Here is a 57,671-nt window from a genome sequence, read left to right as displayed (position 1 = left end):
AGTACAGAAAAAGCTGGAAAATTAATGGCTAATGCAATTAAATTTGCAAATAATACTCCATTTGAAACAGGAGAGGTAGTTGAAGCTACAGCAAAAATGGAAAGTCAGGGAATGTCCTCAATTAAATGGCTTGTTGACGTGGCTGATATGGCAGGGGCTACAAATAAATCAATAGATCAAGCAACTGAAGCAATGGTAGATGCAACAATGGGACAATTTGAAAGACTAACACAGTTTGGAATAAAAAAAGAAATGATAATGGCTAAAGCAGCTAAAGAGTGTGGAGAAGGTATTGTTTTTAATAAAAAAGGCCAAGTTTTAGATAGAGCTAAATTAGAAGATGTTTTACAAAAACTTTTAAGAGAAAAATTTGAGGGTGGGGCTGCTAAACAAGCTTCATCTGTAAAAGGTTTATGGTCAACTATTATGGGAGTAACTAAATTCTCACTAGCTAAAATTATTGGAATGCAAATAGATGGGACAGCTAGACAAGGAAGTTTATATGATAAGTTAAGAATCCAATTAAAAAAAGTTGTGGAAGTCTTAAATAAATGGCTTGAAGATGGAACTATTGACAAAATAGCGACTCAAGTTACTAATGCAGTTAATAGTATGATTAGCAGTATAAAAGGTGTTGTGGACTGGGTTATCAAATATCAGGATGAAATAACCTTTCTGTTAGCAGAAGTTGGAACTATCTATACAATTGTTAAAGCATATAAAGCATGGAAGGCTACTGTAATAGCTCTAAAAGAAGCTCAGCTAATGTTAAACCTAGCTATGGAAGCAAATCCATTTGGACTTATAGTTTTAGGTATTACTTTGGCAATTCCTTTAGTAATTGCTCTATATAAAAAATTTGAATGGTTTAGAAACCTAATTAATGGAATTTGGAAAATTATAAAAATGGCTGTAAAAGGAACTTGTGAAATACTGAAAGCTTTATTCAATCCATTTAAAGCAATTGGAAAAATTATAGATAAAATAAAAGGAATTGGGAATACAGAAATAAAAGTATCAGAAAAAAAATCTATTATAACCAAAGATGAAAGCAATAAAATACAAAAAGAAATTTCTGATAAAAATAATATTGTAAAGACTAAACATATTGAAGAAAAAGAAGTTACAAAGCTAAAAAAAATAAAAATGCAAGATAAAGTTATTCCTTCTATCTCTAATTCAAAAAATCAAGTTTCTAATTCATCAAAAAATATTAACATAACTATTAATATGAATGGAGATTTTTACGGTTGGGAAGACTTTAAGGAAAAAGTATCAAAAGCAGTTGTGGAAGCATTTGAAAGTAATGCTCCAAACGTAGTGGGGGTGAAATAGGAAATGGAAATATGGTTGTCAACAAATAATTCAAGGGATATTTTACGGATCCCTTATATCCCACCTGATATAAATATCTCAGACGGATTAGACAAAATAAGTTTTGAGAATATAAAAGGTCAAGTGTTAGATATTACAGGCAATAGTTCAAAAAGAAAAGTTACTATCAATAGTTTTTTTCCTTCAAAATATTATAGTTTTTTACCTGGAAATGTATTTTTATCTCCGCTTTGTTTAGAGTTTTTCAAAAGAAATAGATATAAAGTTTTAAGAATAGTTATAACGGGATTAACCGTTGTACAAATTAATATGGAATGCAAAATTGATACTTTTAAATTTTTTTCAAAAAGAAATAAGGATGTCGGATATTCATTAGTAATGACTGAATACTTTAATCCTAAAAAAATGAGGTAGTAGATATGGATATAATTTTGATTCAAGATGAAAAACAAATTAATATTACTAATTTTTGTGGAAATGTTACTTTAGGAACTTCAATTGATAGTTTAGGAGCTAATTTTAAATTTGATGTTGCAAGAAATATAACTGATAAAAATTTTGATATTGTTGAAACTATTACACCAGGGGATTTAATAAATTTTGAAAATATATTCTTTGGAATTATAGTTAAAAAAGAAACTGAAAATCATGGAATAAAGATAAGTTGTTTAGATTTTTATTTTTATCTAAATAAAAACAAAATAATAATTCAGTTTAAAAATTTTCCTGCTTCAGAGTGCATAAAACAGTTACTAAAAAAAGTAGGATTAGAAACTAATGATTGGGCAGCTTTAAATACTTCTATAACAAAAATATATAAAGATAAAACCTTAGCTTATATTATAAATGATATTTTAGTTAAAGTTGAACAAGAATTATCTGAAAAGTATTTTTTAGAATTAGAAGGTCAAAAGTTTAATTTAATAAAATATAAAAAAATTAAAGTAAAACCTTTATATAATGAATTTCTTAATTATTCTAAAGAAGAAAATATTGTAGAACTAAGAAATTCAGTTATAGTCACATCTAATAATGAAGATAATATTGAAACAATTGCAAAATTAGAAAATAAAAATTCACAAAAAAAATATGGTAAATTGCAAGAAATTATTCAAATAGATCCTGCTGACGTTTCAAAAGCTAGGAATATAGCATCAAATACTTTAAAAAAATTAAATAAAATTCATGGAGAAGTATCTATATCAGTATTCGGAAGTCACGAAATCAGAAGTGGGAGAATTATAGAAATGGATAATGAAGAATTTCTAATAAAATCATGTACTCATAAATATTTAAAAAATCAAGATATAGCAGATTTAAAATTGGAGAAAATATGAAAGACAATCAAATAAAAATGACAAAAATATTCAAGGAACGAGAAAATATAAGTCAAGATTTTCCAATAGTTGGGAAAGTAATTTCTCCACCACCAGGGCTAAGAATAACTATTTCAGGTGGGATAATAACATTAGAACCTAATCAACTTTATATAAATTATAGATTAATGAATGATTATACTCGAGCTTATAAATTAAGCGGATCCTTAGATAAAATTGATATAAATACAACTACTAGCAACCAAATTGCAGCTAATCATGCTCATAAGCATTCTAAGATAAGCGGTTCAGGAACTTATGAAGCCAGTGGAACGTTTATTAATACTGATACACTAAAAAATGGTGATTTAGTAAAATTATCACCAACATATGGTCAAAAATATTTTATTGATTATAAAATAGTGAAATTAGGAGGTGAAGAATGAGTATTCTACCGAATATAAAAGTTGGAAAAATTCAAGAAGAAAAAAATATCGATATTAACAAGAAATATAAAGATATCCTTTGGGATGTTAAAGAAAATAAAATTGTAATTAAAGACGGAAAGAATATTATTACTAATAAAGTTCAACAGGTCAAGCAATGGTTACTTATTTTAATTAAAACTGAAACAGAAAAATATAATGTTTACAAAGGAACAGAATTTGGAATGACAAATTTATATAATTTGATAGGGCATCAATTTATAACTTCACCTTTTATTATTTCTGAATTAAAAAGAGAATTAATAGAGAAATGCTCTCTTAATGAAAATATAGAATCAGTAGAAAATATAGATATAACTAATAATTTTAATGAATTAAAAATAAATATGACTGTAAAAATAGATAATGAAGAAGTAGAAAGTGAGGTGATCTTTTAGTGGAATATAAAGCTCAAACAACTGAAGAAGTCCATGAAGAAATGCTAAGTACAATATCAGGTGATTATTTAAAAATACCAGGAACTTTTACCTATGATTTAACTAAATCGCAAGCAATAGAAGATGCTAAATTGCAAGAAAAAATAAAAGAAGTTTATAACAAATTAGATATTTATAACTTGGATGGTTCAGAATTATCAAAATATACTTTTCAAAGAAGAGGAGTCAAAAGAAAAAAAGCAGTAAATGCTTTAGGAACTTTAACAATTACAGGAACAGCAGCTATAAAAATAGGAGATATTTTTGAAACTGAAAATGGAGCTAGATTTGAAAGTATTGAAAACAAGGAAATAATAAATGCTGGAGAAATAAATATAAAATCAGTTACTCCAGGAACTATTGAAAATGTAGGAGCTAATTCAATAACTTTAATCCCTATTTCAATACCTGGTATAACTTCTATTACAAATACTAAACAAACTCATGATGGATATGATGAAGAAACAGATGATTCTTTAAGGGAAAGATATCTTATTGAAGTCCAGAAACCAGCTACTTCAGGAAATATATATCATTATTTGCAGTGGGCAAGAGAAGTTGAAGGGGTTGGAGATGCAAGAGTTTTCCCTCTTTGGAATGGGAATAATACTGTAAAAGTATTAATAATAGATGATAATAAAGTTCCAGGAACTGAAGAATTAAAAAGTAAAGTTCAAAATTATATAGATCCTAATATTGAGGGTGCCGGGGCAGGGCAAGCTCCAATAGGTGCCTATTGTACTGTAGAAAATGCAATAGCTAAAGAAGTTAATATAACTTTAAGTTTAATATTAGAAAACACTGATATTTCACAAATTAAACCACAAATAGAAAAAACTATTAAAAATTATTTAAAATCAATTGCTTTTCAAAAAGATTATGTTTCTTATGCTTTACTTTCAAGTTTTATTTTATCTGTTCCAGGAGTTTCTGATTGGGAAGTTTTTAAAATAAATGGAGAAATGGGGAATATTTCAATTCTAGAAAATGAAGTTGCAGTTTTGGGAAGTGTGGTTATTAATGAATAATTACAATACTTTAAAAAATAATATACATAAAATGTTTAGAAAAGATGAATATATAAAAGAAATTTTTTTAAGTGCAGGAAATAAATTAGATATTTTAAATGAAAAAGTGGATCAATTAGATAGAGAAAGAAATTTTGATACAATGTCATTATTTGGAATAGCTACAATGGAAAATGAATTAGCATATAAAACTCAAGCTATTAATATTGAAGACAAAAGAGAAGAAATATCAGGTAGATGGAAAATAGCAGGTAAATGTGATTTAGATTTACTTCAAAAAATAGCTAATTCATGGAGAAATGGAAATGTTACAGTATGTTTTACAGATGCAGTGATAAATATTATATTTGTCTCAATAGTTGGGATTCCTTATAATCTTGAAACTTTAAAATTTGCAATTGAAGAAGCTAAGCCAGCACATTTACCTATTAAATTTAGAATAATCTATAGAACATGGGGAATGTTGAAAGAATCAAAAAAAACATGGGAACATTGTTATAAATTTACATGGAAAGAATTAAAAGAAAAGGAGGGTGTTTAATGGGAGTACTTACAAAATATTATGGATTTTTAAAGGCTGGATGGAAGGAATATGTTGATGTTGAAAAAAATATTAACAATAACTTTGATTCAATAGATAATTTGTTACATACTCAATCAGATAAAATAGATGAAAAAGAACCTAAAATTGATAAGAAATCAGGCTTTAATCTAGAAATAACAGATAGAAATGATTTAGATGATTCTAATACAGCAATATCAGCAAAAGCTTTAAAAGAAGTAAATGACGAGGTTGTAAAGAAAGCAAATTCAACTACATTAGGAAGAGTTAAAATAGGTAAAAATTTAGTAATTAAAAGTGATGGAACTTTAGAAGGAAAAAATCCTTATTCTTTAATAAAAGCAACAACTTCTGTTATTGGTGGAATTAAAATAGGTAAAAACTTAGTAATTAAAAGTGATGGAACTTTATAAGGGAAGGATTCTATCCCACCAATAGGAAGTTGTATTTTATTAGATGTTCCTACTAATCCAGCTCAATTATATCTTAATACAACTTGGAAAAAGATAGAAGGAAAATACATCAAAACGGCAACTGGTAGTACATCTAGCCAAACTGGTGGAAGTAATACTAAAACTTTATCTGTTTCTAATATGCCAAAACATAAGCATACAGCTAGTCAGTCAGCTCACACACATAGCAAAGGAACTATGGATATAAAGGGTCGATTGACAGGTGTAGAAGCCATTAATGGAAGTGGGATTAGCGGTAATGGTGCATTTAGTGTAAGCAAAAGTAATAGAAACGGAAATGGTGGAGGTCCAGATTATGGATATACTGTTAATTTTAAAGCATCTAATAGTTGGTCTGGAGTAACTACTTCAGCCCGACCTAGCATTTCTATTGGTTATTCAGGTAGTGGAACACCATTTAACATAGAGCCAAGTTACATTACTTTACATTTATGGAGAAGATTAAGTTAAAATTAAAAGGAGATTACATTATGAAAATAAAAATACATGTATTGGATAAAGAAATAGCTAAACAAGGATATGCTTGCGTAAATGCAAGTTACAATATAGAAGAAACTGAAAGAAATAGTTTTATAGAAAAATTAAAAAAAGAAAACCCTTCAAAAATTATTTTTGAAGGAGATATTCCTAATTTTCTAACATATGATGAGAATTCTAATATGATAAGAGAAGCAACAGAAGAAGAAAAATTAAAAAGAGGAGATAGAGAACTAGCTACAAATGAAATATTAATAGAAGGTAAAATAGTGTCTTATGATATTTATTCACAAAAAATAGAAAATGAAAAAATAGTTAACAAAACAAGGCAAGATTTTATAAATGAAAAAAGTATAACTATAGAAAGTGAAATAGAAAAATCTAGGAATGATAGAAAAATAATATTTAATGCAATGGATAAATATGATAAATCTGTACTAAGAGGAGATGTAGCTGAAAAAGAAAAAGAAAAAATAGAAAGAGATGATTTTAGAAAAAAATGGTTAGATATCCCAGAAATCTATAAAACATTAGATATTAGTATAGAAAATTTATATCCAAATATTCCAGAAAAAATCAGATATTTCATTAACTAGTGAATACAAGAGCATTGCTTTTAAAAGCTTTATAGCGCTAAATTAAAGACTATAACAAATAATTTTTTAAACTAAAAAGAGGTGGAATGATGAGTTATAGATTTTCAAGAAGAAGTAAGAGAAATATGAGAGGATTGCATCCAGATGTGATTTTATTTTTAAATGAATTAATAAAAATATCAAGATATGATTTTATAGTCACATGTGGAACAAGAACAGCAAAATATCAAAATAAACTTTATCAAAAAGGAAGAACTCTTCCTGGGAAAAAAGTTACAAATTGTGACGGCTACAGATTCAAGTCAAAACATCAAATAAAAAAAGATGGATATGGATATGCAGCTGATATTGTAATATTAATTAATAGGAGAATAAATTGGGATATTCATTTATCCAAAGAATTAGTAGATAAGCAAGTCAGAGCTTTAATGAAGAAACGTAATATAGAGTGGGGTGGAGATTGGAAAAGCTTTAAAGATTACCCACACTTTCAAAAAAGAAGTTAAAGGAGGAAGAGATGATCCCATTAATAGATAACATTTTAAATATGGCAAATAAATTTATTCCTGATAAAAATGCAAAACTAGAATTTGAAAAAGAAATGAAAAAGTTAGAAATAGAAAGTTTAAAAGGAAAAGGAGATTATATAGAGAAAATCAATAAGACAATCCCATTTGTACTTCCTTGTTTCTTGTTAGCTTTACTGTTCATGTTTTTTTTAGTTTTTTTAAGTGATTTTTTCTTTAGTGTTCTAGGAAAAGAAGCACCAATTATACCTATTGATGATCGTTTAATTGAATTTTGCAAGTGGTTCGTGGCTTTCCTTTTCAGTAAGAAAACAATTTCAAAATTTTCTAAAAAATAAGGGGGATCTATGAACTTACAGTATATAAAATTTGGATTTACAATTTTTATAAGTATACTATCTTCTTTAATAGGCTATCACAAATATATAATGCAAGAAGTTAATAAGAAAGCTACAAAAAAAGAATTAAGTGAAATATCTTGTGAATTAGAAAAGAAAGTAGATAAAATTCTTTATGAAAAAGAAATAGAGTTTTTAAAGAATCAGAGAAGAGATGATAATAATATTTTATTTAATAAAATGAATTCAATAGAATCTCAACTGAAGGATCTAAATCAAAATATTTTAGAAATATTTAAGCATGATAAATACTAAAAAGAGTTAGGATTAATTTCCTAACTCTTTTTAATATTGACTTTTATATAAATTATGTTATATAATTTAAGAAAATAAAAACTATTAACATTTAATGATGTGAAATATAAAGGAAATATGTATTGATGATATTGATAATTTAAGTGAGATATTTGTATAAAAAAAAATTAAATTACCCTAAATTATCTTTATCATTTCCGTTAGGATTAGAAACAGGTGTTTTTATTCCATCAATTAATCTCACATGATAATCTGGATAATTCTCTTGTTCAATTTTCTTAACAAATTGTGCTCTTGTCATAATTGTTCCAGTAGTTAAATCTTTAAATGTTTTATTTCTTCCAGTAGATGTTTCTTCTATTACGTTTATTTTTTTCATAATTATCACCTCATCAAAAATACAAATATCTCAAATTGAATTATACTCCTTTTGATAAATAAAAACAATTACAAAATAAAGAATAATCAAAAAAATCTAGGAAATAGTATAAGGCGATAATATTGAAGTAGAATGCTAAAAATAATTTAATAAAAAAAATTAAAATTATATGATATAATCTAAATATTAAAAAACAAATGTTTGCAAACAAAGGGGAAATGGCAGTACCTATATATTGATGCTGGGCAGCCAACAATAATATTAGAATGTTTTTAAAGAGTATAATATATTAAAATATTTTTGCGAGTTGCTTCATTAATATGTAGAGGTTCAATGTTGGAAATGCCAACATTTTTCCAACATTGAAAATGATTTAATAAACAATGTTGAAATACAGGAAAATATGATATAATTCAAAATGTCTTATAGTTAGATGATTTTAAATGATTTATGGATATATTAAAATATATAAAAATCATTTAATTAGAATGAACGGATAAACAACTCCAATAGAATATATTTTCACAGGTCTTAATGAAGTGAAACCTAAAATGATAGAAGAAGCTACTAAAAATGCAAGATTAGTTGCAGAACAATTTGCAAAGGATTCTGATAGTTCAGTTGGTAAAATAAAATCAGCAACTCAAGGACAATTTTCTATATATGGAAGAGATTCAGGAAATCCTCAAATAAAAAGAGTTAGAGTTGTAAGTACAGTAAAATATTATTTAGTTGATTAAATTTTAAAAGGGAGATACAAAAATATGAGAAAAATAAAAAAATTAATAATTTCAATTATTTTATTTTCTGTTTTCAGTGGTTGTACATCTCTTACAACTTATGTTGGAGAAAAAAGAATAGAAAGTGCTTTGAAATTATATAATTTAAATGGAGTAACTTCTTCTGGAATAGAAAAATTAGCAAGTGGATTAAAATATATACCTGATTCTCAAATTGGAATAGAAAATTTTAATAAACAAGCAGTTGAAATATCTAGAGAAAAAGATAATATTTTAAAGAAAAAGTTCTATTCAGTTTATGATATGGAAAGATTAAAAACCTATATTACATTAAATGAAGAAGCTTCTAAACTAAAATACAAAATAAAGAGCATTCAATTTAATTCTAAAGATTATATAAGTTCTAGAGCTAAGATAAATAAAGTATTTATAGATTATGTTGTTAATGATAGTAAAAATTTAATAAATTTACCTAGAAAAATAAAAATTGAAAAAATAAATTATTATAAAGGGCTAAATAGTTTTATAAATAACAATAGAGTTTATAATATAATTTCTTCACTGGAATTTCAAGTTACAAAACAAGTTTACTTAACCAGTTCTTTTAGGCATTATAACCATATGAATCAAATTATAAATGAATCTTTAATTGATTTTACATCTAGAAATAAAAACAGAGAAATAGAAAAATATGTATATTTAAATGGATATAGGGGTATTATCCCTATAAATACAAATAATTATGTTGTGGATATGATTTTTTCAGAATGTAGGACATATTCTAAAGATACTACAGTTGAGAAAAAAATAGATAAGGAAATAATAACAGAGCATAAAAAGTTGGTAATTAAAGGAACATATAAATTGTTTGATAATAATGGGGGAAGTTTTATAAAATCAAAATATTTTGAAATTTATAAAGATTATGATGTGGTTATGGAGAAATATAAAAACAAAAGAATTTATAAAAATGAAGAAAAGGAAATAATGAAAATACTGAGAAATGAATTTAATAAAATTATTATAAGAGATTTAAAAGAGTTAATATAAAAAGCAAAAATTCCTTCAAAATAATGAAGGAATTTTTATTTTTTATTTATTGAAAACAGGTTTAAATTTATCAAATATTTCTTTAACTGAAAGAACATCATTTATTTTCCAAGCATCTCTTCCAGCGAAAAACAATCCATTTTCCATATCTCCTTTATGAGCATCAATTAATCGATTATTAACACAGAATTTTCTATTACAATGTTTTAAACAATTGTCACAAGATGTTGGGGCAGGTGTTGTATCGTTTAAAACCTTTTTAGCAAAGGGGCTAATAATAGCATTTGCAGGGAAGCCAACAGAACTCATTACTTTAACAACGTCTCCCTCTTTACAATTAAGATACATTTGTTTAAAATCATCACAAACATCACATTCATAAGAAGCAACAAAACGACTTCCCATTTGAACTCCAACAGTTCCAAGGGCAAGCATTCTTTCAGCATCCTCAGGGGTAATAACTCCACCAGCTCCAAATACAGGTATTTTTACAGTTTTAGTTATTTCTTCCATAATATCCCAAGAATCTTTATCAGTTCCTAAATGTCCACCAGCATTACCACCTTCAACAACAATAGCATCGGCCCCTAATTTTTCAGAGATTTTAGCAAGTTTTAAAGAAGAAACTATAGGAAATAATTTAGTTTCACTTCCTTTAACCATTGAAAATATATCCCTTGAAAAACCAGCTCCACAGATTATAACATCTATTTTTTCTTTAATACAAGCTTGTGCAAGTTCTGCAAAATTTGAAGCAGCGAACATAATGTTCACCCCTAAAGCTCCTGTTTTATTTGTAATTAATCTTCTTGCTTCTTTGATTTCGTCAGTTAATTCTTTTATTGAAAGGGCAGTACCAGCTATAACACCAATTCCACCTTCATTTGCCACAGCAGCAGCAAGTTTTGCCATGGAACACTTAATTGCCATTCCTCCCTGAATTATAGGGACACTTATTTTTAAACCATTTATATTTATCAAATCATTACCTCCATATTATAAAATTACACCTGTATTATATCATTGTTAGGAGTTTTTTTAAAGATATAAGTTTAAAAAAAAACAAAAAGTACAAAAAAACATAAAAATAATGCATTTAAATTTTTCAATTTAAATGCATTATAATGTTTTTAGATTACTTATTTATTTTTTGAAATCATCTAATCTTTTGTAAAGCATAGTTGCAGCCCCTTTTAAAAGCCTTTCTTTTATTTCTTTATCTGTTGGTTCGAAAAATCCAGTGGCAATTAAAGTTGCAAGGCCATGGGCATAAGTCCAACAATCTAGAAGTAAATCATCTTTAAAGTCAGAAGGAAGTTCGCTAAATCTAGGATCCTTATTGATTTCATTTTTTGTAGTATCTCTAAACTGTCTAATTAAATCATCAAAGGATTGTTCCCTTAAAAAAATAGATGAAAATAGAGATTTGTTTTCTCTAGCAAAGGCACATATTCCCATTCCAATATTAAGAAAGATTAAATGAGAAAAAGGTTTCTTTAGATATTCTAAAAATCTGTTTCTAGCATGTTCAATAAGCTCAACTTTTAAATCTGTTATAGAGTCATAGTGAGCATAAATAGGTGCAGGGGATGCTTTTAAAGCTTTCCCTAAATTTCTAGCTGTTATAGCATTTAAACCTTCCTTTTCAAAAATTTCAAATGCTTTATTAAAAATTTGTTCTTTGTTAAAAATTGCTTTTTTAGGCATAAAATTGCTCCTTTGTTTATTAGTTTATTGAATTTAATATTTATATTATAATTTTTTAGAGAATGATACCCCAATTGAGGAAATATTTTTTTCATATACTAAAGGATTAGCAAGACTACCATATTTGTCATTGGAATTACTATCGTAAAAATAATGACTAATGGCTAGGATAATTTCAACATCTTCACTAGGAAGATATTTTATTCCCCCTCCAACTAATATTGAATTTAATGCAAATTCAACATCTGAATAGCTTTCTGACTTAGCACCAGTTTGAGCATAGTTAATTCCTGAAAGAATAGCTATTTTATCGTTGATCCAGTATTCAGTTCCTAAAGAAATTTCCCAACCATTTTTATATTCATAAGAATGATCTGGAACATCTCTATCAATATTTGCAGATTCATTAAAATAATAATTACCACCATAAAAAATTGTGAATTTTTCACTTATCTTTTGTGAAGCACCAACAGCTAATATACCTGGTAAATCTCTTCTATAGCTTGCTCCATCAGCATACTGAGGGAAAAAAGCATCAAAACCTAGATTCAAATGTACATCTTTGTTATTAGTTGCTTTGGTTTTAAATGTCATTTTTATAGGAGTGTCATATCTTACTCCAATATTCCAAGTTTCATTAAGGGCATAGTTAAGACCAAATTGTCCTCCAATTCCCCAAGCAGTTCTTTCTGAATCAATAGATGTAGCCAATGGTATACTATCATTTAATGTTGCTTTTAAATCAGCACTTAATTTTCTGTAACCATATACAACTTTACCTGCAGTGGACAGGGATAGTTTGCTATTAACATTCCATGCAGTACCTAAAGTAGCTTGGGCGTAAACATTTTCTCCAGTTGCTGAGTTGACCCCAGCTTTAACAGACATTCCTTTATAACCAGTATCTTCTAAAACTTTAACTCCAGAGACTCCATCTTTATATTCTAACTTTCCCCCACCAGCTTGAGGACCAAAAGTAAAGAAATAAGCTTTATCCTCTTGTATTTTATATATTGCAAAATTAGGGATGGGAGCTAGCAAATCAGCATCATAAGTGTTGCTAGATTTGTCTCCAGTTTTTTTATCATACTTCATAGTTTCTTTTCCAAATGCAATTTGGAGTCCCCCAGTAAAATACGTGCCTTCTCCTAGCCTCATTATACCTGCAGGATTGAAGTAGACCGTGGCTGATTTATTTATAGCTCCTTGTTGAGCGGGATTTGCATTGTATTCAGGTGTGTAATTTTGTACATGATCAATTGAAGATCCCAAAATAGTTGTAGATAATAGTGAACAAACAATCCCTAATTTTTTTAAATTCAAATTAATAACCTCCTAAAATTAAAATAACACGTGTAATAATAACACATGTTATATTATCATATGTTATTTTAAATTACAAGTGTTTTTTAACCAAAAGGTTATAATAAGTATTCTTTATATACAAACATATTAAAATTAATTTCTTTTATTTTTGTTAAATTATCTAGATTAATATTTGGGAAAAAAGTATCTCCGTAATATGTTTTTTTTATGTGAGAAATGCAAAGTTTATCAGCAAGATTTTTAGTTATAGTTTCCTTATAAATTTCAGCTCCACCAATAATAAAAATTTCTTTATTTGATTTTTTTCCAAAGGAAATTGAAGCCTCTAAGGAATTAAATATTATCACATCACAATGATTTTTTAATGTATTACTAATTACAATATTAATTCTATTTGGAAGGGGTTTGCCAATACTTTCAAAGGTTTTTCGTCCCATTATAACAATATTATTTTCTGTTAATTTTTTAAATAACTTTAAGTCTTCTGGAATATTCCATGGAAGTTTACCCTTTGAACCAATTAAAAAATTGTTGTCCATAGCAACAATAATATTTACCATAAGTTCTATTCTCCAAAGTTAAAATTAGTTTGTCTTAGAGCTTCATATAAAATAATAGCTGCTGAATTTGAAAGATTTAAAGAACGTCCCATTGGAATCATAGGAATAGTTATACATCTTTCTGGATTCTTTTTTAATATTTCTTCTGGTATACCTCTAGATTCAGGTCCAAAAATAATGAAATCATTTTCATTATATTTAACATCAGAATAATTTTGGTGAGATTTAGTAGTTGCATAAAATAGATTTCCATCTGGATTAGCTTCTAAGAATTCTTCCCAGTTATTCCATTCTACTATTTTAACCAAATGCCAATAGTCAAGTCCTGCTCTTCTTACTTGTTTTTCATCTAAAGAAAATCCAAGGGGTTTGATAAGATGTAAAGTCGAATTTGTTAGCACACAAGAACGACCAATATTACCTGTATTATAAGGTATTTCTGGTTCATATAAAACTATATTCATTTTTTCCTCCTAAAGTATATAAAATAATTATTTTTTAATTTTAGTATAATAATAATTCTATCATATTATTTATATAAATTCTAATAATAATACTTTATTTTTTTCTTAAAAAATGATAGGTTATAGGTGTATAATAATAAAAATATTTTAGGAGGAATTTGATTATGATGAATATAAAGACGTTTTTAACTGGAGGATTTCAAACTAATACTTATTTAGTTTGGGATGAAAATAAAATTGCTTATATTTTTGATTGTGAAGGGGAAAGAACAGGAGCTTTAGAAGAATTTATTAAAACCAATGAATTAGACATTAAATATATTGTATTAACTCATGGACATTCAGATCATATTTGTGGGTTAAACTTATTAAAAAAACTTTATCCAAAGGCAAAAGTATTTATAGGACAAGAGGACAGCAAATGTTTAGGAGACGCCACATTAAATCATTCTAATTATATTTTTGGAATAGATTTTGAATATAAAGAAGATTTTATTGAAGTTGAAGAGGATGATATAATTGGAGAATTTAAAGTTATAGATACTCCAGGTCACACAAGAGGTTCTAAAAGTTTCTTCTGTGAGAGAGCTAAAATACTAATATCAGGTGATACAATGTTTAGAAGAAGTTTTGGAAGATATGATTTTCCAGACAGTAGTGGAGAAATGCTATTTAATAGTTTAAGAAAACTTTGCAAACTACCAAAGGATACAATTGTTTATAGTGGTCATACTGAACCAACAACTATAGGTGAAGAAAAAATATATTTAAAAACAATTGGAATAGTAAAATAAATTTGTACAGGGAGAGAATAATGGAAAAAAAATATGATTTAGTTGTGATAGGTGGTGGACCTGCAGGATTAACTTCAGCAATTTATGCAAGCAGATCTAATTTATCAGTTTTAGTTATAGAAAAAAAAGATATAGGAAGTCTTCAAATGGCTCATCAAATTGATAATTATCCTGGTTTTCCAAATGGGATAACAGGTAAAGAATTAAAGACTCAAATGAGGGATCAAGCTAAGAGATTTGGAACTGAATTTTTAGATGCAACATTCTTAGGGATAGATATTTATGATGATCCAAAGGTAGTTAAAACAGATAAAATTAATATAAAAACTAAAGCTATAGTTGTAGCAACAGGGTGGAGTAAAAATAGTGAAAAGAAACTAAAGGGAGAATCAGAATTTTTAGGAAAAGGAGTATCTTACTGTGCCACTTGTGATGGAGCCTTTACAAGAAATAAAATAGTTTCTTTATTTGGACAAGGGGAAGAAATAGCAGAGGAAGCTTTATTCTTAACTAAATATTCAGAGAAAATATATATATTTGTAAATGGAGAAAAATTAAACTGTAATGAAGAACTTTTTAAAACTTTAAATGAAAATGAAAAAGTTGAAATAATTTTAAATTCTCAAGTTATTCAGTTAAAAGGAAATGGAGTTTTAGAAACAGCTGAGGTTAATGTAAATGGAGAAAAAAAAGAATACTCAATTCAATATGCTTTTCTTTACTTAGGAACTAAAAATTCAAATGAACTTTTAGGAGAATTTGCTACACTTGATGAGGATGGATTGATTATTACAGATAATACAATGAAAACAAATGTTGAAGGGATTTATGCAGCAGGGGATGTTGTTAGTAAAAAAGCAAGACAGGTAACAACAGCTGTTGGTGATGGAACAGTTGCTGGAATGGAAGCTATAAAATATTTATTAACTAGAAATAAATAGTTATACTCATGAGAGGGAGGACAGTATTGTGAAAAAAGTTGGAATAATATTCTTTTTTTTAATAACTTATTCTTTGAGCTTAATAGGGAGTAATATAAAAAAAGAGTATAAGGTTGCAATTGATCCTAAAATGCCTCCTTTTCAATTTATTGAAAATGGTGAGTATAAGGGTCTTAATATAGATTTATTAAATATTATAGGTGAAAGAAATAATATAAAATTTAAATATATATCTATGGGGAAAGAACGTTCTATAAAAGAATTAGATAAGGGAAATATAGATTTAATATTAGGAATTAGATTTAAAGAGCAGTTGGGAAATAAAATGAAATTTTCAGATAATATTCTTCAATCAACTACTTGCATGGTAACTTTGAAAAAAAATAGTACTAGAATAAAAAATAATTTTGGAGACGAAGCATTTGTAGTTGCTGTTGAAAAAGATTCATCTGAATATGAGTATTTAAAAAATTTAAAGAAAATTAATTTTAATGTGACTTTAGATCAAGAGTCTCTATTTCAATTATTAAAAATGAATAGAGCAGATTTTAGTATAGGTGTGAAAGAAGTTGCAGAATATTTATTAGTTTCTGATAACGAAGAAGAAAATTATGAACTTATAAATAGTTATACAGCCCCAATAAATTACTATATAGGGGTTTCTTTATTAGAAGACAATATGCTTAAACTAATAAATAAGGAACTAAAAAGTATTAAAATCAACGGAGAATATGAAAGACTTTATAATAAATGGACTAAAAATTTTGAAAAAGAAAAATTAAAGAAAATAACTAGAATGATGACAAGAATTACATTATTTGCATGTTTTTTAATTATAATATTTTTAATTTCTTTCTTTTGGAATTTTCAATTGAAAAATAAAGTTAAAGATAAAACTTCTGAATTATTAGAGTCAAATAAAAAATTAGAAGATAAAATTATAGAAATAAGAAATACCACAGAATTGAATAGTATAATTTGTGAAAATAGTCCAAGAGCTATTATTATTTTAAACAGAAAAGGGGAAGTTAATTTTTTAAATAATAATACCTTGGAAATGTTTAAACTATCCTTTGATTATATAGGAAAGAACATAGAGAGCATACCTATTATAAAAGAAATGGTAACAAATGATAGATTAGATAAAATAATAAATAATGTGGAAAATCATTTTACAAATGATTTATTAAAGATTATTGATGGGGAAGAGTATTATTTTAGATACATGATTTATCAGTTATTGGATTACAAAAAAAATGTTATAGGGGTTTTTCTAACAATTGAGGATGCCACAAAGGAAAAACTTTTAAAAGAAAGGGCAGCTGAAAAGGAAAAAGAAGCTGCAATATCAAGTATGATAGCAGGGATAGCTCATGAAATAAGAAATCCTCTAACATCTATAAAAACATATATTGAAATACTTCCTTATAAGCAAGACAATGAAACTTTTAAGAAGGAACTTGTTGAAATAGTGCCAAAGGAAGTGGATAGGGTAAGTAAACTAATAGAAAATTTAATTGATTACTCTAAACCGAGATCTATAAATATAGAAAAAATAAATATATTTAATTTAGTGGAGTCTTGTGTTTTACTTGTTAAACCTACAATTTTTAAATCTAATATTAAATTAGAAACTAACATTGGAGATAATTTAATAATTAAAGGAGACAAAAATCAATTGAAACAAGTTATAATAAATATACTTTTAAATGCTATAGATGCTATAAATGATAAGAAAAGTAAAGTTGAAGTTGAAGAAGTTTATAACATAAATATAAAGGCTTATAGAGAGAGAGATAAAGTTTGTTTAAGCTTTTTTGATAATGGTGTTGGTTTAAAAGAAAAGGAATTAAAAAATATTTTTCATATTTTTTATACAACAAAAATTAATGGGACAGGTATAGGATTAGCTGTTTCTAAACAATTAGTTGAAAAAAATAATGGAGAAATATTTGTTGAAAGTGAAGAGGGAAAATTCACAAAATTTATTATAAAATTTGAGGAGGTTTAAGTGAAAAAAATACTTATTATTGATGATGAAAAATATATTTGCTCCTCTTTAACCTATGCTTTAGAAGATAAATATGAAATTAAAGCAACAATGGATCCAAGTGAAGGAATAGAAATTATAAAAAATTCTAAAATAGATTTAGTTCTTTTGGATTTGAAAATAGGAGAGGTTGACGGTTTAAAGTTATTAGATGAAATAAAGAAAATTGATGAAAAAATAGTTGTAATAATAATGACTGCCTATGGTTCTATTATGTCTTCAGTTGATGCTATGAAAAAGGGAGCTTATACTTATTTAACAAAGCCATTAAATTTAGAAGAACTATATATAACAGTGGAACAAGCTCTAAATTATAGAGAATTAAATGAAAAGGTAGAGTATTTAAGTGAAGAATTAAAAAATAGATATGAATATAAGGGAATAATAGGAAAAAGCAAAGCTATGAGAGAAATATTTTCCCTTATAGAAAGATTAAAGGATATAGATACAGGGGTTTTAATTTCAGGGGAAAGTGGAACTGGAAAAGAATTAGTTGCTAGGGCTATTCATTTTTCTGGAAAGAGAAAAAATAAAAATTTTGTAGAAGTTAATTGTGCTGCTATTCCTGAAGGACTTTTAGAAGAGGAATTCTTCGGACATAAAAAAGGAACTTTTACAAATGCCATTGCAGATAAAGTTGGAAAATTCCAGTATGCAGATGGAGGAACTATTTTTTTAGATGAGATAGGAGATATGAGTTTAACCTTACAATCTAAATTGTTAAGAGTACTTCAGGATAAAAAATTTATTCCTTTAGGCTCTAATGAAGTTGTTAGTACAGATGTAAGAATAATATCAGCTACAAATAAAGATTTGAAAAAAATGGTAAAAGATGGAATGTTTAGAAGGGATTTGTATTTTAGATTAAATATTTTAGAAATTAAAATACCACCATTAAGGGAGAGAAAGGATGATCTACCTCTTTTATTTGAACATTTTATAAAGGTATATAATAAAGAGATGGATAAAAATATTTCAGGATTAACAACTCAAGCTAAGAAATTTTTACTAGATTATACCTATCCTGGAAATGTAAGAGAGTTATCTAATATAATAGAAAGAGGAGTTATATTAACAAGTACAGATAAAATTGACTATGATTCACTTCCTTATAATGTGTTAGAAGGAATAAAAAAAAATGTATATGAGAATAAATTTACTTCTGATGATGTAAATGAGTTGGATAATTTACTTGGTTTAACTTTAAAGGATGCAGAAAGAATTTTAATAAAAAAATGTCTAAATAAAAATAATGGACATAAAAAAAATACAGCAGAAATGCTAGGCATTAGCGAAAGGGGCCTTCGTAATAAAATAAAAGAATACGAGTTATAAGGGAACTTTTTTCCCTTTCACAGAAATACGGCAATTTTTTCCGGTTGGAAGGGAAAAAATTGCCGTATTAAGTTATTTCAGGATAATTAGTTTTAAAACAGGAAAAATTATTCCAGATAAAAGCATAAGTTATAAAAAATATATTAAGTGGCACGGAAATTGCTTTATAAAAGGGTGGTGGGAGAATGAAATGTGAAAAAAAGAATATATTATTAATATTATTATTAATGATTTTAAGTTTAACGAGTTTAGGAGTAGAAACAAGGGAGGGTGGTACACAAGGAAAGAAATTTATAACAATAGGTACCGCTCCAATAAGTGGTTTATTTTATCCCATAGGTCTTAGTTTTTCAAGATTCATAAAAGAAGCAGGATATAATTGTTCTGTTAGATCAACAGGTGGATCAGGTGATAATATAGATTTAATTTTAGATGACAAAGTTGAAATAGCTATAGCAATGTCAGATTCAGTGGTTCAAGCTTATAAAGGAACTGGAGCATATGAAAACAGAGAAGCAGCTAAGGGTTTAAGATGTATAATGGGTCTTCATTACAATTATGTACAAATAATAACTAGAAAAAATTCCAATATAAAAAAATTTGAGGATTTAAAGGGCAAGAAAGTAGGGTTAGGAGTTTACAATTCAGGTGTGGAATTAAATGCCAGACTGATATATGAAGTTCATAATATGAATTATTCTGATACTGAAGTAACATATGCCTCTCCTGGAGAATTGGTAGAACAATTAAAAAAAGGAGTTTTAGATGCAATATTTTTAACTAATGGTATTCCCAATCCAGTTATAACAAATTTACAAAAGGAAATAGATATAGGATTTGTTTCCATGAGTAATGATAAAATAAAAAAATTGGTGGATAGCCATGCTTTTTTTCATAAAGAGATTATAAACAAAAAAATTTATAATTTAAAAAAAGATGTTTATACTGTTGGTGTTAAAGATATAGTTATTTGTGATGCTAGATTATCAGATAAGGTAGTATATGATATAACAAAAAGTATTATAGAAAATTTAGATGAATTAAAAAATGAACACGAAGTTATTAGAAGGAATGTTTTTTTAGAGAATTCTTTAGAAAATATAAAAATTCCATTTCATAATGGGGCAATTAAGTATTATAAAGAAAAGGGGATTTTAAAATAAAAAAGAGATAAGGAGAGTGGTTTTATGTTGAGCGTTAAAGTTGACATGTTTCAAACAGTTGGATTTACAGTATTACTAATATGGATAGGAAATTATTTAAGAGGAAGATTTGGTACTTTGAAAAAATACTGTATTCCTGCTTCAGTTGTAGGTGGATTATTATTTGCAGTAATTGCTTTAATACTACATAATACTGGAATAATTCAATTTTCATTTGATAAAGGTGTTATTAATAAGTTTTTCTATTGTATTTTCTTTGCAGCAGCAGGTGCAGCAGTAGGATTAAAACTACTTAAAAAAGGTGGAAAATTAATTGTAATATTTACAATATTAGTAGCTATATTGGAAATACTACAAAACTTCTTAGCTATTGGAGTAGGAAGATTATTTAATATTGATCCATTAATAGCTTTAATGACAGGTTCTACACCTATGACAGGTGGACATGGAAATGCAGCAGCATTTGCACCAGTTGCAGAAGCAATGGGAGCAACAGGAGCAATGGAAGTTGCTCTAGCAGCAGCAACATTTGGACTTGTTGCAGGATGTATTGTAGGTGGACCATTAGGTAAAAGATTAGTAGAAAAATATGACCTTAAAGGAAAGTTTTCTTCTGAAGAAATTGAAGAAATGGAAAAAGAAAGCAAACTTAAAACTTTGGTTGATCCTAAAAGATCAATGCTTGCAGTTTCTTTAATGTTCTTAGCTATAGGAATTGGATCAGTTTTCTTTAACTTATTTAAAGCTGCTGTTCCAGGTGTAAAATTACCAATTCATGTAATGTGTATGGTTGGTGGATTATTAGTAAGAAATTTCTATGAAAAAATATATGGAGAAAGTCCTGATGTATTCCAATCTGTTGATATAATTGGAGAAATATCTTTGGCAATGTTTATAACAATGTCTATTATGACAATGAAGTTATGGCAATTAGCTGGATTAGCAATTCCAATGGTAGTTATGTTAATTTGTCAAGTTATATTAGCTTACTTATTTGTAACTCAATTAACATTTAGATTCCTAGGTAAAAATTATGATGCAGCTGTAATGGCAGTTGGACATAATGGATTTGGACTTGGAGCTACACCAGTTGCAATGGCTACAATGAAAACAGTTTGTGATGAATTTGGATATTCTAAATTAGCATTCTTTATTGTTCCGCTACTAGGTGGATTAATATGTAATTTAACTAACGCAGTTATAATAACATCGTTCTTAAATTTCTACAGATAAGCCCGTTTATTTATTATATATATATATTAAAACCACCAATGCAAGTTGGTGGTTTTTTAATTTTAAAGACTATGGTATAATTTAGATTAAAAAATATTAAAAGAAGGAGCATATTTATGAAAAATGTTGGTTTTTATAAAACAAATATATTATTACCTAAAGAAAACTTAGAAAAATGGAGTACACTTGCCTGCGATCAATTTACATCAAATATTAAATATTGGGATGATGTGTCTAAAATAACTAAAGATTATAATTCTGCATATAATATTATATTTCCAGAAGTATATTTAGAAAAGATTGATTTTGATAACAAAGTAAGGGAAATACATTCTAAAATGAAAGAGTATTTGGATAATAATATTTTTGATGAATATAAGGAGTCTATGTTTTATGTGGAAAGAACCTTAATAGATGGAAGTATTAGAAAGGGAATAATTGGAGCATTGGACTTAGAAGAATATGATTTTAATGCTGGGTCAGACTCTCTAATAAGAGCCACAGAAGGAACAGTTGTAAATAGATTGCCCCCAAGAGTTAAGATTAGAGAAAGAGCTTGTATAGATATACCTCATATATTAGTTTTAATAGATGATGAAAAAAAAGAAATAATAGAATATTTTTCAAATAAAAAAGAGACATTAAAAAAATTGTATTCTTTTAATCTTATGAAAAAAGGTGGTCATATAGAAGGATATTTATTAGGTGAAAAAGAGATTAAATTAATTGAAAACAGATTATCCAAATTAGTTGATAAAAAGTATTTTCAAGAAAAATATAAAATGAAAGACATATCACCATTTTTATTTGCAACGGGAGATGGAAACCATTCTTTAGCAGCAGCAAAAAGTTGTTATGAAAAATTAAAAGAGAAATTAGGTGAAGAGGCAGCTAAAAAAAGTTCAGTAAGATTTCCCTTGGTGGAATTAAATAATTTACATGATGATTCTTTAAAATTTCAAGCAATACATAGATTGGTTTTTAATATTGACCAGGATCATTTTTTAAATAAATTGGAAGAATATTGTAATGAAAATAAAACCAGTGCTTTTTCTTCTCAAAGTATAGTTGTTGTAAAGGATTCAAAGAAAAAAAAGATGGAGATAAAAAATCCAATTCATAATTTAACTGTGGGAAGTATACAAATATTTTTAGATGAGTATTTAGAAAAATTTGGAGGTTCTTTAGATTATATTCATGGGGAAAAGGAAACAATAGAACTATCTAAAAATGGAAAAGTGGGAATAATTTTGGACACAATAAAAAAATCAGACTTATTTAAAACAATTATTTTAAAGGGAGTTCTTCCTAGAAAAAGTTTTTCCATGGGGGAAGCTAGTAAAAAACGTTATTACTTAGAGTGTAGAGAAATAAAATAACTAAAATATTTAAGCTAAATGGAAAAAAGCGATTGCAGCAGTTACTAAAAATGGAACAGCTGTGGACAAAGTTATTCCACTAAAAAAAGCAATTACAGCAATATCAGGGGAAGTGCTTTTATTTATAATTGGAAGCAAAGTATCCATAGATGTTGCTCCAGCCACTGAAACAGACTCTAAATGTCCTATATATTTAGCAACAAGGGGAATAGTTAAAATAGCTAAAACTTCTCTAATAACATTGGTTAAAAAAGCAAGACTTCCAAGTTCAGCACTAATTTTAGAAAGTTCTATAGCAGATAAAGAATACCATCCAAGTCCCATACTAATTGCAATACCTTCCCCTAAATGGACACTTGTAATATAAGAGGCTATGTATCCTCCTATAAAAGAACCTATTATAGTTCCAATTGGTAGTAACCAAATTTTTTTTCCGAATTTAGAAAGTTTTGAAAAAAGAGATTGATTATTTCCAATATCCATTCCAACAAAAAGAAGTAAAAGACATAGTCCACCACTAACTAAAGAATCACTATTTTTTGTTAAATAGTCATTTTGAAAAAAATAACCTAAAAGTCCCCCTGAAATAATTGAAATTATAATTCCTAACATTTTACCCCCTTTTTTCAATATTAGATTTTTTTAAAAATATTTTTGAAATTTTAAATAATATAAATGTGATTAAGACACTAAATACACATGTTGAAATGGCAAAAATACTTGCTTGAAATCCAATGTTTTTAAAATTTTTAATAATAGTTTCATTTATACCTATTTTATAGCCCATTGTTCCTAAAAGTATAAAAAGGGAAATTGTTTGTAAAATTCCAAGTCTTTTTTTTATAAAAGAAGGAATCAATTTTTTTCTAACTAAAGTTGCTCCTAAAATAAGGATAAGTACATAAAGAATGATTTGTCTCATAAGTTTACCTCCTTCAAGTGACAATAATTAATAGATTATATTATTTAAAGAAAAAAGTCAATATAAATTAGAGGTAATATAGTTATAATATAATAGTGTTATGATATAATATAACAAAGTTCAAAATATGAATTGGTACTTAGAGTGTAAATATATTAAAAGTATTGGAAATATGATATAATTTTTAATGGAATAAAATTAATAAATTTTAAGGAGACAACCTAATGATATTTTTAAAAAAGCATAACAAAATTGGAATTATATATAATGAATATAAAATTTCATATGAAGAAATTATAAAATACTCAAAATCATTTGGGGAAAGGTTAAACATAAAAAAAGAAGATAAGGTTATGATTTTTATGGAAAATAGACCAGAATTAATTTATAGTTTTTTTGGGATATGGGATAAAGAAGGAACATGTGTAACTATAGATTCTAGTTTTACAGGGGAAGAGTTAGAATATTATATTTCAGACTGCAGTCCTAAATATATATTTACATCAAAGAAAAAATTAAAAGAAGTGGAAAAGGCCCTATTCTTATCAAAAAAAAATACAAAAATATTAATTGTTGAAGATATACCTATGGATTACAGTGGAACTGATTTAAAAGTTGAGCTAAATGATATTAATATGGTTGCAATTATGCTGTACACATCAGGAACAACTGGAAAACCAAAGGGAGTTATGCTAACTTTAGATAATTTATTAGTTAATATAGAAGGACTTAGGGAATATAAAATGTATATTTCAGAGGATAAAATATTAGGTCTTCTTCCAATGCACCATATATTACCCCTATTAGGCTCTGGAATATTACCATTGGTAGAGGGAGCTACATTAGTATTTTTAAAAGAAGTATCTTCCCAAGCTATGTTGGAAGCTTTAAAGGAATATAAAATTACAGTGATAGTTGGAGTCCCAAAATTATGGGAAGTTTTACATAAAAAAATCATGGATAAAATTAATTCTAAAAAATTAACAAGGGGAATATTTAAAATAGCAGAAAAAATTTCAAATAAAAATATAAGAAAAAAAATATTTAAAAAAGTTCATATGGAACTAGGAGGGAATATAAGATTTTTAGTTTCTGGAGGTTCTAAATTAGATGCTAAGGTAACTGGAGATTTTATAACCTTAGGAATAGATATATGTGAAGGATATGGTTTGACAGAAACAGCACCAATGATAAGCTTCACACCTACTGGGAAAATAGTTCCAGGATCAGCTGGGGTAATATTGTCAGGAATTACAGTTAAAATTTTAGAAGATAATGAAATTGTTGTTAAAGGAAGAAACGTAATGAAAGGTTACTACAACAAACCTGAAGAAACAGCTTTAGCAATAGATAAAGAAGGATGGTTTCATACAGGTGATTTAGGAGAAGTTAGAGGGAAACAATTATATGTAACAGGAAGAAAAAAAGAGATGATAGTTCTTTCCAATGGTAAAAATATAAACCCCATAGAAATAGAGAGAGAAATTATGAGCCAAAGCCAGTTAATAAAGGAAATAGCAATAATGGACTATGAAGGGAAGTTAACAGCATTAATACATCCTGATTTTTATAAGTTACATGAAAATGAGGTTACAAACATTGTTGAAACTTTTAAACTAGGAATAATAGAAAAATATAATAAAATAGCTCCTAAATATAGGAAAATATTAGATATTAAAATAAGTAAGGAAGAATTTCCAAAAACAAAAATAGGTAAAGTAAGAAGATTTATGTTAAAGGATCTAATTACCAAAAAGGAAGAAAAAATAACTAATTTAGAGGAACCAACTTTTGAAGAGTATTTAAAAATTTCAAATTATATAAAAAATTTAAAAAATAAGAAGGTAACCCCTTGTGCACATTTTGAATTGGATTTAGGAATGGATTCCCTTGATATAGTTGAATTTGTATCCTATATAGAAGCTAACTTTGGAGTAATTATAGATGAAAAAATATTTACAGAACATTGTACAGTGGAAGGTCTATCTAAATATGTGGCAAAGCATTCAAATGAAATTTTAGATGTGGAACTTAATTGGGGAGATAGATTAAATAATTTACCCTTAGAAGAGTTACCTAAATCTAACAAAATTGGTAAAATATTTAAATATATACTAAAAGCTTTTTTTACATTTTATATAAAATTAAATAAGGAAGGCTTAGATAAATTAGAAAAAGATAAATCAGTTATTTTTTCAGGGAATCATCAAAGTTTTTTAGATGCATTTATCTTAAATCAAGCTTTACCAAATAAAGTTCTAGACAAAACTTATTATTTTGCAAAATTAAAACATTTTGAGAAAAAATATATGAAGGTTATAGGGGAAAACTCCAATGTTATTTTAGTAGATATTAATAAAAATCTTATAGGATCAATGCAAATGTTAGCAAAGGCATTGAAAAATGGTAAGAATATTGTTATATTTCCAGAGGGAACAAGAACAAATGATGGTAAATTAAATAAATTCAAGAAGTTTTTTGCAATTTTATCAATGGAGTTAAATATTCCTATTCAACCATTTGTAATAGATGGAGCTTATGAACTATATCCTAGAAATGTAAAATATCCAAAATCAGGAGAAGTTAAGATTAAATTTTTAGAAAAAGTCTATCCACAAATGGAAGCTACATATGATGAACTTAGTGATAAAATTCAAAAAATTATCCAAAATGAATTAGAAAAAAAATAAAAAGAAATCTCCATTTAAAAATGGAGATTCTTTTTTAAAATATATGGATATTCTGCTTTTAAGATGGTAAAATTATATTTATAATATATAATGCAAGGAAGTGATCTAATTTATGTTAAACAAAATTATAATTGAAAAATTTTTTAATAATGAAGAGTCTGAAAATATAATCATAGGAAGCGAAAGAAATGTTAATTCCTCAGTTTTAGTTTTATTTTGTGAAGTTAATGGAGAGATAAATATTTTATTTGAAAAAAGAGCAAAGGAAATAAGTCAAGGGGGAGAAATATCTTTCCCAGGGGGAGTGAAAGATAAAAAAGACAAAGTTTCTATGGAAACAGCCCTAAGGGAAACCTTTGAAGAAATAGGAATAAAAAGTCACAGAATTACAAAAAGAAGGAAATATGGAACTTTAGTTATTCCAACAGGAGTAATTGTGCAGGTTAATATTGGATTTATAAAGGATTTTTCCTTAAATGAATTAAATATAAATAGAGATGAAGTTGAAAAGGTTTTTTTAGTTCCTTTAAGTTATTTTTTAAAGAACAAACCAATAATAAAAGAGCTTATGGTTGAAAATGTTCCTTCTTTTAATAGGGACGGAAAGAATATAAACTTCCCAGCAAAGGAATTAGGATTACCAATAATGTATTGCAAACCATGGGGGAAAGCTAGAAGAATATTTTTATATCCCTATGATGGAGAAATGATTTGGGGGATTACAGGGGAAATTATAGATAGCATTTGTAAAAATATAAAAACAATAATTGAATTGTAAATATAAAATGCTTGACAAAGGATGGAAAAATTATTATAATATCTTGGTGATTATATGGAATTAAATGAAGTTATTGAAATGGGAATACTTTTAGAGTATTACAAACCATTATTAAGTGAAAAACAAAAAGAATATCTAATTAAATATTTTGATAAAGATTTATCTTTTACAGAAATAGCAGAAGAAAATGGGATAACAAGACAAGCTGTCCATGATAATATAAAAAGAGGGATTAAGATTTTAAAAACATATGAAGAAAAACTAGGTTTTTATAAAAAGGATAGAATGATTTATAAAAAACTTTTAAATTTAAGAGAAAATTTTGAAAAGGACAATTTAGAAAAAATCATTGATGAATTAAATTAAATTAGGAGAAAATATGTTAGAGAATTTAGGAAATAGATTTCAAGATATTTTTAAAAAAGTAAGAGGTCACGGAAAATTAAGTGAAGAAAATATAAAAGAAGCTTTGAAAGAAGTTAAAATGTCATTACTGGAAGCAGATGTAAACTATAAAGTTGTTAAAGACTTTATAAAAAAAATTCAAGAAAAGGCAATAGGTACAGAAGTTTTAAAAGGGATAAACCCAGGTCAACAATTTATAAAAATTGTAAATGATGAACTAGTTGAGCTTCTTGGAGGAACAAATTCAAGATTAACTAAGGGAGTTAAGAATCCAACAGTAATAATGCTTGCAGGATTACAAGGTGCTGGTAAAACCACTTTTGCAGCAAAGCTTGCAGCTAGACTTAGGAAAGAAGGAGAAACTCCTTATTTAGTAGCTGCTGACGTATACAGACCAGCTGCTATGAAACAATTAGAAGTGCTAGCTAAACAAATAAATATACCAGCTTATATAGATGAGGGAAATAAAGATCCAATTGATATATCTAAAAAAGCATTTGGACAAGCAAGAGCAAATAATTATTCATATATGATAATAGATACTGCAGGAAGACTTCATATAGATGAACATCTAATGGATGAACTTGGGGACATAAAAAAAGCTGTAAGACCACAAGAGATATTATTGGTAGTTGATGCTATGATAGGTCAAGACGCAGTTAATTTGGCTAAAAATTTTAATGATAAATTAAGTATAGATGGGATAGTACTTACAAAATTTGATGGAGATACAAGGGGAGGAGCTGCCCTTTCCATTAAATCAGTTGTGGGAAAACCTATAAAATTTGTAGGGGTTGGAGAAAAAATAGCAGATTTAGAATTATTTCACCCTGAAAGATTAGCTTCAAGAATTTTAGGTATGGGAGACGTTGTTTCTCTTGTTGAAAAAGCTCAAGAAGTTGTAGATGAAAAGGATATTAAATCTCTAGAAGAGAAGATAAAAACTCAACAATTTGATTTAAATGATTTTTTAAAACAACTACAAACAATAAAAAAAATGGGACCCTTGGGAAGTATATTGAAAATGATTCCAGGAATGAATTCTGATTTAGGAGATTTAGCTCCAGCAGAAAAAGAAATGAAAAAAACAGAAGCAATTATACAATCTATGACATTACAAGAAAGAAAAAAACCAGATATACTAAAGGCTAGTAGAAAGATTAGAATAGCCAAGGGTAGTGGAACAGATGTTTCTGATATTAATAAATTACTAAAACAATTTTCACAAATGAAAAATATGATGAAGATGTTAAGTTCAGGTAAGATGCCTAATTTAGGTGGAGGAATGCCAATGGGAATAGGTAGAGGCAAAAATAAATTTTTTTAAATAACTAACAAAAAGTATTAAAATAAATAAAAACTAAGGAGTGAGAAAATGTTAAAAATAAGATTAACAAGATTAGGAAGCAACAAAAATCCAATATACAGAGTAGTTGCTATGGAAAATTTATCAAAAAGAGACGGTAAAGCAATAGCATATTTAGGAAACTATTTTCCTTTAGAAGATTCTAGAGTTGAATTAAAAGAAGAAGAAATTTTAAAACACTTAAAAAATGGAGCACAACCAACAAGAACAGTAAAATCTTTACTAACTAAAGCTGGAATTTGGGCTAAATTTGAAGAATTAAAAAAATAGTAACAAAATACTATAAATAAGAATAAGACAGCCTTTATAGGTTGTCTTTTTTGATAAATGTTATAAATAGAAATAGAAATCAAAATATGATATAATAATATAGTTTTATTAAATATCAGTTATAGTTTGGTGAAGGAGTAAATATGGATAATCTTTTTTTAATTATTAGTAAAGAATTAGGAATTAAAAGTTCTCAAATAGAAAGTACAATTAAACTTTTAGATGAAGGGTCAACAGTTCCCTTTATATCTAGATATAGAAAAGAAGTTACTGGAAATCTTGATGAAAATCAAATAGGGGATATTTTAAAATTAGTAACATATTTAAGAAATTTAGAAAAAAGAAAGCAGGAAGTTTTATCTTCAATAGAAGAACAAGGAAAATTAACAGAGGATTTAAAAAACAAAATTATATCATCTGGAAAATTACAAGAGGTGGAAGATTTATACTTACCTTATAAAAAAAGAAGAAAAACAAAGGCAGATAAAGCTATAGAAAAAGGATTAGAGCCATTATCTCAATATATGTATTTAGCAAAGGATTTAAATGATTTTTTAAATAATGCAAAAAATTATATTAATGAAGAAGTTCCAACAGTTGAAGAAGCTGTAGAGGGTGCTAAACTTATAATAGCTCAAGGAATATCTGAACAAGCTGAATATAGAGAAAGAATAAGAAATATTTTATTGAAAGAAGGGATAGTATATTCTAAAAAAACTAAAAAAGCAGAAGAATTAGATGAAAAAAAAGTTTATGCAGATTATTATGAATATTCAGAAGTAATAAAAACTATATTATCTCACAGAGTGTTAGCACTTAATAGAGGGGAAAAGGAAAATATATTAAAAGTTAATATAAAAACAGAAGATAATATAAGAACTAAAATAGAAAATATACTTTTAGCTGGATTTTCAAATAAAGAACTTAAAGAAATTCAAGAATCAATAGTTAAAGATGCTTTAGATAGACTGATTCTTCCTTCAATAGAAAGAGAAGTAAGAAATATTTTAACAGATAAAAGTGAGATAGAAGCTATAGATATTTTTAAAGAAAATTTAAAAAATCTTCTTCTTCAACCACCATTAAAAGAAAAGAATATTTTAGGACTAGACCCTGGATATAGAACAGGTTGCAAAGTAGCTATAGTTGACAAAAATGGATTTTATGTTGCCAATGATGTTTTTCGTTTAGTGGAAGCAATGGATTCTCCTAAAAATTTAGAAATAACAAAAAATAAGATTTTAAAGTATATAGAAAAATATGATATAGATATTATTTCAATAGGAAATGGAACAGCTTCTAGAGAAACAGAAAGTTTTGTAGCAAAGGTTATAGGGGAAGCTAAAAAGGATACAAAATATATAATTACAAATGAAGCAGGGGCATCAGTATATTCAGCTTCAAAACTTGCAAATGAAGAGTTCCCAGATTTAGATGTAACAGTAAGAGGGGCTATTTCAATAGCAAGAAGAATACAAGATCCTTTGGGAGAATTAGTTAAAATAGATCCTAAATCAATAGGTGTTGGAATGTATCAACATGATGTTGATCAAAAAAGATTAACAGAATCTTTAAATGAAGTAATAGAATCTGTTGTTAATAATGTTGGAATAAATGTAAACACAGCTTCATGGGCATTGTTAGAACATGTATCAGGGATAAAAAAGAATATAGCTAAAAATATTGTGGAACATAGAAAAGAATTTGGAAATTTTGAAAACAGAAAACAGTTATTAAAAGTAAAAGGTGTTGGGAAAAAAGCCTATGAACAAATGGCTGGATTTTTAATAATTGAAAATGGTAAAAATATTTTAGATAGTACTATAATACATCCAGAGTCTTATAAAATAGCAGAGGAAATACTAGAAAATAATAATATTTCTTTAAAGGAATATAGAGAAAAATTAGATGAAAGTAGAGAGAAATTAAAAGCATTTAACATAGAAAATTTTGCAAAGGAAAAGGAATATGGAAATGAAACTGTAAAAGATATTTATGATGCTTTAATTAAGGATAGAAGAGATCCTAGAGATGAGTTAGCTAGACCCCTTTTAAAATCAGATATATTAAAAATAGATAATTTAAAAGCAGGTATGGAACTAGAAGGAACAGTAAGAAATGTAGTTAAATTTGGAGCCTTTGTTGATATAGGATTAAAAAATGATGCATTATTACATATTTCTGAAATTTCAGACAGATTTATAAGTGATCCTAGTAAAGTACTTTCAGTTGGTCAAATAATAAAAGTAAAAGTAAAAGACATTGATATGAACAGACAAAGAGTTGGGTTAACAAGGAAGACAAAATAATTATATTTAAGAGGAAATATTATGAAAATAAATAGAGATTCTCTTCTTGTAAAAATAGTATTTTACAATAATATAGCGATAATAATAACATCTTTAGTGGTAGCCATGATAACAACCTTCATAACATATGAAGATATGGAATCAAGGTTAGTTGATATGTCCCGTGAAAAGATATATATAGTTGAGAAAGCTTATAACAATTATATAACTAGTGTTAGAGAAGATATCAACAAAATTTCTAGGGAAGATGATTTTACTCGTTTAAGACAAAATAATAGTAATTATAAAATACTTTCTTATATTTTGAAAAATGAACTTGTAAAGGAAAATTTTCAAAAATATTATAAAATAGAAATAGCTATGCTAAATGACAAAGGAGAAATATTAGGTTTTACTGGAAAAAAGCATATATTTGATAAAAATATAATTGTTTCTGGAAAGAGATTGGGAGGATTTAGAGCTCAAGAGAGTTATATTGTAAAAGAGGATAAACAAGTTTATTCTAGGATAATATATTCTTATAAAAATAATATAAATAAAAGAAAAGAGTATATTTTAGCATCTATTCCCTTTGAATTGAACATTCTACAATATATTAAACAATATATTGAGCTAGGGTCATCAGATAAAATTTTTGCTTTTATTGGGGATTCATATATAACTGGAGATTTCAAAGAAAATTTAGATAAGGAAATAATAAATCCACAAAATTTAAAAACTTTAAAGGAAAACAAATATAAATATTATTATAGTAAAAAGAAGATTGGGAAAATCCCTTATTATATGGGGATTTTAGCCTTGAAAGATTATAATAATGAGAATATAGGATGTTTTGGAGTTGCTATTTCAAGGGAGAAATTATTCACTACAAAATTTATAATAGGATTATTTATAACAATTATTGTAATAACTCTAGTAACATTAAGTACAACAATATTTGGAAAAATGTTAAAGAAACTATTACTTCCATTAAAGGATATCACAGAGTCTGCAGAAAGAATCAGTGATGGAAATTATTCAACTAGAATAAAACTAGAAAATACCAATGGAGAAATAAAAACTTTAGCAGTGGCCATAAGAAAAATGCTTAGAAAATTAGAAGATAATCAAAGAACATTGAAGCAAAGAAATATAAAGTTAAAAGAAAATTTAAGAAAAATGAATACTATAGAACAGTTAATACTAGAGGTTCAAACAGAAGAAGATGTAACTAAAATTGTACAAAAAGTAATGACTGCATTTATATCAGAATTAGGGCTTGGTTTCAGTAGGGGAATGTTTTTTAGATACAGTAGGGAAAGAGATGCTCTTATTGGGGAAAAAGCCAAAATAAATTCTCATATTCTAGATATAAATAATGATATTTTAAAAGAAAAAAAATCTGGATTTAATTTCCAGATAAAAGAATTAGAAGAAATAATTCAACTTATAAAAATACCTTTCTCAGAGGATAATATAATTTCTGGTGCCTTAAAGGATAGAGAAATAAAATATTATAATAGTAAGGGATATAAACATAATTTAGGAAATGATTTATTTAATAGTTTAGGATTAAATAACTTTTTAATATTTCCAGTATACAATATAGATTATTACACTGGGGTTATGGTATTTGATTATTATATAAAGGAAAAAAAGATATCAGAAGAAGATATGGAATTACTAAAATTGCTTTTGATGAATATTTCCATAAAATTTAGAAGTAAAGTGGAAGAAGAAGAAAAAATAGAATTAGAACGAAATACTACAATAAGTAAAGTAGCAGAGAGATTCTTAAACAACAGAGAAGAGGCTCTTAATAATTTGTTGAAAATATTGGAAGATACTAAAAATAGAGACTATAAAAACATAGCGGAAAATATTAAAACTCTTGAAGGAAGAGTGGAACAAATGAAACAAATTAATAAAGTCTTAATAGAATACTCAAATCCTTTAGATAGAGAAAAACTAGAAGAAGTTAATATAGAACATTTGATTCCTGAAGTAATTTCTGAGTTTAAATTATCTTTACCTGAAAATAATAAGGTTTTAATATCTTCATTTATAAGTTATACTGGGGATATTTTAGGGAATAATAAAAGGCTTAGAAGGGTATTTATGGAATTATTAAAAAATGCCTATGATGCAGTTATGCAAAATAATAAGGTAATCAAAAAAATTGATATTGTAGTAATTAGAGATAAACATTCAAATAAACTTAAAATAGATATAAAGGATAATGGAATAGGAATATCAGAGGAAAACTTAGATTTAGTTTTTCAGCCATTTATTACTCATAAGAAGGATGCTCCAGGACTTGGACTTTCTCTTGTGAAAAGGGTAATAAAAGATTGTAAGGGAGTAGTTAAAATTTACTCTAAACCAGAAATTGGAACAACCGTTAAAATAACTTTAAATATACTCAAGGAGGAGAATTAAATGGAAAAAAATGATTATGGTAAAACATTAAATCTACCAAAAACAAACTTTCAAATGAAAGCAAATTTACCAAATAAAGAACCGTTAATGGTTAGAGATTGGTCTAAAAAAAATATATATGAGAAGGGATTAGATTTTAATAAACCAAGCTTTATATTACACGATGGGCCTCCATATGCAAATGGAAACATCCATATTGGTCATGCTTTAAATAAGGTTTTAAAAGATATTATATTAAAATATAAAAGACTTTCTGGATATAACGCTCCATACGTTCCAGGATGGGATACACATGGACTTCCAATAGAATTAAAGGTAAGTGAAGAACTTGGAGATAAAATGAAAACAATGTCTCCTTTAAAAATTAGAGAAAAATGTACAAAATATGCTAAAAAATGGGTTAATATTCAAAAAGAACAATTTATAAGACTTGGAATTTTAGGAGAATGGGATAATCCATATTTAACTTTAGCTCCAGAATATGAAGCAAAGGAATTAGAAGTATTTGGAGAATTATATAAAAATGGATATATATTCAAAGGTTCTAAACCAATTTATTGGTCTCCAGTTACAGAAACAGCCCTTGCTGAAGCTGAAATTGAATACAAAGATATAAAATCTCCATCAGTTTATGTTAAAATGAAAGCTGGTCAAGATGTTTTAGATAAATTAGGACTAGCAAAGGAAACTTTCTTAGTTATTTGGACTACAACTCCTTGGACATTACCTGCAAATGTGGGAATCTGTTTAAATCCAGAATTTGATTATGGAGTTTATGAAACAGAAAAGGGAGATTTCATATTTGCTAAAGAATTAGCAGAAAATGCAATAAAAGAAATAGGAATTACAACTTCAAAATTAATAAAAGAATTTAAAGGTATAGATTTAGAAAAATTAACTTATGAACATCCATTTATGGATAGAATAGGTACAATAATTACTGGGGAACATGTAACTGCAGATGCAGGGACTGGATGTGTACATACAGCTCCAGGACATGGTCAAGATGACTATGTTGTAGGGGTTAGATTTAAACTTCCTATTCTTTCACCAATTAACCATAAGGGTATATTAACTGAAGAAGCAGGACCTTACGCAGGATTATTATATAGTGAAGCAAATAAAGTTATTTCTGAAGATTTATTAGAAAAAGGAATTATGTTATCATACAGTGAATTTGTCCATTCATATCCACATGATTGGAGATCAAAAACTCCTATAATTGTTAGAGCAACACCTCAATGGTTTGTAAAAACAGAAGGAGATTCAGACCTAAGACAAAGAGCTTTAGACTTATTAGATAAAGTAGAATTTTTACCATCTTGGGGAAGAAATAGAATTGGATCAATGCTTGAGTCAAGACCTGACTGGTGTATTTCAAGACAAAGAACTTGGGGAGTTCATATTCCAGTATTCTATGTTGATGAAGAAGTATTATTTAATCAAGAAATATTAGCCAGAGTTGTTGGAATTGTTAAAGAAGAAGGTTCAGCAGCTTGGGTTAAATATTCTGCAGAAGAATTAATAGGTGAAGAATTACTTGCTAAATATGATTTAGTAGGAAAAGAAATTATAAAAGAAACAAATATCATGGATGTTTGGTTTGATTCAGGAGTTTCTCACAGATCAGTTTTAGAAACAAGAGGAAAAATGTTACGTAGACCAGCTGACCTATACTTAGAAGGTTCAGATCAACATAGAGGATGGTTCCAAACATCTCTTTTAACATCTGCAGGGTCAACTTTTGATGCTCCTTTTAAAAAGATATTAACTCATGGATTTGTTAATGATGGAGACGGAAGAAAAATGTCTAAATCAGTTGGAAATACAGTGTCTCCAGAGGATGTAATAAAAGTTTACGGAGCAGATATTTTAAGACTTTGGTGTGCTTCTGTAGATTACAGAGACGACATTAAAATTTCAGATAACATTTTAAAACAAATGGCTGAAGCTTATAGAAGAGTTAGAAATACAGCAAGATATATTTTAGGAAACACTTCTGATTTTGATCCAAGTGTAGATGCAGTTTCTTATGATAAATTACATGAAGTTGATAAATGGGCATTACATAAATTAGAAGTATTAAAAAGACAAGTTACAGAAAATTATGAAAAATATGAATTCTATAACTTATTCCAAGCAATTCATTATTTTGCAGGAATAGATATGTCTGCTTTCTATTTAGATATAATTAAAGATAGACTATACACAGAAAATTCAAATTCAGTTGACAGAAGAGCAGCTCAAACAGTAATGAATGAAATCTTAGTTTGTTTAGTTAAAATGGTTTCACCAATTCTTTCTTTCACAGCAGAGGAAATTTGGACTAAATTACCAGAACACGACAAGGATCAAGAATCTGTTCATTTAACTAAATGGTTTGAAAATAATGATGAATATTTAAATGAAGAGTTATCAAGTAAATGGGATAATGTAATAAAATTAAGAAAAGCAGTAAATAAATATCTTGAAAAAGCAAGACAAGGACAAGATAGAATAATTGGAAACGCTTTAGATGCAAAAGTATTAATTTCAACTTCTGATGAAACTTTAAAGAAATTCATTAAAGAAAATCAAGAATTATTAGAAATGGTATTTATTGTTTCTCAATTAGAATATGCAGATGAAACAGATGAAACATTTGTTAAAGATGATGAAATTGAATTATTTGTAAAAGTTCTTCATGCAGATGGGGAAAAATGTGAAAGATGTTGGAAATATTCACAACAAATAGGAGAAAATCCTAATCATCCAACTCTTTGTCCTAGATGTGCTTCAGTTTTAGGAGAATAAAATATGTATATATATATGATTGGAATAGTTATGTTGGTCTTAATAGACCAACTAACTAAATTTTTAGTTGATAATAGTATGTTTCTAGGTGATACATTAGAAATAATACCAAATTTTTTCCATATAACATATGTCCAAAATAGAGGAATAGCTTTTGGTGTATTTCAAGGAAAGATAAATATAATCAGTGTAATTACAGTTTTAGCAATCATATTACTTTTAATTTATTTTATTAGAACTTTTAAAGAAAATAAAAAAATTGAAAATGTATCTTATTTATTAATTGTTAGTGGTGCTATTGGGAATATGATAGATAGGGTTTTCAGAGGATACGTAGTTGATATGATTGATTTTCGTGGAATTTGGAGCTTTGTATTTAACATGTCAGATGTTTATATTAATATAGGAGTTGCTTTAATAATTTTAGATATGTTTTTAAAAAAAGATCATAAATCTGAAAAATAAAAATATAAAATGGAGGCAAGAAAATGACATTTCAAGAGATAATAAGAACTCTTCAAGATTATTGGGGAGCTAAGGGGTGTGTTTTGGGAAATCCTTATGACATTGAAACAGGAGCAGGTACATTTAATCCAAACACATTTTTAATGTCTTTGGGACCAGAACCATGGAAAACTGCTTATGTGGAGCCATCAAGAAGACCTAAAGATGGAAGATATGGTGAAAATCCAAATAGAGTTTATCAACATCATCAATTTCAAGTTATAATGAAACCTTCTCCAGGAGATATACAAGAGTTATATTTAGAAAGTTTAAGACTTTTAGGAATAATACCTGAAGAACATGACATAAGATTTGTAGAAGATGACTGGGAATCACCAACTTTAGGAGCTTGGGGACTTGGTTGGGAAGTATGGTTAGATGGAATGGAAATCACTCAATTTACTTATTTTCAACAAGTTGGAGGACTAGAACTTGAAATAGTTCCAGTTGAAATTACTTATGGACTAGAAAGGATAGCACTATATATTCAAGATAAATCAAATGTTTATGATTTAGATTGGACAGAAGATGTTAAATACGGAGATATGAGATATCAATATGAATTTGAAAATTCAAAATATTCATTTGAATTGGCTAATTTAGATTCATACTTTAAATGGTTTGATGAATATGAATTAGAGGCAAAGAGAATTTTAGATGAAGGGTTAGTCTTACCTGCATATGATTTTGTTTTAAAATGTTCTCACACATTTAATGTTTTAGATTCAAGAGGGGCTATTTCAACAACAGAAAGAATGGCATATATTTTAAGAGTTAGAGACTTAGCTAAAAAATGTGCAGAAATTTATGTGGAAAATAGAAAAAAATTAGGATATCCTTTGTTGAAGAAAAATAAATAATTTGTATTGGAGGAATAAAATGAGACTATTGTTTGAAATAGGTATGGAAGAAAATCCAGCTAGATTTCTAGTAAATGCATTAAATAGTTTAAAATTAAATTTAGAAAAAAAATTAAAAGAGAAAAGAATAAAATATAAAGAAGTTAAAATATATGGAACACCTAGAAGACTAGTTGTATTAGTTGAAGATTTATTAGAAAAGCAAGAAGATTTAGATGTCTTAAATATGGGACCAGCTAAAAGAGTTGCCTATGATGAATCTGGGGAAATATCTAGAGCAGGAATGGGATTTGCCAAATCTCAAGGTGTAGATCCAAAAAATTTAGAAATAATTGAAACAAAAAAAGGTGAATATATAGCAGCAAGAAAATTTTCAAAGGGAATTGAAACAAAAAAAATATTACCAGATCTACTAAAAGAATTAGTATGTGAATTGGAATTTCCAAAATCAATGAAATGGGGAGATAAAAACTTTAGATTTGCAAGACCTATTCAATGGTTTTTAGCTATCTGTGATAATGAACTTGTGGAATTTGAAATTGAAGGAATAAAAAGTTCTTTAGAATCAAGAGGACATAGATTTTTTGGTGAAAAATTTGAAATTTCCAGTGTTGACGATTATTTGAAAAAAATAAGAGAAAACAACGTAATTATTGATATTGAAGAAAGAAAAAAAATGATTAAAGATATGATAAACCAAAATTGTACTAAAGAAGATGAGCAAGTTTTAGTTCATGAAAATTTATTAAATGAAGTTGCAAATTTAGTTGAATATCCTTATCCTATAGTTGGAACATTTAATAAAGATTTCTTAGAGGTTCCACAAGAAGTTTTAATAATATCAATGGAAGTTCATCAAAGATATTTCCCAATTCTAGATAAAAATGGAAAATTATTACCTAAATTTGTAGTAGTTAGAAATGGTATTTCATATTCAGAAAAAGTAAAATTAGGAAATGAAAAAGTTTTATCAGCAAGACTTGCAGATGCAAAATTTTTCTATCAAGAGGATTTAAAGAAACCATTTGAAGACAATATAGAAAAATTAAAAACAGTTGTTTTCCAAAAAGATTTAGGAACTATATATTCTAAGATGGAAAGAGTTTCTAAAATAGCAGATTTATTAATTGAAAAATTAGGATATGCTGAAGATAAAAAAAATATCAAAAGAACAATAAGTCTATGTAAAGCAGATCTTGTTTCAAATATGATAAATGAAAAAGAATTTACAGAGCTTCAAGGATTTATTGGAGCTGATTATGCTCTTAAAAATGGAGAAAAAGAAACAGTTGCAAAGGGTATAGAAGAACATTATTTCCCTAGATTTAAAGGGGATAAATTGCCAACAACTAAAGAGGGAATTGTTACAGGAATATGTGATAGATTAGATACTTTAGTAGGATGTTTAGGAGTTGGAGTTGTTGTAACAGGTTCAAAGGATCCATTTGCTCTAAGAAGAGCATCTTTAGCAATAGTTAATATAATTCTAAATTCTAAATTAAATGTTTCTTTAAAGGATTTAGTGGAAATATCCATTGAAATTTTAGATGAAGCAGGAATTTTAAAGAAAGATAAAAAAGACTTGGAAAAGGAAGTTTTAGACTTTTTAAAACAAAGAGTTATAAATGTTTTTTCTGATTTAGGTTACAGAAGAGATGTTGTATTAGCAGTTGTAAAAACATCTTGGAATAATGTAGTTGATACAGAGGAAAGAATAAAAGTTATAACAGAAGAAATGAAAGATTCTAAATTTAAAAATGTAATATCTATAATAAAAAGAGTAGGAAATATTACAAAATCTCACATGGATACAGAGGTTAATGAAGAATTATTTAAAGAAAAAGTTGAAACAGAATTATACAATTTTGTAAATGGATTAACAATTTCTTTAGAGAGAAAATTATCAGATAAAGATTATAGAGGATATTTAGAAGTTGTCCTAAGCAGTGAGGATATAATCAATGAATATTTTAATAATGTAATGGTTAACGATAAAAATGAAGAAATAAAAATGAATAGATTGTCTCAATTGAAAAAAATTGATGTTATTTTTAGAGAAATGGCTGAACTTAATTTAATTGAACTTTAAGATTTATAGATAACTAGTTAGTATTTTTATATGCTAACTAGTTTTTTTATTTATATAAAAAAAACCACTAATATAGTGGTTTATAATTTTATATATGGCTGGGATGGCTGGATTCGAACCAACGCATAACGGAGTCAAAGTCCGATGCCTTACCGCTTGGCGACATCCCAATTTGTAATGTTGCCTTTGAATTATATCAAAATAAATAAAAAAAGTCAATAAATTTTAAAAAAAAAGCAAAGATACTAAAAGTATCTTTGCTAAGTTAATTACATTATATTTTGCATAGGTGTGTTAGGCAAATTATTTTTATCTTCTTTTTTCTCAACAACTAAAGATTCAGTAGTTAATATAAGAGAAGCTATTGAAGCAGCATTTTGAATAGCAGATCTAGTTACTTTTGCAGGGTCAATAATTCCATTATCAATCATATGGATGTATTCCTCTGTAGCTGCATTAAATCCGTATCCTTCAGGTAAAGATTTTATTTTTTCAACAACAACTCCTTCGTTTATTCCAGCATTTGAAGCTATTTGTTTTAAAGGTGCAAGAAGAGCCTTCTTTATAATATTAACACCCATTTCTTCTTCTCCTTCTAATTTAAAGTTTTCAAGAGATTTGAAAATTTCTAAGAAAGCAATACCTCCACCAGGGACAATACCTTCCTCAATAGCAGCCTTTGTAGCATTAAGAGCATCTTCTATTCTTAATTTCTTTTCTTTCATTTCAGTTTCAGTAACAGCTCCAACTTTAATAACTGCTACACCTCCAGAAAGTTTACCAATTCTTTCTTTTAGTTTATCCACATCATATGTAGATGTAGTTTTTTCAATTTGTGATTTTATTAAATTAATTCTTTCTTCTAAAGATTTTTTAGAACCATTTCCAGATATTATAGTAGTATTATCTTTATTAATTTTAATTTTTTTAGCAGAACCTAACATATCCAGTTGAACATCTTCAAGCTTCATCATCTTATCTTCACTAATTACAGTTGCATTAGTAAGCACAGCAATATCTTCTAGCATTTCTTTTCTTTTATCTCCAAAGGAAGGTGCTTTAACAGCAACAACATTAAGAGTTCCACGTAAAGAATTTAACACTAAAGTAGTAAGAGCTTCCCCTTCAATATCATCAGCAATAATTAAAAGTGGTTTAGAAGTTTTTATTACTTTTTCTAATATAGGAAGAAGATCTTGAATGTTAGTTATTTTTTTATCAGTTATAAGAACATAAGGATTTTCAAGGTCAGCTTCCATTCTAGAAGAATCATTTGCCATATAAGGAGAAACATAACCCTTGTCAAATTGCATTCCTTCAACTACCTCAAGGGAAGTTTCAAAGGATTTAGCTTCTTCAACAGTTATAATTCCAGACTCTCCAACTTTTTCCATAGCTTGGGCAATAAGTTTACCAATTTCCTTATCTCCTGCAGAAATAGATGCAACTTGCTCTATCTCAGAATTAGATTTAACTTTTTTAGAATTTGCTTTTAATTTCTTTATAACTTCAGTAATAGTTTTATCAATTCCTTTTTTTACAAATATAGGATTGGCTCCAGCACTTACAATTTTCAATCCTTCTTTTACTATTTTTTGTGCAAGAATTGTAGCAGTTGTAGTTCCATCCCCTGCAATATCATTTGCCTTTGTGGCAACTTCTTTAATTAATTTTGCACCTAAATTTTCAAAGGGATCTTCAAGTTCAATTTCTTTAGCTATTGAAACTCCATCATTTGTAATCAAAGGAGATCCAAAGGATTTTTCAAGAATTACATTTCTACCTCTAGGTCCCAAAGTTACTTTAACAGTATTGGCTAGAGTATCAACTCCTTTTTCTAATTTTTTTCTAGCATCTTCATTAAATAATATAATTTTCGACATTTTAACCCTCCTAAAATCTTATTATGTAATTAAAATTATTCAACAATACCTAAAATATCATCAAAATTTAAAATACTATATTCTTTATTATTATGTTTAATTGTAGTTCCAGAGTATCCAGAAGAAATAATTTTATCTCCTATTTTAAACTCATTAGATACTTTCTCACCATTTCCAATACTTACAATTTCCATAATATTTTGATTACTTCCAGCAGAAGAAGCTGCTAAAATAATCCCACTAACTGTTTTTTCTTCTTTTTTTAGTTTTTCAACTAAGATTCTTTCACCGATTGGTTTAATATTCATTTTATAGCCTCCTTGTTTTTTGTTAGCACTCTATATACGTGAGTGCTTATGTTCATCGATTTTAATTTTATAACTTTTTAAAAAAAATGTCAACAAAATTTTTGATATTTTATATTTTCAGAAGTTTATGGTATAATTAATAGAAAGTTAAAATATTTTATTTGCATAAAGGGGTTGATTTTAATGATGAAGTACGCAATAATAGCTAATTTAGCTATGGCACCAGTGAGTATAGGAATAATAATTTGGTTTATTTTAAGAATGAAAAAAAACAAGAAAAACAAAAAATAGTGAGGGGATACCTATGTATAAAGCAGTAATTTCAGATTTGGATGGAACTTTATTAAATTCAAATCATGAAATTTCAGATTATAGTAAAGAAATAATAGGGAAGATAATAAAAAAAGGTGTAAAATTTATAATTGCAACAGGAAGGCATCATAAGGATGCCATGTGTTTTAAAAACCAACTAGGTGCAGACTCTTTTTTAGTATCAGCAAATGGAGCAGTTGTTCACGATTATAAAAATAAAGTTATTATGAATTATACAATACCAAAGGATTACGCAGAGTATTTTTTGAATTTAACATTAGAAGAAAATATTATGCAAAATGTATATACCTTTGATAAATGGTATGTGAATATAGATGTACCAGAGGTAAATGAATATCATAAGGAATCTGGATTTACTCCAGATATAGTAAATTTAACTGAATTAAAAAAAGATAATATTTCTAAATTCGCCTATATATGTAGGGATAGTAACGTTTTAGAGGAATTGGAAAATAAATTAAAAAATGATAATACAATTGCAAATAAAATAAATATTACAGCTTCCTTGGATATTTGTCTTGAAATTATGAAAAAAGGTGTTTCAAAGGGAAAATCTATTTCAGAAATATTGGAAAAGGAAGGAATATCTTTAGAAGAAACTATAGCCTTTGGAGACGGACTAAATGATAAAGAAATGTTAGAACTTGTTGGAAAAGGCTTGGTTATGGGGAATGCCAGTGAAAAATTAAAAAAAGCCTTACCTAATAATGAAGTAATAGGAACTTCTGATGAAGATAGTGAAGCTAGATATTTGAAAAAAATATTTTTATAAAATTATTGACAAGAATAGAAAATTATAGTAGTATCTATGCAAGAGGAAAGAAAAAACAAGTAAATAAATAGCTATATAACTGACGGATCAGTGGAAATAACCACAAGGAGTATAGTTTTAAATTAGTCGACCGTCTGGGCACAATCTAAGCCTAGACGGTCGATTTTTTGTTATAAAATTTTATAAAATTTAAGGAGGCTTTAATGACAAACAAAGCATGGGAAGGATTTAACAAAGCACGTTGGCAAGGTGAAATAGATGTAAGAAGTTTTATTCAAAGTAATTATACTCCTTATGAAGGTGATGATACTTTCTTAAAGGATAGTTCAGAAAAAACTAAAAAAGTTTGGAATAAATTAACAGAATTATTAAAAGAAGAGGGAAAAAAAGGTGTATTAGATGCAGAAACAAAAATACCTCAATCAATAACAGCTTATAAACCAGGATATATAGATAAAGATATGGAAGTAATAGTGGGAATGCAAACAGATGAACCTTTAAAAAGAGGTATTTATCCAAAGGGTGGTTTGAGAGTAGTTGAAAAATCTTTAAAAGCTTATGGATATGAAATTGATCCATTTGTTGAAGAAGTATTTACAAAGTATAGAAAATCTCATAATGAAGGAGTTTTCTCAGTTTATACTGAGGAAATGAAAGCTTGTAGAAGTGTGGGAATTATAACTGGATTACCAGATGCCTATGGAAGAGGAAGAATTATAGGAGACTATAGAAGAGTTGCTCTTTATGGTATGGATAGATTAATAGAAGATAAAAAAGCTCAAATGCAAGTATTGGAAATTGCAGAATTAGATGATGAAACTATTAGAAGAAGAGAAGAAATTTCAGATCAAACTAAATCTATGAAAGATTTTGTTAAAATGTGTGACTCTTATGGTTATGATGTAACTAAACCAGCAAAGGATGCAAAGGAAGCTGTACAGTTTGTATACTTTGGATATTTAGCAGTTACAAAGGATCAAGATGGAGCAGCAACTTCCCTTGGTAGAACATCAACTTTTTTAGACATCTATATTGAAAGAGATTTGAAAAATGGAGTTATAACAGAGGAAGAAGCTCAAGAATTAATAGATCAATTTATAATAAAATTAAGGATTATTAGATTTTTAAGAGCTCCAGAATATAATGAATTATTTTCAGGAGATCCAACTTGGGTAACAGAATCTATTGGTGGTATTGGTTCAGATGGAAGACCATTAGTTACAAAAAATTCATTTAGATATTTAAATACATTATATAATTTAGGAGCAGCTCCAGAACCAAACTTAACAGTACTATGGGCAGAAAAATTGCCAGAAAATTGGAAGAAATTCTGTGCAGAGGTTTCTATAAAAACATCAGCTATTCAGTATGAAAATGATGATCTAATGAGACCTGAATTTGGAGACGATTATGGAATTGCTTGTTGCGTTTCTCCTATGAAAATAGGAAAAGGAATGGAATTCTTTGGAGCAAGAGCAAACCTAGCAAAGGCTTTACTTTATGCTTTAAATGGTGGAAGAGATGAAAAAAGTGGAAAACAAATATCTCCTAGATTTGAAGCAGTTAAAGGGGATTATTTAGATTATGATGATGTAATGATGAGATTCGATAGAATTATGGAATGGTTATCAGGAGTATATGTAAATGCTTTAAAAATAATCCACTATATGCATGATAAATATGCCTATGAAGCTTTTGCAATGGGACTTCATGACTTAAATATTGAAAGAACTCAAGCAACAGGTATTGCAGGTTTATCAATTGTTGCTGACTCATTAGCTGCTATTAGAGACTGTAAAGTTAAAGTAATAAGAGATGAAACAGGATTAATTGTTGACTTTGAAAGAGAAGGAGACTATATCCCTTATGGAAACAATAATGATGAAAGTGATAAGCTAGCAGTAATGGTTATGGAAAAATTTATGAATCATTTAAGAAGTCATGAAACTTATAGAAATTCAAAACCAACTCAATCAATGTTAACAATAACATCAAATGTTGTTTATGGAAAGAAAACAGGGAATACTCCAGACGGAAGAAGAGGTGGAACACCTTTTGCACCAGGAGCAAATCCAATGAATGGAAGAGATACCAATGGAGCATTAGCCTCATTACTATCAGTTGCCAAATTACCATTCCATAATTCAGAGGATGGAATTTCTTATACCTTTGCAATTGCACCAGGAGCTTTAGGAAAAGAAAAAGATGGAAGAATTGATAATTTAGTTGGATTATTAGATGGATATTTTACTCCAGAAGGTGGTCAACATTTAAATGTAAATGTATTTGATAGAGAATTATTAGAAGATGCAATGGAACATCCAGAAAAATATCCTCAACTAACAATAAGAATTTCAGGATACGCAGTTAATTTTAATAAATTAACAAGAGAACAACAACTTGATGTTTTATCAAGAACAATAAACAGTAGAATATAAAGCTAGGTGGGAGATTATGGAGATTTTAGGAAATATTCATTCTTACGAGAGTTTTGGAACTGTTGATGGACCAGGAATAAGATATGTTGTTTTTTTACAAGGATGCCCATTGAGATGTAAGTTTTGTCACAATCCAGATACTTGGGACATTAAAGGAAATAATAAATTAGTCAGTCCAAAGGAAATATTTGAGGAATTATTAAAATATAAAAACTTTTTCAAAAAAAATGGTGGTCTTACAGTAAGTGGAGGAGAACCTTTATTACAAAGTGATTTTGTTTTGGAACTTTTTAAAATATGTAAGGAAAACAATATAAATACAGCTTTAGATACCTCAGGATATATATTTGATGATAAAGTGAAGGAAGTTTTAAAATATACAGATTTAGTTCTTTTGGATATAAAATGTATAGATAAAGAAGTATATAAAAATTTAACAGGAGTTAAATTAGATAATACTTTAAAATTTTTAGACTACTTAAAAGAAATAAATAAACCTGTATGGATAAGGCATGTTATTGTTCCAGGAATAACAGATGATGAAAAGCTATTAACTAAATTAGCAAAGTATTTAGAAAAATTTAAGAATATAGAAAAAATAGAATTATTACCATATCACACTTTAGGAGTTTTTAAATATAAGGAATTAAAAAAAGAGTATCCTCTTTTAGGTACCAAACCTTTATCAGAAGAGAGATTATTAATAGCTAAAAAAATATTTAAACAGTTAGTATAACATATTGGAACCAAGAGTTTTTCTCTTGGTTCTATTTATTTTTCAAAAAACTTATGATGAGATGGTTTTATTCAATATAAAATGTTATAATTCAAGTGACTACAATTATATTGGGAGGAATTATGAATACTAATTTCAGAGGGGTTATTATTACAATAGTGGGAGCATGTGGTTGGGGATTTTCAGGAGCTTGTGGGCAGTATTTATTTGAAAATTATAATATTAATGCTTATTGGCTTACCACAGTGAGGATGCTATCAGCAGGAACAATTTTATTAGCATTTAATTTGTTTCATGAAAGGGATAAAAGTTTAAATATTTTAAAAAATAAAAGAGATTTATTTAGATTAGTTTTGTTTGCTTTTTTTGGACTTTTACCAGCTCAATTATTTTATTTGTTAGCAATTTCTCATTCCAATGCTGGCACAGCTACAGTATTACAATACATAGGACCAGTATTGATTATGGTTTATGTATGTTGTAAAGAAAGAAGAAGACCTACAAAATATGAGTCTTTAGCACTTTTATGCGTTATAGTAGGGACAACTATGCTTGCTACTGGAGGAGATTTAGGAAATTTAGTTCTTTCTAAAAAAGCCTTGTTCTATGGATTATTATCTGCTGTAGGATTTTTTCTTTACTCAATATTACCTGGAGATTTAACTGAAAAATATGGATCAAAGGTGGTAGTGGGATATGCAATGATATTTAATGGTTTTATAATGAAAGAATTTATTTATAGGGAACCTATGAATCTAATATTAAATATAAATGCTTATTTGGCAATTATGGGTATTGTTCTTATAGGGACAATAGGAGCTTTTGTATTATATTTACAAGGAGTTTTGGAAATAGGAGCTTCTAAAGCTAGTATGATAGCAAGTATTGAGCCTGTTTCTGCTTCTTTATTTGCATTTTTATGGCTAGGAACAGTGTTTGTTAAAACTGATATTATAGGAATTTCTTTTATTACCTCTGCAGTTTTACTAGTTTCAGCTTTTAATAATAAAAAAAGACAGTAAATACTGTCTTTTGTATTAGTCTAGTATAAATTCATGGATTATTCTAGGAGAAATATTTGTAGTTTCTTCACAACCAGTTAAAATCATATTTTTATAAAGCTCATTCTTAAACTGTTCTAAGATAATTTTAACACCCTCTTGTCCTCCACCAACAGCTCCCCAAATAATAGGTCTTCCAATTAAAACTCCCTTAGCTCCAAGGGCAAGGTATTTTAATATATCTCCACCATTTCTAGCAGCACCATCAACAAGAATATTTACTTTATATCCAACTTCTTTAACTATTTCATTTAATACTTCACAAGGGGCAAGGGTATCATCTAGCACTCTTCCTCCGTGATTAGAAACAACAATTGTATCAACTCCAGCTCTTTGACAAAGCTTAGCCTCTTCAACACTTAAAATACCTTTAACTATAAAAGGAAGGTCAGTGGAATCAACTAAAGTTTTCAAATCTTTAAAGGATTTTGGACCAACAGGTTGATTATATAGGGCCATAGTTAAAAGTCCAGCTCCATCAATATCTATTCCAACTGCAACAGCCCCAGCTTCTTCAGCCATTTTAATTCTTTTTATAATTTCTTCATTATCTCTAGGTTTAATAATTGCAACACCTTTTCCCCCAGCTTTCTTTATAGCTTTTAAACCAAGTTCAAGATATGTAGGGTCTCCCCCGTCTCCTACCATTCCAATAGTTCCAGCATCCACAGCTCCATTAATTACATTATTTGCATATTCTTTTTCATTTACAGCATTTCCAAAGTTATAACTAGCACCTGTTATAGGGGCTATAATTCCTGGAAAAGATAACTTTTCCCCCCAAAGAGATGTTTCTAAGATAGGATTTTTTGCTGAATGTATAGTTTTTAGAATTAGTCTAATTCTTTTTAATTTGTTATAATTTCTTTTGAAAGAATCTCCAGTTCCACAACCACCCATACCTGGAACCTTACCAGCACACCAAATGCCGTTACATTCATTGCAGACATTACAAAATCCCTTCATTTTTTCTCTGGCATTTTTTTTTACTTCTTTAATATCCATAATTTCCTCCTTAACAATATATAATATAAGTATACCTTATACTTTTAATTTTTTTAAAAGATTATTTAATATTTTTTTCAATGATTCAGAAACTATTAGGCCACTTGAAATGGAAAAGGCAATAAATAAAGTTTCAATTCCCTTATGCAAAGCTAAAGAATAATCTTCAGTAACAATATAGAACATTGTATAATATAGAGAATACCCTGGAACTAAGGGAATAATTCCTGGTAGCATATATAAAAATGTAGGTCGTTTAGTTATTTTGGAACTAATATTTCCCAAAAGACCAATGGTTAAAGTACTTATAAAGTAAGGAAGAATAATTTCCCCACTAATTCTCATTAAAAATACATACAAGGCCCAGCTAATACCTCCTATAATTCCTCCAACTATTAGATCAACTTTTGGAATAGAAAGAAAAACGCCAAAGCATAGGGAAGTAATACCTAAAATAATAAAATTTTGAAAGATAGAGACATTTTCCATTAGATATAACCTCCTAATTTAATCCAAAGCTTCATAGCTCCACCAATTCCTATTCCAATTGATAAAGCTGTTAAAAAAGCTTCTGTTGTTCTAGCATTTCCAGATAATAAGTTTCCAGATACTAAATCAGATACACTTTTTGTAATAGCTATTCCTGGTAAAAATGGAATAATTCCACCAACAATTATAAAATTACTATTAGGAGCTAGTCCTAAAACATTTAAAAATTGAGCAGAAATACCTATAAAGAAAGTTGAAATAATTATTCCAAGCATTGAAGTCATGGAAAACTCAATTATTTTCTTAAATATATAAAGGGAGATAATTACTATTATAAAAGTGAAAAGAAACTCCAGGTAATTTGTTTTAAAAAGAAGGGTAAAAGTAGCGGAACCTAATCCTGCTGCTACAGCTTTAATAAAGAAAGAATAAGTTTCCTTTTTTTCAATTTTTTTTAATATATTAACAGCTTTGTCAATATTAACTTTTTCTTGGGATATCAATCTCAGAGTGAGACTATTTAAAAGAGAACATTTTTGAAGATTGATAGTTCTATCTTTAATGGTTTTCATAAAAGTAATTCCATCATCTCTGTCATCTCCAATAATTATAACAGTTGGAGTTATGAATAGACTGATATATTTAAAACCCTTTGATTTGCAAAGACTTCTGCATAAAAATTCAACATTATCTGTATCTGCACCATTTTTTAAAAGTAATTCACCAATAAACAGGGATAGTCTGTAAATATGTTCTTTTCTTTTTCTAAATTCTGAATTATCATTCGAATTTAATTCCATAGTAACTCCTTTCATTTATAAAAATAATAAATAACCTCTTTTATTAAGAATACCATTTTTTTATATAAAAAAAAAGAGATTATTTTTATATAATCTCTTTTAAGGATAAAATTTATTTTATATTTTTAAGCAGTAGCTAATGTTTCTTTTCCTGCATCTGGATCATTGAAAACTTCTCTATCTAAATCTCCTTCTAAAGCAGATATACATACTGTAGTTACTAAGTCACCTGATGAATTTGTAGCAGTATGAGCTTGATCTATAATTCTATATATTCCTGCAACTAAGGCGGTAGCTTCTAAAGGTAATCCCATTTGTGTTAATAGGGTAATTGATATAACTAATCCTATTTGAGGAGTAGCAGCACAACCAACACTTAAGAAAGTGGCTTGTACAACTAACATTATTTGTTGCTGAATAGATAAATCAATACCATATAATTGACTTGCAAAAATAACAATTACTCCAAAATAATAACAGGTTCCATTCATATTAGCAGTGGCTCCAAGGGGCAAAACAAAGTTGGAAATTTCTTTAGATACTCCAAGTTTAGGTGCTGTTTTCATTGAAACTGGAAGAGCTGCTGAAGAGGCGCAAGTACTGAAAGCCACTATAAAAGGTTCAATAGCTTTTTTCCAAAAATTTAAAGGATTAACCTTTGCAATAAATATCAACATTAAACTATAAACTACTGTAATCATTACTATAGCAGATATATAATCAGTTACAATAAATTTCAAAACAGGACCAAAGATAGCAGTTCCATATTTAGCCATTGCAACAGACATTAATCCAAAAACTCCATAGGGAGTTATCTTTATAATCATATTGATTATATTAAACATAGCTTCAGATAAATTATTTATTATTTTAGCTAGTGGTTCTCCCTTTTCCCCCATTAAAATAATAGAGAAACCTAGAAGAAGTGAAAATACAATAACTGGCATCATATCACCATTTGTTAATGAAGCAAATGGATTGTTAGGTATTAAATTTAAAATAGTCTGATACATTCCAGGAAGTTCTTTAGTAGCAACTTCTTTAGAAACACTTCCTAGTAGGATTCCTTTTCCAGGTTTTATAATATTAGCAACAACTAATCCTATTGTTGCAGATAAAGCAGATCCTCCTAAAAAGAATAGAACTGTTTTTATTCCAATACTCTTAAGTTTTTTAATATCTCCAAGTGAAAGTGCTGCATCTGTTACTGAAAAGAACACCAATGGTACAATCACCATTTTGATAGATTTTAAGAAAATACTTCCGAGAAATGATAGAAATGGAATGATATGATCTTTTATCATTGGATTGTTTAATCCGCCCATGAAATTAAGAATATATCCAACGATAATTCCTGCAAATAAACCTATAAAGATTTTGATGTGTAACGGCATTTTTTGTTTTTTGTTAATTGATAGTGACATTTTTTTACCTCCCTGAATTTCTTGCAAATGTTTTGTTTGAAATCGCAACGATTACATCGATAAAAACATGGTACTATGATATTTATGAAATGGCAAAAGTTATATTAAAAAAAATATAAGATATAAGTATTAATTATATCTTATATTTTTTTTAAAGGTAAGCAATATAAAAATTTAAATGTCAATATTGGCAATTTTTAAAAATTCTTTCATAGCTTTAGAGATATATCTATGTTTTTTATTAGCAATATAGATAGATCTTTTGGCTAAATCTTTACCCACTTTATAATAAATAAGAGAATCATTATTTTTATAGGCAGATTTAATTAACGTATCTCTTATGAATAGAGCTACATTTTTATTAGAAATAGCTATATGATATCCAGTTAGAATTTGATCTATTTGAAAAACTGATTTTGGAATAAATCCTTCTTTTTTACACATTTTCAATCCCCTACTGTATTGATCATTTCCTTTTTTCATAGTAATAAATGGAAATTTTTTAAAATGTTTTAAAGATACTTCAGGAAAAGTGCTTTCAAGATGAATATTCCTTTTTATATCATCAAAAGTTAGTTGATATTCCTTTAAACTCTCATTGATTTTCCATTGTCTAGGTACTCCTAATAATATTTCTTCTGTGGAATATTTGTAAACATCTAAATTTTTATCTTTTTCTGAAATAGCAGTTTCAATAATTAAATCAATTGTTCCATCTTCAATTCCAGAAGTAAGTTCTTTAATATTTCCTTCTATAGTTTCCACATGAACATTTGGATATTTATTTGAAAATTTTTCAATTAATTTTGGAAGAGTAAATGCACAAAAAAAGGAAGAGCCACCAATAATTAAATTCCCTGATTTTAGTTCTCCAATATCTTTAAAATGTCTGATTAAATCATTTTCCATTTCCAGTATTTTTTCAACGTACTTAATATAATATAGCCCCTCCTCTGTTACTGTTAAAGGTATTGTGTTTCTATCAAATATAAGCACTCCAATTTTTTGTTCGGTTTTTTTAACTAGGGAGCTTAAAGCTGGTTGCGATATATATAATTTTTTAGCTGCTTTGGAAAAACTTCTTTCTTTATAGATAGTATAAATATATTTCATTTCATTTACCATAGTCTAACCTACCTTTCAATTGAATTTTTAGGATATATTCATAATACCATATTTATATTAACATATAAAAAAAAATTATATGTCATACGGATTTTAGTATAACATTTGAAAGAAATTTATCTTTAGAGTATCATTACGTTATAGAAATAGAACACCAATAAATAATTGAATTAAAAGGAGAGTAAAAATGGAAGATAACAGAATAATTGAATGTATTGAAAGAGCAGATTATTTACTAGGGAATTTAATGGGAGTAAAACCAGGAGAAGAAGTATTAATAGTTATTGATCCAGAAACAGATATGAGAATGGCAAATGCACTTGCAGGAGCAGCTTTAAAATACGGAGCAGAATACAACATTACAATGATGCCAATTAGAGGGAAAGATAAGGCAACAATATTTCCTAAAACATTGGAATTAGGTATGGAAGCTTGTGATATATTTATTGGAATGACAACAGCTTCAGGAGCAGCTATTTATAATAATAAATTAAAAGAACTTGTAAATAAAAAAACATTAAGAGAATGTTCAATTTGTTTACGTCACATAGATAACTTTACACGTGGTGGAGCTTTAGCAGATTATGAAGCAGTATATAAAGATGGGGAAACTTTACAAGCTGTATGGAGAGGGAAGAAAAAAGCTCATATAACAACTCCTGCAGGTACTGATTTATATATGGAAATGAACGATATGGAACCAATTATAGAATGTGGTATAGCTAGAAATCCTGGAGATGCAATGGCTTGGTCAGATGGGGAAGTTTCTTTAGGACCAGTTATAGGAAGTACTCATGGAATTCTTGTGGTAGACGGTCCAATTTGTTATTATGGATGTCCAACTATTCCAGTTAAATTAAAAATAGAAGGTGGACGTATTGTTGAAGTAATGGGTGGAGATGCAAAAATATGCAAGGAAATTCGTAGACAAATAGCTGAAGTTAAAGATAGTGACAATATAGCAGAAATTGGAATAGGATTAAATAGAGATTGTTTATTTAATGGAGATTTTGAAGAAGAAAAGAAAGCCTATGGAACTTGTCACATAGCTATGGGAAATGGATTCTATTATGGACAACCAGCAAAATCAACAGTTCATATAGATATGGTTCAATATAATCCTACAATAACTTTTGATGATGAAGTAATAGTTAAAGATGGAAAAGTTCTTTGTGTTGAAAAATAAAAGTTAAAAATTAGAAGGATAGTTCATAAATATTATGAAGAAAGAAAGTCTGAAAAAAAAGACTTTCTTTTTTTATAATTATGATATAATTTAATAAAAATATAAGAAAAGGAGATTAAAATGAGGGCTGTTGTTCAAAGAGTAAGTAAAGCTGAAGTTAAAATAGAAGGAAAATCAGTTGGAAAAATAGAAAATGGTTTTTTAATTCTTTTAGGAGTAACTCATAATGATACTTCAAAGGAAGTTGAATGGCTTTCTAATAAAATCAAAGGGCTAAGAGTTTTTGAAGATGAAGAGGGAAAAATGAATTTAGGCTTAGATGAAATAAAAGGAGAGGTATTAATAGTTTCTCAATTTACATTATATGGAAATTGTCTAAAGGGGAAAAGGCCTAGTTTTGTAAATGCAGCTAGACCAGATATAGCAATTCCTTTATACGAAGAGTTTATAGATAAATTTAAATCTTTTGGAATTAGTAAAGTAGAAACAGGTGAATTTGGTGCAGATATGAAAGTTTCATTAATAAATGATGGACCTGTAACACTTGTTATAGATACTCCAGTGAAATAAAGGAATAATTATGAAAAAAATAAAATTAGCATTAGCACAAGTGGAATCCTTTCATGGAAATAAAGAAAAAAATTTAGAAAAAGCTTTAGATATTATAAAAAAAGCAAGTGAAGAAAATGCTAACATAGTTGTATTCCCAGAACTTTTTTATTTTGGATATTTTAATAAAAGGAAAATCTTTCATGAGTTAGCAGAATATAATGATGGGAGATTATACTCTGAATTAAAAAGAGCAGCTGTGAAATATAATATTTTTATTGCTATGGGATATGTAGAAAAGAAAAAAGAAATTCCTGATAAAATCTTTAATTCAATTATGTTCATTGATAATAAAGGTGAGAGGGTAGGTAGTTATAGCAAATATTATTGTTGGGGATCTGAAAAGAAAACATTTGCTCAAGGGAATGACATTTTAGTTTATAAAACTAGTATAGGAAATATAGGACTATTAAACTGTTATGATATTGAATTTCCAGAATTATTTAGAATTTTATCTTTAAAGGGAGCAGAATTAGTTATATGTAGTGCTGTTTGGAGCAAGTGGATACAACACCGTTGGAACAATAGTTTGATTTCAGGTGCTGCTACAAACTTATATTTTGTAGTAGGGGTTAATACAGTTGGAATTACTCCCAATGGAAATATGATATGTGGGGATACTAAGGTAATAAATCCTTTTGGGGAAGTTATTGTAAAGGCTTCAGAGGATAAGGAAGAAGTTATCTATAAAATTATAGATTTAGATGAAGTAAAGAAAACGAGAGAAGAATATCCTATATGGAAAGACTTTAGAAAAGATATGTATAAAGATAAAATATTGGATTTTTAAAAATAAAATGTTATAATTATAGTCAAATATTAAAAATAAGGGGTAGGAATAGTATGGAGGGGAATAGATTATTAACAGATTTTGCAAGGGTTATTAACTCAGACAGATATCAGTACACAGAAAGTGATATATTTGTAATGGAAAACAGTCAAGAAAGAGAAGCAATCTTTGATATGTTTTTTAGAAAAACAGAGGATAATGGTTTTGCAGTTGTTTCAGGGGTGAAAGAAGTTATAGATTTAATTAAAATATTAAATGAAACAAGTGAAGAAGAAAAAAGAAAATATTTCAAAGAAATAATTCACGAACCAAAACTATTGGATTATTTATCTAAATTAAAATTTACAGGGGATATCTATGCAATGAGAGAAGGGGAAATAGCCTATGCTAATGAACCTGTTATAAGTATTAAAGCTCCATTGGTTCAAGCAAAAATATTAGAAACACCTTTGTTAAATATAATGAATATGCAAATGGCCATTGCAACAAAAGCATCTAGAGTAACAAGGGCAGCTTATCCTTTACAAGTATCTTCTTTTGGAAGCAGAAGAGCTCATGGTTTTGATAGTGCTGTATCAGGAACTAAAGCATCTATTATAGGAGGATGTACATCCCATTCAAATTTAGTAGCTGAATATAAATATGGGGTACCTAGTGTTGGAACAATGGCACATTCATATGTACAGACCTTTGGAGTTGGGAAAAAAGCTGAAAAAGAATCTTTTGATATGTTCATAAAATATAGAAGAAAAAGACAAGCAAATACTTTAATCTTACTTATAGATACATATAATACTTTAAAAATAGGGATAAAAAATGCTATACAATCCTTTAAGGATAATGGAATAGATGATACTTATCAAGGAGTTTATGGAGTTAGGATAGATTCTGGAGATCTAGCTTACCTTTCTAAAAAATGTAGAGCAGAATTAGATAGAGCAGGATTAAAAAAGGCTAAAATATTTTTAACTAATGGGCTTAATGAAGATTTAATAAAATCTTTAAAAGAACAACAAGCTTGTGGGGATATATTTGGTGTAGGAGACGCTATTGCTGTAAGTAAATCAAATCCTTGCTTTGGTGGGGTTTATAAAATAGTTGAAATACAAAATCAACCTGTAATGAAATTATCAGAGGATACAATAAAAATATCAAATCCAGGTTTTAAAGAAGTTTATAGAATTTATGATAAAAAAGGTATAGCTTATTCAGATATAATTACTTTAGTTAATGGGGATACAGATAAAGAAAAAATATTATCAAATGAAGAGTTTAGAACTCAAGATGAGACAAATGAATTGAAATATAGTATTCTTTATAAAGGAAACTATACTTATGAAAAATTAACAAGATTATATGTTAAAAATGGACAATTTACAGATGAATATTACGATTTAAATGATGTATTAAAATCACAGAAATATTATTTTAACAAGTTAAACAAAATTTCAAATGAGAGAAAAAGATTAGAATTTCCTCATAAATACAAAGTTAACTTATCTAAAGACCTAAGAGAATTAAAATACTCTTTAATAGAAAAAATAACAGCAGAAATATATGAATAATATAAATTAAGGAGAGATATAATGAAATTGTTAAAAGAAATGATAATTGAAAAGGGAAGTGTAAAAAATTCAAAACTATTAAAGGTTGATAGTTTTTTAAATCATCAAATAGATCCTAATTTGATGTATGAAATAGGAAAAGAATTTAAAAATGTATTTGAGGATAAGAAAGTTAACAAAGTATTAACTATTGAAGCTTCAGGAATAGCTATAGGTATAGGAACAGCTTACGCTTTTAATGTTCCAATGGTATTTGCTAAAAAAAATAAACCTGCAACAATGTCTGAAAATTATAATACTATTGTTCATTCTTTTACAAAAAATAAAGATTATAATATCACTGTTTCTAAAGAATTTATAAATAAAGGTGATAAAATTTTAATAGTAGATGATTTTTTAGCTATGGGAAATGCAGTAATAGGTCTTAAAAAAATAGTTGAAGAAGCAGGTGCAGAAGTTGTAGGAGTTGGAATAGTTATTGAGAAGGGATTCCAAAATGGAGGAAAGCTTTTAAGAGAGTCAGGATTACACTTAAAATCACTAGCTATCATTGACAGTTTAGAGGATAATAAAATTCATTTAAGATAAATAAAAAGAGAAAGAGGGTTTGTAGTGCACCCAAAATCTTAGACAAATAAGATGGAGGGTGCATTTCTTATGTCCAAATTAACAAATAAACAAAAAATAGAAATTTATGAAAGAAGGTTGAAAGGAGAAACAGTAAAATCTTTAG

The 57,671-nt window shown here is 27.5% G+C and carries 57 protein-coding genes, 1 tRNA gene and 1 riboswitch (1 of these 59 running past the window's edge); of the genes, 42 read left to right on the top strand and 16 right to left on the bottom strand.

Going from position 1 to position 57,671, the window contains the following annotated elements; translation table 11 throughout:
• The 13 genes from GIL12_RS01670 to GIL12_RS01610 all read left to right on the top strand — a co-directional run.
• Window positions 1-1,335 carry the 3' portion of a hypothetical protein gene (locus GIL12_RS01670; protein ID WP_163468465.1) on the top strand. The gene continues 543 nt to the left of window position 1, outside the view, so only the last 1,335 of its 1,878 coding nucleotides appear in the window; its start codon lies off the left edge, out of view; its stop codon occupies window positions 1,333-1,335.
• Window positions 1,336-1,338: 3 nt separating this feature from the next.
• Complete coding sequence (locus GIL12_RS01665; RefSeq protein WP_163468464.1) at window positions 1,339-1,749, top strand: hypothetical protein; 411 nt, start codon at window positions 1,339-1,341, stop codon at window positions 1,747-1,749.
• A 5-nt stretch (window positions 1,750-1,754) separates the two neighbouring features.
• Window positions 1,755-2,672: a hypothetical protein gene (locus GIL12_RS01660; protein ID WP_163468462.1), complete on the top strand. Its 918-nt coding sequence runs from the start codon at window positions 1,755-1,757 to the stop codon at window positions 2,670-2,672.
• Window positions 2,669-3,097 carry a DUF2577 family protein gene (locus GIL12_RS01655; RefSeq protein ID WP_163468460.1) on the top strand — a complete coding sequence of 143 codons (429 nt, stop codon included), beginning with the start codon at window positions 2,669-2,671 and terminating at the stop codon, window positions 3,095-3,097. The genes GIL12_RS01660 and GIL12_RS01655 overlap by 4 nt, the downstream gene beginning before the upstream one ends.
• The gene (locus GIL12_RS01650) at window positions 3,094-3,534 is read left to right on the top strand and encodes a DUF2634 domain-containing protein (RefSeq protein WP_163468458.1); all 441 of its coding nucleotides are present in this window, start codon (window positions 3,094-3,096) and stop codon (window positions 3,532-3,534) included. The genes GIL12_RS01655 and GIL12_RS01650 overlap by 4 nt, the downstream gene beginning before the upstream one ends.
• Window positions 3,534-4,601, top strand: a complete 1,068-nt coding sequence (locus tag GIL12_RS01645; RefSeq protein ID WP_239056030.1) for a baseplate J/gp47 family protein — start codon at window positions 3,534-3,536, stop codon at window positions 4,599-4,601. Before GIL12_RS01650 ends, GIL12_RS01645 begins: the two co-directional genes overlap by 1 nt.
• Window positions 4,594-5,142: a DUF2313 domain-containing protein gene (locus tag GIL12_RS01640; RefSeq protein WP_163468456.1), complete on the top strand. Its 549-nt coding sequence runs from the start codon at window positions 4,594-4,596 to the stop codon at window positions 5,140-5,142. Before GIL12_RS01645 ends, GIL12_RS01640 begins: the two co-directional genes overlap by 8 nt.
• Window positions 5,142-5,576, top strand: coding sequence for a hypothetical protein (locus GIL12_RS01635; RefSeq protein WP_163468454.1), 435 nt, complete (start codon window positions 5,142-5,144; stop codon window positions 5,574-5,576). The genes GIL12_RS01640 and GIL12_RS01635 overlap by 1 nt, the downstream gene beginning before the upstream one ends.
• 180 nt (window positions 5,577-5,756) lie before the next feature.
• Window positions 5,757-6,086: a hypothetical protein gene (locus tag GIL12_RS01630; protein ID WP_163468452.1), complete on the top strand. Its 330-nt coding sequence runs from the start codon at window positions 5,757-5,759 to the stop codon at window positions 6,084-6,086.
• A 20-nt stretch (window positions 6,087-6,106) separates the two neighbouring features.
• A complete protein-coding gene (locus GIL12_RS01625; RefSeq protein ID WP_163468451.1) occupies window positions 6,107-6,709 on the top strand; it encodes a hypothetical protein in 603 nt (200 codons plus the stop codon).
• An 86-nt stretch (window positions 6,710-6,795) separates the two neighbouring features.
• On the top strand, window positions 6,796-7,215 hold the full coding sequence (locus tag GIL12_RS01620) for a M15 family metallopeptidase (RefSeq protein ID WP_239056029.1): 420 nt from the start codon (window positions 6,796-6,798) through the stop codon (window positions 7,213-7,215).
• A gap of 11 nt (window positions 7,216-7,226) precedes the next feature.
• A complete protein-coding gene (locus GIL12_RS01615; protein ID WP_163468448.1) occupies window positions 7,227-7,574 on the top strand; it encodes a hypothetical protein in 348 nt (115 codons plus the stop codon).
• A 9-nt stretch (window positions 7,575-7,583) separates the two neighbouring features.
• Window positions 7,584-7,889: a hypothetical protein gene (locus GIL12_RS01610; protein WP_163468446.1), complete on the top strand. Its 306-nt coding sequence runs from the start codon at window positions 7,584-7,586 to the stop codon at window positions 7,887-7,889.
• 172 nt (window positions 7,890-8,061) lie between these two features.
• On the opposite strand, the gene GIL12_RS01605 is transcribed toward GIL12_RS01610, so the two are convergent.
• Window positions 8,062-8,268 (bottom strand): hypothetical protein, encoded by a 207-nt coding sequence (locus GIL12_RS01605; protein ID WP_203522473.1) that lies wholly within the window; start codon window positions 8,266-8,268, stop codon window positions 8,062-8,064.
• Between the two features lie 551 nt (window positions 8,269-8,819).
• On the opposite strand from GIL12_RS01605, the gene GIL12_RS01600 reads away from it, so the two are divergent.
• Both GIL12_RS01600 and GIL12_RS01595 read left to right on the top strand, forming a co-directional pair.
• A complete protein-coding gene (locus tag GIL12_RS01600; protein ID WP_203522471.1) occupies window positions 8,820-9,008 on the top strand; it encodes a hypothetical protein in 189 nt (62 codons plus the stop codon).
• A gap of 24 nt (window positions 9,009-9,032) precedes the next feature.
• A complete protein-coding gene (locus GIL12_RS01595; RefSeq protein WP_163468444.1) occupies window positions 9,033-10,058 on the top strand; it encodes a hypothetical protein in 1,026 nt (341 codons plus the stop codon).
• A gap of 42 nt (window positions 10,059-10,100) precedes the next feature.
• Here GIL12_RS01595 and GIL12_RS01590 read toward each other — a convergent pair whose 3' ends face one another.
• The 5 genes from GIL12_RS01590 to trmL form a co-directional block, all read right to left on the bottom strand.
• Window positions 10,101-11,039 (bottom strand): nitronate monooxygenase family protein, encoded by a 939-nt coding sequence (locus GIL12_RS01590; RefSeq protein ID WP_163468442.1) that lies wholly within the window; start codon window positions 11,037-11,039, stop codon window positions 10,101-10,103.
• 162 nt (window positions 11,040-11,201) lie between these two features.
• Window positions 11,202-11,765, bottom strand: coding sequence for a TetR/AcrR family transcriptional regulator (locus tag GIL12_RS01585; RefSeq protein ID WP_163468440.1), 564 nt, complete (start codon window positions 11,763-11,765; stop codon window positions 11,202-11,204).
• Window positions 11,766-11,810: 45 nt separating this feature from the next.
• Complete coding sequence (locus tag GIL12_RS01580; RefSeq protein WP_163468438.1) at window positions 11,811-13,088, bottom strand: OmpP1/FadL family transporter; 1,278 nt, start codon at window positions 13,086-13,088, stop codon at window positions 11,811-11,813.
• Between the two features lie 98 nt (window positions 13,089-13,186).
• Window positions 13,187-13,651 carry a dihydrofolate reductase gene (locus tag GIL12_RS01575; RefSeq protein ID WP_163468436.1) on the bottom strand — a complete coding sequence of 155 codons (465 nt, stop codon included), beginning with the start codon at window positions 13,649-13,651 and terminating at the stop codon, window positions 13,187-13,189.
• Window positions 13,652-13,656: 5 nt separating this feature from the next.
• Window positions 13,657-14,115, bottom strand: coding sequence for a tRNA (uridine(34)/cytosine(34)/5-carboxymethylaminomethyluridine(34)-2'-O)-methyltransferase TrmL (gene trmL, locus GIL12_RS01570; RefSeq protein ID WP_163468434.1), 459 nt, complete (start codon window positions 14,113-14,115; stop codon window positions 13,657-13,659).
• Window positions 14,116-14,282: 167 nt separating this feature from the next.
• Between trmL and GIL12_RS01565 the strand changes: the two genes are divergently transcribed.
• The 7 genes from GIL12_RS01565 to GIL12_RS01535 all read left to right on the top strand — a co-directional run bounded on the left by GIL12_RS01565 (window position 14,283) and on the right by GIL12_RS01535 (window position 23,010).
• Window positions 14,283-14,909, top strand: a complete 627-nt coding sequence (locus GIL12_RS01565) for an MBL fold metallo-hydrolase (RefSeq protein WP_203522481.1) — start codon at window positions 14,283-14,285, stop codon at window positions 14,907-14,909.
• A 20-nt stretch (window positions 14,910-14,929) separates the two neighbouring features.
• The gene (locus GIL12_RS01560) at window positions 14,930-15,850 is read left to right on the top strand and encodes an NAD(P)/FAD-dependent oxidoreductase (protein WP_203522469.1); all 921 of its coding nucleotides are present in this window, start codon (window positions 14,930-14,932) and stop codon (window positions 15,848-15,850) included.
• Between the two features lie 28 nt (window positions 15,851-15,878).
• Window positions 15,879-17,861 (top strand): transporter substrate-binding domain-containing protein, encoded by a 1,983-nt coding sequence (locus tag GIL12_RS01555; RefSeq protein WP_163468431.1) that lies wholly within the window; start codon window positions 15,879-15,881, stop codon window positions 17,859-17,861.
• Entirely contained in the window at window positions 17,862-19,235 is a 1,374-nt protein-coding gene (locus tag GIL12_RS01550; protein ID WP_163468429.1) for a sigma-54 dependent transcriptional regulator, read from the top strand. It abuts the gene before it with no gap.
• A 185-nt stretch (window positions 19,236-19,420) separates the two neighbouring features.
• Window positions 19,421-20,398, top strand: a complete 978-nt coding sequence (locus GIL12_RS01545) for a TAXI family TRAP transporter solute-binding subunit (protein ID WP_163468427.1) — start codon at window positions 19,421-19,423, stop codon at window positions 20,396-20,398.
• A 24-nt stretch (window positions 20,399-20,422) separates the two neighbouring features.
• On the top strand, window positions 20,423-21,631 hold the full coding sequence (locus tag GIL12_RS01540; protein ID WP_163468425.1) for a sodium/glutamate symporter: 1,209 nt from the start codon (window positions 20,423-20,425) through the stop codon (window positions 21,629-21,631).
• 116 nt (window positions 21,632-21,747) lie between these two features.
• Complete coding sequence (locus GIL12_RS01535) at window positions 21,748-23,010, top strand: DUF1015 domain-containing protein (protein ID WP_163468423.1); 1,263 nt, start codon at window positions 21,748-21,750, stop codon at window positions 23,008-23,010.
• A 9-nt stretch (window positions 23,011-23,019) separates the two neighbouring features.
• Here the strand turns inward: GIL12_RS01535 and GIL12_RS01530 are convergent, their stop codons facing one another.
• Both GIL12_RS01530 and GIL12_RS01525 read right to left on the bottom strand, forming a co-directional pair.
• Window positions 23,020-23,622: a lysine exporter LysO family protein gene (locus tag GIL12_RS01530; protein ID WP_163468421.1), complete on the bottom strand. Its 603-nt coding sequence runs from the start codon at window positions 23,620-23,622 to the stop codon at window positions 23,020-23,022.
• Window position 23,623: 1 nt separating this feature from the next.
• Window positions 23,624-23,932, bottom strand: coding sequence for a hypothetical protein (locus GIL12_RS01525; RefSeq protein ID WP_203522467.1), 309 nt, complete (start codon window positions 23,930-23,932; stop codon window positions 23,624-23,626).
• A gap of 224 nt (window positions 23,933-24,156) precedes the next feature.
• Here GIL12_RS01525 and GIL12_RS01520 point away from each other — a divergent pair, with 224 nt between their 5' ends.
• From GIL12_RS01520 to glyS, 11 genes are all read left to right on the top strand, one after another.
• Entirely contained in the window at window positions 24,157-26,622 is a 2,466-nt protein-coding gene (locus tag GIL12_RS01520) for an AMP-binding protein (protein WP_163468419.1), read from the top strand.
• 112 nt (window positions 26,623-26,734) lie between these two features.
• Window positions 26,735-27,400 (top strand): CoA pyrophosphatase, encoded by a 666-nt coding sequence (locus GIL12_RS01515; RefSeq protein WP_163468417.1) that lies wholly within the window; start codon window positions 26,735-26,737, stop codon window positions 27,398-27,400.
• A gap of 54 nt (window positions 27,401-27,454) precedes the next feature.
• Complete coding sequence (gene ylxM / locus GIL12_RS01510; RefSeq protein ID WP_163468415.1) at window positions 27,455-27,766, top strand: YlxM family DNA-binding protein; 312 nt, start codon at window positions 27,455-27,457, stop codon at window positions 27,764-27,766.
• 13 nt (window positions 27,767-27,779) lie between these two features.
• Window positions 27,780-29,132 (top strand): signal recognition particle protein, encoded by a 1,353-nt coding sequence (gene ffh, locus GIL12_RS01505; protein WP_163468413.1) that lies wholly within the window; start codon window positions 27,780-27,782, stop codon window positions 29,130-29,132.
• Between the two features lie 48 nt (window positions 29,133-29,180).
• On the top strand, window positions 29,181-29,441 hold the full coding sequence (gene rpsP, locus GIL12_RS01500; protein ID WP_163468411.1) for a 30S ribosomal protein S16: 261 nt from the start codon (window positions 29,181-29,183) through the stop codon (window positions 29,439-29,441).
• A gap of 143 nt (window positions 29,442-29,584) precedes the next feature.
• Window positions 29,585-31,750, top strand: a complete 2,166-nt coding sequence (locus tag GIL12_RS01495; RefSeq protein WP_163468409.1) for a Tex family protein — start codon at window positions 29,585-29,587, stop codon at window positions 31,748-31,750.
• A gap of 21 nt (window positions 31,751-31,771) precedes the next feature.
• Window positions 31,772-34,168, top strand: a complete 2,397-nt coding sequence (locus GIL12_RS01490) for an ATP-binding protein (protein ID WP_163468407.1) — start codon at window positions 31,772-31,774, stop codon at window positions 34,166-34,168.
• Window positions 34,169-36,961 (top strand): isoleucine--tRNA ligase, encoded by a 2,793-nt coding sequence (gene ileS / locus GIL12_RS01485; RefSeq protein WP_163468406.1) that lies wholly within the window; start codon window positions 34,169-34,171, stop codon window positions 36,959-36,961.
• Window positions 36,962-36,964: 3 nt separating this feature from the next.
• Window positions 36,965-37,426 (top strand): signal peptidase II, encoded by a 462-nt coding sequence (lspA, locus tag GIL12_RS01480; protein ID WP_163468404.1) that lies wholly within the window; start codon window positions 36,965-36,967, stop codon window positions 37,424-37,426.
• 23 nt (window positions 37,427-37,449) lie between these two features.
• Window positions 37,450-38,325 (top strand): glycine--tRNA ligase subunit alpha, encoded by an 876-nt coding sequence (glyQ, locus tag GIL12_RS01475; protein ID WP_163468402.1) that lies wholly within the window; start codon window positions 37,450-37,452, stop codon window positions 38,323-38,325.
• A gap of 19 nt (window positions 38,326-38,344) precedes the next feature.
• Window positions 38,345-40,414, top strand: a complete 2,070-nt coding sequence (glyS, locus tag GIL12_RS01470; RefSeq protein ID WP_163468400.1) for a glycine--tRNA ligase subunit beta — start codon at window positions 38,345-38,347, stop codon at window positions 40,412-40,414.
• Window positions 40,415-40,509: 95 nt separating this feature from the next.
• Here glyS and GIL12_RS01465 read toward each other — a convergent pair.
• The 3 genes from GIL12_RS01465 to GIL12_RS01455 all read right to left on the bottom strand — a co-directional run bounded on the left by GIL12_RS01465 (window position 40,510) and on the right by GIL12_RS01455 (window position 42,605).
• Window positions 40,510-40,584 (bottom strand) — tRNA-Gln (locus GIL12_RS01465).
• 99 nt (window positions 40,585-40,683) lie between these two features.
• The gene (gene groL / locus GIL12_RS01460) at window positions 40,684-42,297 is read right to left on the bottom strand and encodes a chaperonin GroEL (RefSeq protein WP_163468398.1); all 1,614 of its coding nucleotides are present in this window, start codon (window positions 42,295-42,297) and stop codon (window positions 40,684-40,686) included.
• A gap of 35 nt (window positions 42,298-42,332) precedes the next feature.
• On the bottom strand, window positions 42,333-42,605 hold the full coding sequence (locus GIL12_RS01455; RefSeq protein WP_163468396.1) for a co-chaperone GroES: 273 nt from the start codon (window positions 42,603-42,605) through the stop codon (window positions 42,333-42,335).
• 304 nt (window positions 42,606-42,909) lie between these two features.
• Between GIL12_RS01455 and GIL12_RS01450 the strand changes: the two genes are divergently transcribed.
• The 4 genes from GIL12_RS01450 to GIL12_RS01435 all read left to right on the top strand — a co-directional run bounded on the left by GIL12_RS01450 (window position 42,910) and on the right by GIL12_RS01435 (window position 47,906).
• Window positions 42,910-43,710: a Cof-type HAD-IIB family hydrolase gene (locus GIL12_RS01450; RefSeq protein ID WP_163468394.1), complete on the top strand. Its 801-nt coding sequence runs from the start codon at window positions 42,910-42,912 to the stop codon at window positions 43,708-43,710.
• Window positions 43,711-43,775: 65 nt separating this feature from the next.
• Window positions 43,776-43,857: riboswitch (ZMP/ZTP riboswitch) on the top strand.
• 56 nt (window positions 43,858-43,913) lie between these two features.
• Entirely contained in the window at window positions 43,914-46,148 is a 2,235-nt protein-coding gene (pflB, locus tag GIL12_RS01445; protein ID WP_163468392.1) for a formate C-acetyltransferase, read from the top strand.
• Window positions 46,149-46,170: 22 nt separating this feature from the next.
• On the top strand, window positions 46,171-46,884 hold the full coding sequence (gene pflA, locus GIL12_RS01440) for a pyruvate formate-lyase-activating protein (protein WP_203522479.1): 714 nt from the start codon (window positions 46,171-46,173) through the stop codon (window positions 46,882-46,884).
• Between the two features lie 122 nt (window positions 46,885-47,006).
• Window positions 47,007-47,906: a DMT family transporter gene (locus GIL12_RS01435; protein ID WP_163468388.1), complete on the top strand. Its 900-nt coding sequence runs from the start codon at window positions 47,007-47,009 to the stop codon at window positions 47,904-47,906.
• 15 nt (window positions 47,907-47,921) lie between these two features.
• Here the strand turns inward: GIL12_RS01435 and GIL12_RS01430 are convergent, their stop codons facing one another.
• The 5 genes from GIL12_RS01430 to GIL12_RS01410 all read right to left on the bottom strand — a co-directional run bounded on the left by GIL12_RS01430 (window position 47,922) and on the right by GIL12_RS01410 (window position 52,788).
• Window positions 47,922-48,950 carry an alpha-hydroxy-acid oxidizing protein gene (locus GIL12_RS01430; protein WP_163468386.1) on the bottom strand — a complete coding sequence of 343 codons (1,029 nt, stop codon included), beginning with the start codon at window positions 48,948-48,950 and terminating at the stop codon, window positions 47,922-47,924.
• Between the two features lie 36 nt (window positions 48,951-48,986).
• A complete protein-coding gene (locus GIL12_RS01425; protein WP_163468384.1) occupies window positions 48,987-49,439 on the bottom strand; it encodes a threonine/serine exporter family protein in 453 nt (150 codons plus the stop codon).
• The gene (locus GIL12_RS01420; protein WP_163468382.1) at window positions 49,439-50,239 is read right to left on the bottom strand and encodes a threonine/serine exporter ThrE family protein; all 801 of its coding nucleotides are present in this window, start codon (window positions 50,237-50,239) and stop codon (window positions 49,439-49,441) included. Before GIL12_RS01420 ends, GIL12_RS01425 begins: the two co-directional genes overlap by 1 nt.
• A 125-nt stretch (window positions 50,240-50,364) precedes the next feature.
• Window positions 50,365-51,663 carry a dicarboxylate/amino acid:cation symporter gene (locus GIL12_RS01415; RefSeq protein WP_163468380.1) on the bottom strand — a complete coding sequence of 433 codons (1,299 nt, stop codon included), beginning with the start codon at window positions 51,661-51,663 and terminating at the stop codon, window positions 50,365-50,367.
• Window positions 51,664-51,837: 174 nt separating this feature from the next.
• Window positions 51,838-52,788, bottom strand: coding sequence for a LysR family transcriptional regulator (locus tag GIL12_RS01410; protein WP_163468378.1), 951 nt, complete (start codon window positions 52,786-52,788; stop codon window positions 51,838-51,840).
• 187 nt (window positions 52,789-52,975) lie between these two features.
• Between GIL12_RS01410 and GIL12_RS01405 the strand changes: the two genes are divergently transcribed.
• The 5 genes from GIL12_RS01405 (at window position 52,976) to GIL12_RS01385 (ending at window position 57,526) form a co-directional block, all read left to right on the top strand.
• The gene (locus GIL12_RS01405; protein WP_163468377.1) at window positions 52,976-53,974 is read left to right on the top strand and encodes an aminopeptidase; all 999 of its coding nucleotides are present in this window, start codon (window positions 52,976-52,978) and stop codon (window positions 53,972-53,974) included.
• A 120-nt stretch (window positions 53,975-54,094) separates the two neighbouring features.
• Window positions 54,095-54,544: a D-aminoacyl-tRNA deacylase gene (gene dtd, locus GIL12_RS01400; RefSeq protein WP_163468375.1), complete on the top strand. Its 450-nt coding sequence runs from the start codon at window positions 54,095-54,097 to the stop codon at window positions 54,542-54,544.
• Between the two features lie 10 nt (window positions 54,545-54,554).
• The gene (locus GIL12_RS01395; RefSeq protein ID WP_163468372.1) at window positions 54,555-55,373 is read left to right on the top strand and encodes a carbon-nitrogen hydrolase family protein; all 819 of its coding nucleotides are present in this window, start codon (window positions 54,555-54,557) and stop codon (window positions 55,371-55,373) included.
• Between the two features lie 53 nt (window positions 55,374-55,426).
• The gene (locus tag GIL12_RS01390; RefSeq protein WP_163468370.1) at window positions 55,427-56,938 is read left to right on the top strand and encodes a nicotinate phosphoribosyltransferase; all 1,512 of its coding nucleotides are present in this window, start codon (window positions 55,427-55,429) and stop codon (window positions 56,936-56,938) included.
• A 21-nt stretch (window positions 56,939-56,959) separates the two neighbouring features.
• The gene (locus GIL12_RS01385; RefSeq protein ID WP_163468368.1) at window positions 56,960-57,526 is read left to right on the top strand and encodes a xanthine phosphoribosyltransferase; all 567 of its coding nucleotides are present in this window, start codon (window positions 56,960-56,962) and stop codon (window positions 57,524-57,526) included.
• Window positions 57,527-57,671: the final 145 nt, after the last annotated feature.

This window comes from Fusobacterium sp. IOR10 (assembly GCF_010367435.1).
Lineage (GTDB): Bacteria > Fusobacteriota > Fusobacteriia > Fusobacteriales > Fusobacteriaceae > Fusobacterium_B.
Note: the sequence above shows the minus strand (reverse complement) of the source record. Positions and strands in the feature narration are given on the sequence as shown.

Excerpts from the sequence above, each read along its gene's own strand:
- GIL12_RS01665 (WP_163468464.1), top strand. The coding sequence starts at position 1,339 with ATGGAAATATGGTTGTCAACAAATAATTCAAGGGATATTTTACGGATC.
- GIL12_RS01660 (WP_163468462.1), top strand. The coding sequence starts at position 1,755 with ATGGATATAATTTTGATTCAAGATGAAAAACAAATTAATATTACTAAT.
- GIL12_RS01655 (WP_163468460.1), top strand. The coding sequence starts at position 2,669 with ATGAAAGACAATCAAATAAAAATGACAAAAATATTCAAGGAACGAGAA.
- GIL12_RS01650 (WP_163468458.1), top strand. The coding sequence starts at position 3,094 with ATGAGTATTCTACCGAATATAAAAGTTGGAAAAATTCAAGAAGAAAAA.
- GIL12_RS01640 (WP_163468456.1), top strand. The coding sequence starts at position 4,594 with ATGAATAATTACAATACTTTAAAAAATAATATACATAAAATGTTTAGA.
- GIL12_RS01635 (WP_163468454.1), top strand. The coding sequence starts at position 5,142 with ATGGGAGTACTTACAAAATATTATGGATTTTTAAAGGCTGGATGGAAG.
- GIL12_RS01630 (WP_163468452.1), top strand. The coding sequence starts at position 5,757 with ATGCCAAAACATAAGCATACAGCTAGTCAGTCAGCTCACACACATAGC.
- GIL12_RS01625 (WP_163468451.1), top strand. The coding sequence starts at position 6,107 with ATGAAAATAAAAATACATGTATTGGATAAAGAAATAGCTAAACAAGGA.
- GIL12_RS01620 (WP_239056029.1), top strand. The coding sequence starts at position 6,796 with ATGATGAGTTATAGATTTTCAAGAAGAAGTAAGAGAAATATGAGAGGA.
- GIL12_RS01615 (WP_163468448.1), top strand. The coding sequence starts at position 7,227 with ATGATCCCATTAATAGATAACATTTTAAATATGGCAAATAAATTTATT.
- GIL12_RS01610 (WP_163468446.1), top strand. The coding sequence starts at position 7,584 with ATGAACTTACAGTATATAAAATTTGGATTTACAATTTTTATAAGTATA.
- GIL12_RS01605 (WP_203522473.1), bottom strand. The coding sequence starts at position 8,268 with ATGAAAAAAATAAACGTAATAGAAGAAACATCTACTGGAAGAAATAAA.
- GIL12_RS01600 (WP_203522471.1), top strand. The coding sequence starts at position 8,820 with ATGATAGAAGAAGCTACTAAAAATGCAAGATTAGTTGCAGAACAATTT.
- GIL12_RS01595 (WP_163468444.1), top strand. The coding sequence starts at position 9,033 with ATGAGAAAAATAAAAAAATTAATAATTTCAATTATTTTATTTTCTGTT.
- GIL12_RS01585 (WP_163468440.1), bottom strand. The coding sequence starts at position 11,765 with ATGCCTAAAAAAGCAATTTTTAACAAAGAACAAATTTTTAATAAAGCA.
- GIL12_RS01575 (WP_163468436.1), bottom strand. The coding sequence starts at position 13,651 with ATGGTAAATATTATTGTTGCTATGGACAACAATTTTTTAATTGGTTCA.
- trmL (WP_163468434.1), bottom strand. The coding sequence starts at position 14,115 with ATGAATATAGTTTTATATGAACCAGAAATACCTTATAATACAGGTAAT.
- GIL12_RS01565 (WP_203522481.1), top strand. The coding sequence starts at position 14,283 with ATGAATATAAAGACGTTTTTAACTGGAGGATTTCAAACTAATACTTAT.
- GIL12_RS01560 (WP_203522469.1), top strand. The coding sequence starts at position 14,930 with ATGGAAAAAAAATATGATTTAGTTGTGATAGGTGGTGGACCTGCAGGA.
- GIL12_RS01545 (WP_163468427.1), top strand. The coding sequence starts at position 19,421 with ATGAAATGTGAAAAAAAGAATATATTATTAATATTATTATTAATGATT.
- GIL12_RS01540 (WP_163468425.1), top strand. The coding sequence starts at position 20,423 with ATGTTGAGCGTTAAAGTTGACATGTTTCAAACAGTTGGATTTACAGTA.
- GIL12_RS01535 (WP_163468423.1), top strand. The coding sequence starts at position 21,748 with ATGAAAAATGTTGGTTTTTATAAAACAAATATATTATTACCTAAAGAA.
- GIL12_RS01530 (WP_163468421.1), bottom strand. The coding sequence starts at position 23,622 with ATGTTAGGAATTATAATTTCAATTATTTCAGGGGGACTTTTAGGTTAT.
- GIL12_RS01525 (WP_203522467.1), bottom strand. The coding sequence starts at position 23,932 with ATGAGACAAATCATTCTTTATGTACTTATCCTTATTTTAGGAGCAACT.
- GIL12_RS01520 (WP_163468419.1), top strand. The coding sequence starts at position 24,157 with ATGATATTTTTAAAAAAGCATAACAAAATTGGAATTATATATAATGAA.
- GIL12_RS01515 (WP_163468417.1), top strand. The coding sequence starts at position 26,735 with ATGTTAAACAAAATTATAATTGAAAAATTTTTTAATAATGAAGAGTCT.
- ylxM (WP_163468415.1), top strand. The coding sequence starts at position 27,455 with ATGGAATTAAATGAAGTTATTGAAATGGGAATACTTTTAGAGTATTAC.
- ffh (WP_163468413.1), top strand. The coding sequence starts at position 27,780 with ATGTTAGAGAATTTAGGAAATAGATTTCAAGATATTTTTAAAAAAGTA.
- rpsP (WP_163468411.1), top strand. The coding sequence starts at position 29,181 with ATGTTAAAAATAAGATTAACAAGATTAGGAAGCAACAAAAATCCAATA.
- GIL12_RS01495 (WP_163468409.1), top strand. The coding sequence starts at position 29,585 with ATGGATAATCTTTTTTTAATTATTAGTAAAGAATTAGGAATTAAAAGT.
- GIL12_RS01490 (WP_163468407.1), top strand. The coding sequence starts at position 31,772 with ATGAAAATAAATAGAGATTCTCTTCTTGTAAAAATAGTATTTTACAAT.
- ileS (WP_163468406.1), top strand. The coding sequence starts at position 34,169 with ATGGAAAAAAATGATTATGGTAAAACATTAAATCTACCAAAAACAAAC.
- lspA (WP_163468404.1), top strand. The coding sequence starts at position 36,965 with ATGTATATATATATGATTGGAATAGTTATGTTGGTCTTAATAGACCAA.
- glyQ (WP_163468402.1), top strand. The coding sequence starts at position 37,450 with ATGACATTTCAAGAGATAATAAGAACTCTTCAAGATTATTGGGGAGCT.
- glyS (WP_163468400.1), top strand. The coding sequence starts at position 38,345 with ATGAGACTATTGTTTGAAATAGGTATGGAAGAAAATCCAGCTAGATTT.
- groL (WP_163468398.1), bottom strand. The coding sequence starts at position 42,297 with ATGTCGAAAATTATATTATTTAATGAAGATGCTAGAAAAAAATTAGAA.
- GIL12_RS01455 (WP_163468396.1), bottom strand. The coding sequence starts at position 42,605 with ATGAATATTAAACCAATCGGTGAAAGAATCTTAGTTGAAAAACTAAAA.
- GIL12_RS01450 (WP_163468394.1), top strand. The coding sequence starts at position 42,910 with ATGTATAAAGCAGTAATTTCAGATTTGGATGGAACTTTATTAAATTCA.
- pflB (WP_163468392.1), top strand. The coding sequence starts at position 43,914 with ATGACAAACAAAGCATGGGAAGGATTTAACAAAGCACGTTGGCAAGGT.
- GIL12_RS01435 (WP_163468388.1), top strand. The coding sequence starts at position 47,007 with ATGAATACTAATTTCAGAGGGGTTATTATTACAATAGTGGGAGCATGT.
- GIL12_RS01430 (WP_163468386.1), bottom strand. The coding sequence starts at position 48,950 with ATGGATATTAAAGAAGTAAAAAAAAATGCCAGAGAAAAAATGAAGGGA.
- GIL12_RS01425 (WP_163468384.1), bottom strand. The coding sequence starts at position 49,439 with ATGGAAAATGTCTCTATCTTTCAAAATTTTATTATTTTAGGTATTACT.
- GIL12_RS01420 (WP_163468382.1), bottom strand. The coding sequence starts at position 50,239 with ATGGAATTAAATTCGAATGATAATTCAGAATTTAGAAAAAGAAAAGAA.
- GIL12_RS01415 (WP_163468380.1), bottom strand. The coding sequence starts at position 51,663 with ATGTCACTATCAATTAACAAAAAACAAAAAATGCCGTTACACATCAAA.
- GIL12_RS01410 (WP_163468378.1), bottom strand. The coding sequence starts at position 52,788 with ATGGTAAATGAAATGAAATATATTTATACTATCTATAAAGAAAGAAGT.
- GIL12_RS01405 (WP_163468377.1), top strand. The coding sequence starts at position 52,976 with ATGGAAGATAACAGAATAATTGAATGTATTGAAAGAGCAGATTATTTA.
- dtd (WP_163468375.1), top strand. The coding sequence starts at position 54,095 with ATGAGGGCTGTTGTTCAAAGAGTAAGTAAAGCTGAAGTTAAAATAGAA.
- GIL12_RS01395 (WP_163468372.1), top strand. The coding sequence starts at position 54,555 with ATGAAAAAAATAAAATTAGCATTAGCACAAGTGGAATCCTTTCATGGA.
- GIL12_RS01390 (WP_163468370.1), top strand. The coding sequence starts at position 55,427 with ATGGAGGGGAATAGATTATTAACAGATTTTGCAAGGGTTATTAACTCA.
- GIL12_RS01385 (WP_163468368.1), top strand. The coding sequence starts at position 56,960 with ATGAAATTGTTAAAAGAAATGATAATTGAAAAGGGAAGTGTAAAAAAT.